Raw genomic sequence first — 57,456 nt, 5'->3', positions numbered from 1 at the left:
AGACCGGCCTCGTCGGTGTCGCAATCGTGCTGTTCGGGATCGTCAGCTGGCTGGTTCGCGTGCTGCGCGCGCCACATACCGCGGGGCGCGTGTTCGGGCTTTCGATGATCGGCGTGCTCGTGATGCACGCACTCGTCGAGTATCCGCAGCAGTACATGTTCTTCCTGCTGCCGGCGATGTTCGTGTTCGGGGTGCTTGAGACGAGGCCGCTGCGCCTCGTGCCGCGTGCTGCGTCGTTCGGCGTTTATGCGCTCGTCGTGTTCGGCGGACTCGCGGCGCTTTACCCGGTGTATCGCGACTACGCGCGCGCCGAGGTGCTGTACTACGGCGCGCGGCCGGCGGAGGAGTATCGCGCGGATCCATCGTTCCTGTTCCAGGCGTGGGGCGAGTACGGCATGGCCACGTTGCTGCCCATGAACGCGATGGATTTGCCGCACAAGCTCGCCATGCACCAGCAGGCAATTGCGTTGCTGCCGGGCGAGACGGTGCTGCGACGTTATGCGGTGCTGCAGGCGCTGAACGGTGACACCGGTGCAGCGTTTGACACGATCGAACGTCTGAAGATATTTGCCGAGGAGTTGCACGACTGGCCATCGCAACTCAGCTATCTGTATGACCTTATCGACGAGCAGAAGACGCTTACGGGCTTCAAGGCAGAACTCGTGAAGAGATTCGGCATGCCGCCCGAGAACATCAATCAGGACGACGACGAAAGCGACGACTGATGTCGTTACTTTATTGAGCGGGCGCTCGCGCACAGCGCGTGGCGCACGCCGGAATCGTCTTTCAACTTTCTGCCACAAACCTATACTTTGCGATACCGAGCTAGCGCGGTGAAAGCTGGATGCATCCGTGCCGTTCAAATTCACTGCGCCATGCCCGTTTCTCTTTCAATGTGAACGGCATGGGAGGCAGGCTATGCAGATCGATCAGGACAAGCTGCAGAGTTTCATGGGACGAATGGTCGGCGAGTTCGGCGCGGTCGCATCGGCGCCGCTGATTCTGCTGGGCGACCGGCTGGGCCTGTACAAGGCAATGGCGGACCAGGGGCCGATGAGCGCAGCGCAGGTTGCCGAGCGCACGGAACTGACCGAGCGCTATGTGCGCGAGTGGTTGCTTGCGCAAGCCGCAGCGGGCTTCATTCGCTACGATGCCGACGCGGACACCTTCGAACTCGAAAGCGAACAGGCGATGTGCTTCGCTGACGAGACGAGCCCTGTGTTCGTACCGGGCTTCTTTCAGGTCGCCGAATCGATGTTCCGCGATATCCACAAACTCGAAGGCGTGTTTCGTACCGGGCTTGGCCTTGGCTGGCATCAACACGATCATTCACTGTTTCGCGGTACCGAGCGCTTTTTCCGGCCAGGCTACGCGGCGAATCTCGTCAGCGCGTGGATACCGGCGCTCGATGGCGTCGAAGCGAAGCTAAAGGGAGGCGGCGCGAAGGTCGCGGACGTCGGTTGCGGGCATGGTGCGTCGACGGTGCTGATGGCGCAGGCTTATCCCAACGCTACCTTCGTCGGTTTTGATTATCACGAGCCGTCGATCCAGCGCGCAAGGCAGCTAGCGGGCGAGGCAGACGTTCGCGATCGTGTGACGTTCGAGGTTGCACCGGCGAAGGAATTTCCGGGCAACGACTACGATCTCGTCGCGTTCTTTGACTGCCTGCACGATATGGGTGACCCAATTGGCGCCGCGGCGCACGTGCGTCAGTCGCTCAAGAGCGACGGCACGTGGATGATCGTCGAACCGTTCGCCAACGATCGCGCCGCTGACAACATGAACCCCGTCGGGCGGATCTTCTATTCGGCATCGACAATGATCTGCACGCCGGCTTCGTTCGCACAGGAAGGGAAGATGGGGCTCGGAGCGCAGGCCGGCGAGGCGAGGCTGAAGGACGTCGTCACCAGGGGCGGTTTCACGCAGTTTCGCCGCGCCACGGAGACGCCGTTCAATCTCGTGCTCGAAGCGCGGCCGTGAGGCTGTGTGAGCTCGCCTGGACGAAAGGGTGCATAACGGTGGCGGCTACGCCGCCACCCAATCCCCCGACTTCCCGCCGTGCTTCTCCAGCACCTTCACCTCAGTGATCGTCATCCCGCGATCCACCGCCTTGCACATGTCATAAACAGTCAAGAGGCCGATCTGCACGGCCGTCAGCGCTTCCATTTCCACGCCGGTGCGCCCCAGTGTCTCGACCTGTACCGTGCACTGCACGCCGGGCAACGCATCGTCGAACGCGAAATCGACAGCGACGCGCGTCAGCGCGAGCGGATGGCAAAGCGGGATTAGATCGGCGGTACGCTTCGCTCCCTGGATCGCGGCGATCCGCGCGACACCGATTACATCGCCCTTTTTCGCGTTGCCACCGCGAATGAGCGCAAGCGTTTCCGGCAGCATGCGAATCGAGCCGCTGGCAACTGCTATGCGCTTGGTCTCCGCTTTGCCGCCGACGTCGACCATATGCGCCTGTCCGGCGGCGTCGAAGTGGGTGAGTTCGGGCATGGTTGGGCTCCTTCAGAGGGCGCTTATCATAACAGCGCGCTGTCGTAGGCGATTCTCCGCGCGATTGCCTGCGTGCGCACAGTGAGGCAAGCATCGATGCGGCCGGACATTGGCAGCGCGCGGCCACTGGGTACAATTGAGACGCATCCGGCGAGCTTTTCCGGTCGCCGGACCGTATTCCCGACCTTGCCCCATTGATCTCGCAATGCGTCTGAAACGGTTTCTTGCCGCGTCGTTATCCATCGCGCTGACGGTGCCGCCGGGCGCGTTCGCGCAATCCTCCGCGTCGAATGGCGTCCATGGCGCAACGGCACAGGCGCCTGCGCTGGAAATCGGTCCGCTCAGTTCGTCCACCGCGCCTTCATTGCCCGACGATATCGCGCCGGGCGTATTCGGTACCTACGGCGGCGCGCAGAGCCGCTTCGCCGGCACCGTGGGCGCCAACGCCAGTCTGCGCGCACCGGTCCTCAATCAGCAACTGCCCGACCTCGGCGACGGGTCCGGCGGAACGCTCACGCCGCAGGCCGAGCGTAAGCTCGGGGAACGCGTGATGCGCGAGGTCCGCCGCGATCCCGATTATCTCGACGACTGGCTCATACGCGACTACCTGAATTCGATCGCCGCCAAACTCTCCGCTGCGGCAAGCGCGCTATACATCGGCGGCTACCGGCCCGACTTCGATCTGTTCGCGATGCGCGACCAGCAGATCAACGCGTTTTCGATGCCGGGCGGCTTCATCGGCGTAAACACCGGGCTGATCGAAACGACGCAGACGGAATCCGAGCTCGCATCGGTGCTCGGCCACGAGATGGGCCACGTGCTGCAGCGGCACATCGCGCGCATGATTTCGACCAACGAACGCAGCGGCTACGCGGCGCTTGCAGCGATCCTGTTCGGAATACTCGCGGGTGTGGCTGCCCACAGCGCGGACCTGGGCAGCGCAATCGTGCTGGGCGGCCAGGCGTATTCGGTCGACAGCCAGTTGCGCTTCTCGCGCACGGCGGAGCACGAGGCCGATCGCGTCGGCTTCCAGTTGTTGGCGGCTGCCGGCTACGACCCCTACGCAATGGCGACGTTTTTCGGGCGGCTCGATCGTGCGGCGATGGGCGAGGCGGGCGAACCGGAATACGCGCGCACCCACCCGCTGACGGTCGACCGGATCGCCGACATGGAGGACCGTGCTCGCCGCGCGCAGTACCGCCAGCCCCGCCAGTCGCCCGAGTATGGCTTTGTCCGCGCCCGTGCGCGCGTGCTTCAGGTCCGTTCGCGTAGCGACTATGTCGACGAGATTTCGCGGATGCGCTCGGAAATCGACGACCGGACAGCGTTGAATATCGCGGCCAACTGGTATGGGATCGCGCTCGCTCAAACGCTGCTGGAGCGCTACGACGACGCTTCGACGTCTCTTGCGACTGCGCGCAGGCTGTTCGAAGCGACGGGTAGCGGCGAAGGCGGCGCTGTCCGCAGTGCGCCGAGCCTGGATGTGCTGGCGGCCGACATCGCGCGTCGTGCCGGGCGCGGCGACGAGGCGGTGCGCCTTGCCGGGATTGCGCAGCATCGCTGGCCAGACTCCCACGCGGCCGTCGATATGCGACTGCAGACGCTGCTCAGCGCGCGACGTTTTGCGGAGGCGCAGGCGCTCGCGTCCCAGCAAACGCGTGCGGATCCGCAGCAGCCCTTGTGGTGGCGCTATCTCGCGCAGGCAAGCGTCGGCACTGGCGACACGGTCACACAGCATCGCGCGCTCGCGGAGAAATTCGCGCTTGAAGGGGCGTGGTTGTCGGCGATCCGTCAGTTGAAGGAGGCGCGCGACATCAAGACGGTCGGCTACTACGATCTGTCGACCATCGATGCGCGCCTGCACGACTTCGAGGCGCGCTACAAGGAAGAGCGCGAGGACGAAAAGGATAAAGGGTGAAACTATTGTGCCTCGTCGCGGGAGGCTTCGCTCGCCGGACTCGCGACGAATCCGAAGCGCGCCGGGACATCCGCACGCCGGACCGGTTGCAGCCGCAACGTTACACCGTCGCGCCAGTGAAACTGCCCGCCCTGTCCGTCGTCAGACAGCGTGGCGCGTTCGGAGAACAGATCGAGATCGTGGTCATGCAGCACGGCCACACGGCTGGGGTTGGACGCGTCGGTGAACAGGATGCCGCCTTCGTCGTCGATAAACGCGGCTGCCGGCTCGAACGTTTCGCCCGCCTGATCAGTCAGTGCGAGCGCGCCGTCGGCGGCGACGGTGAGTCTCACGATCCACGGCGTATAAGCCAGTTCCACATAAACCCGTTGCGGTCCGTTCTGAAAGAACCACTGGCCGCGCGCGTCGCATTCGTAGTTGCGATTGATGAAGCCAAGCAGCGCTTCGTGGCGGATCGGTTCGCCCGACGCGCCGCGCGCCTGGGCCGCTTCGTCGCGCATGCGCCAGGCGCCGCGTCGGTCGAGCAGCAGCCACCCCGTGCAGTGCGGCACGTTGGGCCATTTGGCGAGTGCCTGTTTAACGATCTCATCCATGATGGGCAAAGGGTGCGAGGTAGCCGAATACCCGTTGTGCGAGCCAGTCGACCCGGCCGGGGAACGGGCCCGTCATGAAGCCGACATGGCCACCGTGATCCGGCTGATCGAGTTCGACGAGTGCCGACACCTCGTGTCGAGACGGCAGCACCGAGCCTGGCAGGAACGGATCGTTGCGCGCGTTCAGCACCAGCGTCGGCACCGTGATGCCGGGCAACAGCGGGCGCGTCGTCGCGCGGGTCCAGTAGTCGTCGGCGTTGCGAAAGCCGTGCAGCGGCGCAGTCACAACGTCGTCGAATTCGTGCATCGTGCGGCTCGCGAGCATCGCGCCGCGGTCGAAGAGGCCGGGATACTGCCCGAGCTTTTGCTCCGCCTTCTGCTTCAGCGTTTTCAGGAAGCTGCGCGTATAGATCTTGCCGAACCCTTGCGACAGCGCGCGGCCGCCGGCATGCACATCGAGCGGCGCCGAAATGGCTGCGGCCGCAGCGACGATCGACGCGTCGTTGCCCCGTTCGCCGAGCCAGTGCAGCAGCACGTTGCCGCCAAGCGAGACGCCCGCCGCGACGATCGGCCCGCGATACCCGCGGCGCAGGCGTCGCAGCACCCAGTCGACTTCGTTGCTGTCGGCGAGGTGGTAGAAGCGCGGCAGCAGATTGAGCGGTCCGCTGCAGCTGCGAAAATGCGGGACGACGGCGTTCCAGCCGCGCGCGCGAGCGGCGCCCATCAGCGCTCGGGCGTAGTGCGACGCCGAACTGCCTTCCAGACCGTGGAATAGCACGAAGAGCGGCGTTGTATCGTCTGCTGCGGCTGGGGTCGTTCGATCCGATGCGCCGACGATGGCGGGCTCGCGAACCAGCCAGTCGAGTTCAATGAAATCGCCGTCGGGTGTATCCCAGCGCTCGCGTCGATAGGCAACCTTGGGCAGGCGCGCGAACAGCGCGGGAATGATCGTCTGGACGTGGCTGTTCGGCAGCCAGAGCGGCGCCCGGTAGCGGAGGTCGGCGAGCAGGTCCGCTACGTCGTCGAGAGGGGGCGTATCCGGACCGTTCTTATCGTGCGTCGTGCTCATGCCAACCGCCAGCCAGATCGAAAAAACCAGTAAGCGTCAGTGCAGCGACCCTTGCCCGTGCCGCATCTTCGCCGCGAACTGGCTTGCGGCGGTGTCGGGCATCGGACTCGCGTGAATGTGCGCGATGCGCCACTCGCCGCGTTCGTGGACCATCACATAGGTGGTGAAGACCATCGCGGGCGCGGCGGCGGGATCAGCGGACCGGTGCGCTTCCGCGATCGCGTAGACGACGGTGCCGAGGCTGTCGTAGACGCGGATATCGAGCGGTTCGATCGAAACGGGATTCGCTTCGAGCTGGATCGCGAGGCCGGCGCGAATGCTGTCGAGGCCGTGCAGATGCGAGCCATCGGCCCAGATGCAGCTGACGAACTCTTCGTCGATCCACAGGCCCATCAAGCTGTCGATGTTGACCTCCGCAACGGCCTGATAGTAGGCGCTGAGGGTGTCGGCGGCGGCTTCGAAGATGTGGGCAAAACGTGGCATGGCTCGTCGGTCTCTTGCGCGCGGGGCGCGCGGTTGCGTGTCGGCGGTCAGCGGCTTTTACGGCCGCAGCGACCCCATTCGTCGGCGGGACTGCCGCGAGGATGCCAGCGCCGCAAGGCGCTGGCATGACGCGTCAGGGCGTGCGTGCAGCGACCAGCCGGTTTAGCGTTCTGCGACCAGCATGCCGCGCAGGTCGCCGAAAACCTGTTCGGCGCCTAGTTGCCGCAGACAGTTCAGATGGCCAAGGGGGCACTCGCGCTGAAAACAGGGACTGCATTCGAGATGCAGCCATTGTACCTTCGCAAGCTCCGACAGGGGCGGGGTGTGGCGCGGATCAGTCGACCCGTAGACGGCCACCAGAGGCCGTCGCAGGGCTGCCGCGACATGCATCAGGCCGGAATCGTTGGTGACCACGGCGTTTGCCCGCGAGATCAATGCGCAGGCTTCGCCAAGCGCCGTCTGGCCGCACAGGTTGCGCACGTTCGGCGCGCTGTCGGCGATGGCCTGGGCGAGCGGCGAATCCTTGGGTGAACCGAGCGCGACAATCTGCGTGTAAGGGAACGACTGGCCAACCATCTTCGCGAGCGCCGCGAAATGCTCTGGCGGCCAGCGCTTGGCCGGACCATATTCGGCGCCGGGGCAGAACACCAGCAGTGGAACGCGCGTATCGAGGTTGAAGCGGGCCGACACGCGTGACGCTTCATTCAGGTCCGCATCGAGGCGCGGCATCGGCAGGTCGTCGGGGACCTTCGCGCCGGGCGCGTACGCGAGCGCTGCATAGTGGCTGACCATCGGCGGCCGCTCGTCCTTGCGCGGATTCGCGTGACGCACGTTCAAGAGGCCGTAACGGCTCTCGCCGGTATAGCCGATGCGCAGCGGAATGCCTGCCATCCACGGAATCAGCGCCGATTTGAACGAATTCGGCAGCGCGTACGCCGCGTCATAACCGACGTCGCGCAGGTCGCTCGCGAGCTGCCAGCGACGCAGCATCTGCAGCTTGCCGTGCGCGAGGTCGGTGGCGTAGACGTCGCGGATCTCGGGCATGCGTTCGAGCACGGGCGCGACCCAGCCAGGTGCGACCGCATCGATCGCGATGCGCGGATGCAGTTTCACGAGCCGCGAAAACAGCGGCTGCGCCATCAATGCGTCACCGATCCAGTTCGGTGCGATAACCAACGCGCGACGCATCAGGGTGTGTTTCCGGTGTCGAAAAGAAGCGCCGCGTGCGGTTGCGCGCGGCGTTCAGGTTGTTCAGGGAAGGGCGGACGCGCGAGGCCGCAGGAGCCGGACCGTAGTCCGGCTTCGCGGCCGCTGCGGCCGGAAGACGTGCGCGCTTAGTGGCCTTTGACCACTTCGCCGTCACGCAGCTTGTAACGCGTGCTGCAGTAAGGGCAGCGCGCTTCGCCGTGCGTCACGTCGATGAACACGCGCGGATGCGCACTCCAGCGCGGCATTGCCGGATTCGGGCAGTACGCGGGAAGATCTTTTGCCGACAGTTCGACCAGCGGCATTTCCTTGATTTCGCTCATGAGGACCATTCTCTATGTATTCAGTGAAGAAGCGCGGCCCCTGAGCAGCCTGCGGGGCCTCTGACTGGACGCCGGGTCTGAGACCTTGCTCAGATCTTGGTTAGCCAGTGCGCGTACTTCGTGCTCTTGCCGTTCACGATGTCGAAGAAGCCCGACTGCAGCTTTTCCGTGATCGGACCGCGCGCGCCCGAGCCGATCGTGCGGTTGTCGAGTTCGCGGATCGGCGTGACTTCGGCGGCCGTGCCGGTGAAGAACGCTTCGTCGCAGGTGTAGACCTCGTCACGCGTGATGCGCTTTTCGATGACTTCGATGCCTGCGTCTTTCGCCAGCGTGATGACCGTGTCGCGCGTGATGCCGTCGAGGCACGACGACAGGTCAGGCGTGTACAGCTTGCCGTTGTTCACGAGGAAGAAGTTTTCGCCGGAGCCTTCCGACACATAGCCGTCGACGTCGAGCAGCAGCGCTTCGTCGTAGCCGTCGGCGGTGGCTTCCTGGTTCGCGAGGATCGAGTTGACGTACCAGCCCGATGCCTTGGCGCGCACCATCGACACGTTCACGTGATGGCGCGTGAACGACGACGTCTTCACGCGGATGCCCTTCTTGAGGCCGTCTTCGCCGAGGTAGGCGCCCCACGGCCACGCCGCGATGGCGACGTGAATCGTGTTGCCCTTGGCCGACACGCCGAGCTTTTCCGAGCCGACCCAGATGATCGGGCGCAGATAGCAGGACTCGAGCTTGTTCTCGCGGACGACTTCGCGCTGCGCGGCGGCGAGCGTTTCGTGGTCGAACGGCACGTCCATCTGGAAGATCTTGGCCGAGTTCAGCAGGCGTTTGGTATGTTCCTGCAGGCGGAAGATCGACGTGCCGCCATCGTCCGTCCTGTAGGCGCGCACGCCTTCGAAGACGCCCATGCCGTAGTGCAGCGTGTGGGTGAGCACGTGGATCTTGGCGTCGCGCCAGTCGATGAGCTTGCCATCCATCCAGATCTTGCCGTCGCGGTCGGCCATTGACATACGATTCTCCAGGCGGTGCGTGATGAAATATTCTGTGAAGTCGCTCGGGCGGCCAGGTCGGGGCGCGCGGCGCCGGCATGAGCCGGCAAGGCTGCGCGAAAAGCCGAAACATGGATCCGGCAAGCGGCGAAGTCCGTTATTTTAGCGTCTTTTGCACACGGAACGGGCATTCAGCCGGATGACGGGCGCTATAATTCTGCGCACACATAAATCAGTTCCGGATGCGTCAGCGGGTGGTTCATGACCTGATGCCCACTTCCTGCCGTAGCGGCGCCCTCGTGCCGCGATGCTTCACACAATGCTCGCTCGCCTTTCTGACGTTGACCGCCGCGCCTTTCAAGAAGGTCTGCGCGACTACTCGCCGACCCTGATGGCGATTTTTTCGTGGGGTCTCGTGACGGGCATCGCCATGAGCAAATCGGTGCTGTCGGTGCCGCAGGCGCTCGGGATGTCGCTGGCCGTTTATGCCGGCTCGTCGCAACTGGCCGTGCTGCCGCTCTTCGCCGCGAAGCTGCCGGTCTGGACCATTCTGCTCACCGCTGCGATGGTCAACACGCGCTTTGTGATCTTCAGCGCCGGGCTCGCGCCGCATTTCTCGTATCTGCCGCTGTGGCGGCGGCTGCTCGTCGGCTACTTCAACGGCGACATCATCTATCTGTTGTTCCAGAAGAAGAGCTTCAACACGGGCTTCCAGCCGGGCAAGGAAGCGTATTTCTGGGGCATGGCGATCGCCAGCTGGACGTCGTGGCAGGTGTCGTCGATCATCGGCATCCTCCTCGCGAGCCTGTTCCCCGACAACTGGGGGCTGGAGCTGGCGGGCACGCTCGTGCTGATCCCGATCATGGTGTCGGCGATCGTCACGCGCTCGACGGCTGTGGCGGTCGCGATCGCCGGCGTCGTCTCGCTGCTCGCTTTCGATCTGCCTTACCGGCTCGCGCTGCCGCTCGCGGTGATCACCGCGATCGTCGCGGGCAGCATCACCGACCTGATGGTCGAGCGCGCCGATCTGGGCCGCATCCGCAAAGGCGCCGGAGATCCTCAATGACTACCACGCAGATCTGGCTCGCCATCCTCGGCATGACGTTCGTCACGGCACTCACGCGCGCGATGTTCCTGATCGGCGGTGAGCGCACGGTTCTGCCTGAGCGTGTGCAGCGCATGCTGCGTTATGCGCCCGCAGCGGCGCTTGCGGCCGTAGTCCTGCCGGACGTGCTGGAAACGTCGGACGGACTGTCGTTTGCACTGTCGAATCACGAGTTCTACGCGACCCTTGCCGGTCTCGGCTGGTATTTGTGGCGGCGCAGTATGCTGGGCACAATCGTCGTGGGTATGCTGGTGTTCACCTTTCTGCGCCTCGTCGTCTAGCGTGCGCCCAAGGTTTGTGTTGCGTTGCAGCACGCGCAGCCCGCGGCCCAAATGCTGGACATTCGCGGTGACGCGGGTCAGAACGCCATGGGTATCGGTTAAAATAGCCGTCTTCCGGATCACTGCGCGAAGCCGCGGCGGATGCCGCCGGCGCCTGTGACATGCGGGCCTCAGCGCAATCCGTCACTGCCTTCCAATCAACCTGCATCCAGACACCCATGAACCAGGTAAAGCGTCTCACCGATCTGATCGCCGAAGGCAAGCTCTCCGGCAAACGCGTGTTTATCCGCGCCGATCTGAACGTGCCGCAGGACGATCACGGCAACATCACCGAAGACACCCGCATCCGCGCTTCGGTGCCCGCCATCAAGGACGCGCTCGATGCCGGCGCGGCCGTCATGGTCACCTCCCACCTTGGCCGTCCGACCGAAGGCGAGCTGAAACCTGAGGATTCGCTCGCGCCGGTGGCAAAGCGCCTCGCCGAACTGCTCGGCCGCGATGTGCCGCTGGTGACGAACTGGGTCGAGAACGGCGTGAACGTAGCGCCGGGGCAGGTCGTGCTGCTCGAAAACTGCCGCGTGAACAAGGGCGAAAAGAAGAATTCCGACGAACTCGCGCAGAAGATGGCGAAGCTGTGCGACATCTACGTCAACGACGCTTTCGGCACCGCGCACCGCGCCGAAGCCACCACGCATGGCATCGCGAAGTACGCACCGGTCGCCTGCGCAGGCCCGCTGCTCGCCGCTGAGCTCGATGCGCTCGGCAAGGCGCTTGGCGCGCCGAAGCGTCCGCTGGTGGCGATCGTCGCCGGCTCGAAGGTGTCGACCAAGCTCACCATCCTGAAGTCGCTGGCGGAGAAGGTCGACCAGCTGATCGTCGGCGGCGGCATTGCGAACACGTTCATGCTGGCTGCCGGACTGAAGATCGGCAAGTCGCTTGCCGAAGCGGATCTCGTCAACGAAGCGAAGGCCATCATCGACGCAGCGAAGGCCCGCGGCGCCTCGGTGCCGATCCCGACTGACGTTGTCACGGCGAAGGAATTCGCGCCCACCGCGAAGGCCGAAGTGAAGGGCGTCGCCGACGTACAGGACGACGACCTGATCCTCGACATCGGACCGGACACCGCGAGGGCGCTGGCCGCGCAGCTCGAAAAGGCGGGTACGATCGTGTGGAACGGCCCGGTCGGCGTGTTCGAATTCGACCAGTTCGGCAACGGCACGAAGACGCTCGCTGAAGCCATCGCGAAGTCGTCGGCGTTCTCGATTGCCGGCGGCGGCGATACGCTCGCGGCGATTGCCAAGTACGGCATCCACGACAAGATCAGTTACATTTCGACGGGTGGGGGCGCCTTCCTCGAATTCCTCGAAGGCAAGAAGTTGCCTGCCGTCGAAATCCTGGAATCGCGGGCTTAACGTGGCAAAGCGCTCCCCAACGCCAACATCAGCGAAAGCACGGCCGGCGCCGCGCACTGCAGCAGCAGGGGAGCGCAACGCGCGCTCCGCCGGGTCCGCAGGTTCAACCCGTTCAGCGCCGCGTGCACCGGCTTTGGCCCGCTCAGCGGCGCCGGATCCAGACAATACGACGCCGGTTCAGACCGGCGCACCCGCATTAAACGAGGCGCCGCCGGTTGAATCCGGCGCGCCCGCTTCCAACAAAGCGACGCAGGCCCAAGCCGGCGCGCAACCCCCGGCGGCCGCTGTCGCGGCACCGCCAACGCATCCGACTCGCAGCGCTCATTCCAGCGACCCTATCCAGACGAGGAGACTCATGCATCGCGCCACCAAGATTGTCGCCACCATCGGCCCGGCTTCCAGCACGCCGGAAATCCTGCTGCAAATGATGCACGCCGGACTCGACGTGGTGCGGCTCAACTTCTCGCACGGCACTGCCGACGACCACCGTCAACGCGCCGAGTTCGTCCGCGAGGCGGCCCGCCAGGTCGGCCGCGAAGTCGCCATCATGGCCGACCTGCAAGGCCCGAAGATTCGCGTCGGCAAGTTCGAAAACGGCAAGACGACGCTGATCGCCGGAAACTCGTTCATTCTCGACGCCGGCTGCGAACTCGGTAACGACGAGCGCGTCGGGCTGGATTACAAGGATCTGCCGCGCGACCTGAAACCGGGCGACGTGCTGCTGCTGAACGACGGCCTGATCGTGCTGACCGTCACGCGCGTGCTCGGCGAGGAGATTCACACCACCGTGAAGATCGGCGGCGAGCTGTCGAACAACAAGGGCATCAACCGCCAGGGCGGCGGGCTGACCGCGCCCGCGCTGACCGAGAAAGACATGGAGGACATCCGCACGGCGATGTCGCTCGGCGCGGATTATGTCGCGGTATCGTTCCCGAAGAACGCCACCGACATGGAAATGGCCCGTCAGCTTGCCAATATCGCCGGCGCACCCTACGGCATCAAGCCAAAAATGATCGCGAAGATCGAGCGCGCCGAAGCGATTCCGGCGCTGCAGGGCATTCTCGACGCATCCGACGGCATCATGGTCGCGCGTGGCGATCTGGCGGTGGAAGTGGGCAATGCCGCAGTGCCGGCGCTGCAAAAGCGCATGATCCGTATGGCGCGCGACTCGAACAAGTTCGTCATCACCGCGACGCAGATGATGGAATCGATGATCTACGCGCCGGTGCCAACCCGCGCCGAGGTGTCGGACGTCGCCAACGCGGTGCTGGACGGCACGGATGCCGTGATGCTGTCGGCCGAATCGGCGGCGGGCAAGTATCCGGTGCAGACCATCGAAACGATGGCGGCCATCTGTCTCGAAGCAGAAAAGTCGGAGCAGTCGGAGCTGGACAAGGATTTCCTCGACCGCACGTTCACGCGGATCGACCAGTCGATCGCGATGGGCGCGCTGTTCACCGCGTATCACCTCGGCGCGAAGGCGATCGTGGCGCTCACCGAGTCGGGATCGACTGCGCTATGGATGTCGCGCCACTGGACGCACGTGCCGATTTTCGCGCTCACGCCGCGAACCGGCAGCGAGCGGGCGATGGCGTTGTACCGCAACGTGACGTCGCTGCATCTGGACACCAACACCGATCGCGATACTGCCCTGCAGCAGGCGCTGGAGGCGGTGGTGAGCAAAGGGTATGCATCGCGCGGCGACATGGTCGTTCTGACCGTCGGCGAGCCGATGGGTCAGGCCGGGGGAACGAACACGCTGAAGATTGTCCGGGTGGGTGAACCGTACTGATCAGCCCGTTTTTGCACCGATTGGCACGGCAGGCAGGCCGCACTTCCGCGAGAGGCCGCGCGACCCTTTGAGAGGCTAAGAGAGGTGGCGCGCACAGGAATGCGGCTTGCTTCGCGATAAAATCGCAAAAATTAGATGCCGACGGCACAGGATTCGTTTCAATCTAAGGAGTATCACCATGCCTCTCGTATCAATGCGTCAACTGCTGGATCATGCCGCCGAAAACGGCTATGGCCTTCCGGCATTCAACGTAAACAACCTGGAACAGGTGCAGGCGATCATGGCGGCGGCGGACCAGGTCGGCGCGCCCGTCATCATGCAGGCGTCGGCCGGCGCCCGGAAGTACGCGGGTGAGCCGTTCCTGCGCCACCTGATCGAAGCGGCCATCGAGTCGTATCCGCACATTCCGGTCGTGATGCACCAGGATCACGGACAATCGCCGGCGGTGTGCATGGCGGCCATGCGAAGCGGTTTCACCAGCGTGATGATGGACGGTTCGCTCGAAGCCGACGGCAAGTCGGTGGCCTCGTACGAGTACAACGTCGATGTGTCGCGCAAGGTGGTTGAAATGGCGCACTCGATCGGCGTGACGGTCGAAGCGGAACTGGGCGTGCTCGGTTCGCTGGAAACGATGAAGGGCGACAAGGAAGACGGCCACGGCGCGGAAGGCACGATGACCCGCGAGCAGCTCTTGACCGACGTCGAACAGGCCGCCGACTTCGTCAAACTCACGCAGTGCGACGCGCTGGCGATCGCGATCGGTACGTCGCATGGCGCGTACAAGTTCACGAAAAAGCCGACGGGCGATATCCTGTCGATCCAGCGCATCAAGGAAATTCACCAGCGCATTCCGAATACGCACCTGGTGATGCATGGTTCGTCGTCGGTGCCGCAGGAACTGCTCGCGGAAATCCGCGAATTCGGCGGCGACATGAAGGAAACCTACGGCGTGCCGGTCGAAGAAATTCAGGAAGGCATCCGTAACGGCGTGCGCAAGGTCAATATCGACACCGACCTGCGTCTCGCGATTACGGGCGCGATCCGTCGCTATCTGGCGGAAAATCCCTCGAAGTTCGACCCACGCGACTACCTGAAGCCGGCGCGCGAAGCCGCGAAGAAGGTTTGCGTGGACCGCTTTGTGGCATTCGGCTGCGAAGGCCAGGCTGCGAAGATCAAGCCAGTCTCGCTCGACAGGATGGCTGAGAAGTACAAGGCGGGTGGCCTGGCACAGATCGTCCGCTAAGCTGTTTATTCAGCAGTAACCTGGCCGGAACCTTGGCCATCTGGCCAGGTTGTTGTTCGACCGCCGTTCCCGCATGATCTGGGGAACGGCGTTTCCCTTTTGTTCCGGTCTCACTTTTTGCCTCATTTTTGCGAACTACGACGATGTCTACCCTTTACGAATCTACGCTCCGCTCGCTGCCGCTACTCGGCCGCGGCAAGGTCCGCGACAACTATGCGGTGGGCAACGACCAGTTGCTGATCGTCACGACTGACCGTCTGTCGGCGTTCGACGTCATCATGGGCGAGCCGATTCCGGACAAGGGTCGCGTGCTGAACCAGATGGCCAACTTCTGGTTCGACAAGCTCAAGCACATCGTGCCGAATCACCTGACGGGCGTCGAGCCGGAATCGGTCGTCGCTCCCGATGAAGTCGAGCAGGTAAAAGGCCGCGCGGTGGTCGTGAAACGCCTCGAACCGATCCTCGTCGAGGCCGTGGTGCGCGGCTATCTGGCCGGCAGCGGCTGGAAGGACTATCAGGCAACCGGTTCCGTGTGCGGCGTGGAATTGCCGCCGGGCTTGCAAAACGCGCAAAAGCTGCCTGAGCCGATCTTTACGCCGGCCGCCAAGGCCGAAATGGGCCACCACGACGAAAACATCACGTATAACGAGATGGAGCGCCGGATCGGCACGGAACTGTCGGCCACGATCCGCGACATCTCGATTCGCCTGTACAAGGAAGCCGCCGATTACGCCGCCACGCGCGGCATCATCATCGCGGATACGAAGTTCGAATTCGGTCTGGATAATCACGGCAAGCTCTACTTGATGGACGAAGCGCTGACGGCCGATTCATCGCGTTTCTGGCCGGCAGACCAGTACCAGGTGGGCACGAACCCCCCGTCGTTCGACAAGCAGTTCGTCCGTGACTGGCTGGAAACCCAGCCATGGAAGAAAGAGCCGCCTGCGCCGAAGCTGCCGGACGAGGTCGTCGCCAGGACTGGCCAGAAGTACCAGGAAGCGCTCGAGCGCCTGACCGGGCAGAAGCTCGCCTGACGCCTGCGAAAATAAGGAAGTCCGTACGATGAGCGAAGTCCAGACCGCCCATATGCATGCCGCGCCGATGGTCGGCGTGCTGATGGGCTCCAGCTCCGACTGGGAAATCATGAAGCATGCCGTTGCGATCCTGCAGGAATTCGGCGTGCCTTACGAAGCGAGGGTGGTGTCGGCGCACCGGATGCCCGACGAGATGTTCGAATACGCAGAGGGCGCCCGTGAGCGCGGCCTGCGCGCGATCATTGCGGGTGCCGGCGGCGCCGCGCATCTGCCGGGTATGCTGGCTGCCAAAACCTCGGTGCCGGTACTTGGCGTGCCGGTGGCCAGCAAGTATCTGAAGGGCGTCGATTCGTTGCATTCGATCGTGCAGATGCCGAAGGGCGTGCCGGTCGCAACGTTCGCGATTGGCGAAGCGGGTGCGGCGAACGCGGCGCTCTTCGCTGTGTCGATCCTGAGCGTCACGTCGACCGAATACGCGAACCAGCTTGCCGCATTCCGTGTGCGCCAGAACGAAGTGGCGCATGCAATGGTGTTGCCCGCGCTGTGAGCGCGATCCGCTGTTCCCTGCCTGACCCCCGGCCCATGCGCGGCGCTCAGCTTGCGCACCGGCCGTGACCGACCACTGAGATGAACCCAGACAACACACCGGTTTCACCGATTCTGCCCGGCGCATGGCTTGGCATGATCGGTGGCGGCCAGCTCGGCCGCATGTTCTGCTTTGCCGCCCAGGCGATGGGCTATCGCGTCGCCGTGCTCGATCCGGACGAAAACAGTCCGGCGGGCGCTGTGGCGGACCGGCACCTGCGCGCCGCTTACGACGACGAGGCCTCGCTTACCGAACTCGGGCGTCTGTGCGCGGCGGTTTCGACGGAGTTCGAGAACGTCCCCGCGGCGAGCCTCGACTTCCTCGCGCGCACCACCTTCGTGAGCCCTGCGGGCCGGTGCGTTGCCGTTGCGCAGGACCGCATCGCAGAGAAGCGCTTTATCGCGTCGTCGGGCGTTGCGGTGGCGCCGCATGTCGTGATCGACTCGTCGGCCGCGCTTGAAGCTATCGGCGATGCGAAGCTCGAAGCTGTATTGCCCGGCATCCTCAAGACCGCGCGGCTTGGCTACGACGGCAAAGGCCAGATCCGTGTGCGCAATGCCGAGGAAGTGCGCGAGGCGCATGCGTCGCTCGGCGGCGTGGCATGCGTGCTGGAAAAGCGGCTGCCGCTCAAATTTGAGGTGTCGGCGCTGATTGCGCGGGCGGCGAGCGGTGCGTCAGCGGTCTATCCGCTCGCGCAGAATACGCATCGCGACGGCGTGCTGTCGCACACGATCGTGCCGGCGCCGGATGCGAGCGCCGCGCTGGTCGGCCAGGCGCAGCAGGCCGCACTGCAGATCGCCGAGAAGCTGGGTTACGTCGGCGTGCTGTGCGTCGAATTCTTTATTCTGGAAGACGGCTCGCTTGTTGCCAACGAAATGGCGCCGCGGCCGCACAACTCCGGCCATTACACCGTCGATGCATGCGCAACCAGCCAGTTCGAACAGCAGGTCCGGGCGATGACAGGCATGCCGCTAGGCGATACACGCCAGCATTCGCCAGTAGTGATGTTGAACATCCTTGGCGACGTCTGGTTCAAGGACGGCCCGAAACGCGCGGCCGTTACTCCGCCTTGGCATGAAGTCGCGGCAATGTCGGCTGCACGTCTGCATCTGTACGGCAAGGAAGAGGCGCGGCCGGGCCGGAAAATGGGCCACGTGAACTTCACCGCCGCCACGCTCGACGAAGCCCGCACGGCCGCGCGCGATTGTGCGCGGCTCCTGCACATCGCTACGAGCTGAGACCGCTGTCACCATGCCGGACCAACCGAAACAGGCGGACGAATCATTGCCGGTCAGCGCAGAAGAGATCGAGCACGCCGCTGCGCTGCTGGACGCGGGTGAACTCGTCGCTTTTCCGACCGAGACCGTTTACGGCCTCGGAGGCGATGCGGAGAGCGCTGAAGCGGTGGCGCGCATCTACGCGGCTAAGGGGCGGCCGGCGAATCATCCGGTTATTGTCCATCTCGCGCCGAATGGCGATCCCGGCTATTGGGTCGAGCATCTCCCTGCCGAGGGACAGCGGCTCATCGATGCCTTCTGGCCGGGTCCGCTCACGCTGATCCTGAAGCGCGCTGCGCATATACCGGCGGCGGTGAGCGGTGGACAGGATTCGGTTGGACTGCGCTGTCCGTCGCATCCGGTCGCTCAGGCGCTGCTTGCTGCGTTCAGCGCGCGCCGCGGCGGACACGGCGGTGTCGGGGCGCCGTCGGCGAACCGCTTCGGACATGTGAGCCCGACTACCGCGCAGCACGTGCGCGATGAGTTCGGCAGTTCCATCTACGTGCTCGATGGCGGATCGTCGGACGTCGGGATCGAATCGACGATTCTGGATCTGTCGCGCGGGTTTCCGGCGCTGCTTCGACCCGGACGCGTGACGCCGCAAGAGATTGCCACGGTGCTCGGCGAAATGCCGCGTTTGCCGGACGGTTCAGACGCCACGGCGCCGCGCGCGTCGGGGACCTTGAAGGCGCACTATGCGCCGCGTACGCCTCTTCTGTTGCTGCGCTTCGATGCGATCGAGTCGTTGCTGGCTGCGCGCACGGCGCATGAGCGCGTGGCGCTTGTCGCGCGGGCTTCGCGAGCCGGACATTGGGCGCACGCCGACGGTGTGCACTTCGTCGCCGCACCCGAGGACCCGCATGTGTACGCGCGCGAACTTTACGGTCTATTGCGTGCACTCGACCGCGCAGACGTCGAGCGTATCCTGATCGAGAAGCTCCCCGACACGATCGAATGGATTGCCGTCAATGACCGGCTAGGCAGAGCGGCAGCCGCTTTTGAGGCCCAAGGATAAGGGTACGGGTGACGATACCGGCTTGAAGCTCGGTGCAGCGGCGGGTCGTCGCTGCGTCGATGGACAAAAAGCCTGGCATTTTCGAGCCGGAATTTTAGAGAGCAGCGCGTCAGACCGGGCGCGAAACGCCGCGCTTCGCCCGATTCCCCGGGAGGAGTACTCAACGCGGATTGCGGCGACTCGGGTTTTTCCTCGCCTTGCCGCGCGGGTCGGGCGCGGCGGGCAAGGCCATCGACGGGCCCTTATAGATCCATTCGAGCAGCGAGTCATGCGCGGCCCGTGCCGCTTCAGCGTGCTCATCGTTGATGAAGCTGACGACGACATAGCTCTCGCCGTCCGCCGACGCGACGTAACCGGCGATGGCGCGCACGTCGCGCAGCGTGCCGGTCTTGATATGCGCGTTGCCCCCGACGGGCAGCGTCGTCAGCCGGTTGCGCATCGTGCCGTCGACGCCGGCAATCGGCAGCGATTCGACGAACACCTGCGCGACCGGGCTGGAGTTGGCCGACTGCAGCAGGTCGGCGAGCGAGAGGGCGGTAATGTGCTCGTCACGCGACAGCCCGGAGCCGTTTTCGAGCTGCAGATATTCGGTTGGCAGCGCGCTGCGGTGCATGAATGTGTCGACGGCGTCGATCGATTTCTGTGGCGTCGCGGGCGCCTTGTAGATTGCCGCGCCAATCGTCAGGAACAGGTTGCGCGCCATCGTGTTGTTACTGAACTTGTTGATGTCGCGAACGATGTCGGACAGCGCCGGCCCTTCGTGGACCGCGATCGGTCGCGCGCCGGCGGGCACCGCGCCTTCACGCGTCGTGCCGTTGAAGGTGCCTCCAGTCTGTTGCCAGAGCGCAAGGAAGCCGCCGGCAAAGAATGCCGAGTGATCCAGCACGGCGACGTTGATCGTGCGGTCGCCGCAGCGCAGCGGGTAGTCGCCGGCGAACGATGCGGACACCGTGCCGTTCGGCATCGGCGTGACGGTGGGCGTAACGGCGGTCGATTCGCCGCGGCACGGGCCGCCTGTCGCGTGCAGCTGGTTGTCGATCTGCAGTTGTGCGAGGGCGGGCAGCACGTCGACCGCGACGGTGCCATCCGGCGACGGCGTCAGCGTGAACGACAGCGACTTGAACGCATACAGCAGCGGATCCGGACCAACGTTGTACGGCGCCGTGACGTCGTCGTCGAACGGCGGCAGATCGCGCGTCGACGGATCGAAGAAGCGTTTGTCGAGCACGAGTGCGCCGTCGATCCCGTTGATGCCGGCCTTACGGATCTTCTGCACGAGGTCGATCAGCTCTTCCGGCACGAGTTTCGGGTCGCCCGTGCCCTGAATGTAGAGGTTGCCGTGCAGCACGCCGTTGCCGTCGACGGTGCCGTCGGCGTACGCGCTCGTGCGCCAGCGATAGTCGGGGCCGAGGATCGAAAGGCCGGCATAGGTCGTGACGAGCTTCATCGTCGAGGCGGGCATCATCGGCTTGCCGGCATTGAGCGCGACGATCGGCGTGCGGTCGCCGACCTTTTCCACCACCACGCTGATCGCGGACAGCGGGACATGCGCGCGCTCGAGCCCGGCCATGACCGAAGACGGCAGCACCGTGCTGACGTTGACGGCAGGATGGGTGGCCTTGACGCGCGCGTGCGCCGGCAACGGCGCGGCCAGGGCGAGCGCAAGCGTGAGCGCGAACGCCGCGCAGCGGGGCAGCATCGCAGCGGCGCGCAACGGCTGTGCGGGGAGCGCGGCGCCGGGCTCGCCCGGACGGTACGACGTAGTGTTGAAAACAGACGAAAGAGGGCGAACCGGCAGGCGGCGCGCAAGTGAAGAGAAAAATGCGTTCGTCATGAAAAGGCGGTCAGGCGGAGGATCACGGCTTGTAAGGCGGCGCGTCGGCTGGCGCGGGCCGGCGACTGCGAACAGGCGCCAGCAGGAAACGCACCCTGCGTAGCAAAAGCGCTCATTGTAGAGACAAGCGATGCTGCTGCGCGGAAAAGGCGCTCGCGAAACCCGCGGGCACGACGAACCCCAAAAACGCACCGGCAAAACCCGAGCGCAGGTACGCAGACAGGTCCGGAGGCTAGAATGCGTGATCACGAACGATTTGAAACGGTAGAGCGATGCGCATACTGCTTGTCGAAGACGACCGGATGATTGCCGAAGGTGTGCGCAAGGCGCTGCGCGGCGAGGGCTTTGCAGTCGACTGGGTGCAGGACGGCGAATCCGCGTTGAACGCGGTGTCTGGCGAACCTTACGATCTCGTGCTGCTCGACCTGGGTCTGCCGAAACGCGATGGTCTCGATGTACTGCGCACGCTGCGTACCCGCGGCCTGGCGATTCCCGTGCTGATCGTCACCGCGCGCGACGCGATCGCCGATCGCGTCAAGGGACTTGATGCCGGCGCCGACGATTACCTCGTCAAACCCTTCGATCTCGACGAACTCGGCGCCCGCATGCGCGCGTTGATCCGGCGCCAGTCGGGCCGCAGTGATTCGACGATCCGCCACGGCCGGCTCACGCTCGATCCTGCGGCACATCAGGTCACACTCGAAGGTGCGCCGGTCGCCTTGTCCGCGCGCGAATTTGCCCTGCTCGAAGCACTGATGGCGCGGCCGGGCGCGGTGCTGTCGAAGAGCCAGCTCGAAGAAAAAATGTACGGGTGGGGCGAGGAGATCGGCAGCAACACGGTTGAAGTCTATATCCACGCGCTGCGCAAGAAGCTTGGCGCGGACGTGATCCGCAATGTGCGCGGTCTCGGCTACATGCTCGCGAAGGATGTCTGAGCTGATGCGCTCGATTCGCCGTCAACTGCTGTTCTGGCTGCTCGCGATCGTGCTTGCCGGGGTGGGCATCGCGGGCTGGCTGATCTATCGTCAGGCGCTCGCCGAAGCGAACGAACTGTTCGATTATCAGTTGCAGGAGATCGCCGCCGCGCTGCCCGCCGAGCCTTTTTCGCAGGTGCTCGGCTCCCAGGATACCGGCGACGAAGGCATCGTGCTGCAAATCTGGAATCGTAACGGCATGCTGATGTACTACTCGCATCCACGCGCGCCGCTCGCGCCACGCGCCGAACTCGGTTTCTCGACGGAGCACACCGATCGCGGCGACTGGCGCGTGTACGGTGCGATCGTCGGCGATAACGTCGTGCAGCTGGCACAACCGGTTTCGGTGCGCAACCGGCTCGCGGCGAACGTAGCGCTGCGCACCTTGTGGCCGCTGATTGTCCTGCTGCCGTTACTCGGTCTGGCGGTATGGATCATCGTCGGGCGCGGTCTGAAGCCGCTGCGGCGCGTGACGGATGCGCTCGATACGCGTCATCCCGAAGCACTCGATCCCTTGCCGGACCGACGCCTGCCGCAGGAAGTCCAGCCGCTCGTACGCGCCCTGAATGGGCTGCTGGAACGGCTTGCCACGGCACTCCAGACGCAGAGGGCGTTCGTCGCCGATGCTGCGCACGAATTGCGCACACCGCTTGCTGCGTTGCAGATCCAGTCGCAGCTCGTCGCCCGCGCGCGCGACGACAGCTCGCGTCGGGAAGCGCTCGATGATCTGCAGGCGGGCGTTACGCGTGCGACGCGTCTTGCCGAACAGCTGCTTGCCTTGGCCCGCGCCGAACCCGATGGGCGTGTGTCGGCAACTGCAGTGGACCTGCATGCGCTGCTCGACGAATGCGTGGTGGCATGCCTGCCGCTCGCGCAGCAGCGCAACGTCGATCTCGGCGTCGAAACAAGTGAACCAGCGAACGTGACCGGTGACGCCGAAGCGTTGCGTGTCATGTTCAACAATCTGCTCGACAACGCGACGAAATATACCCCGGCGGGTGGGCGGGTCGATGTGAGCCTCAAGGTCGAGGGCGGCCGTCCGGTCGTGCGTATCGCCGACTCGGGGCCGGGCATTCCGGTTGAAGAGCGCGAGCGCGTCTTCGACCGCTTCTATCGCGTCGGCGCAGGCGCAAACCGCGTACGCACCGACGTCGCCGGCAGCGGTCTTGGGCTTGCGATCGTCAAACGCGTCGCGCTTCAACACGAGGCGCAACTGACGCTGGGCGAATCGGCGACGGGCGGCCTGCTCGTGACCGTGCGGTTCTGATTCCCCGGGGGGCGAAAGACCCTCTGCAGGCAGAACGGGAAAGGGTTTTCGGGTCGCAGCAAGTTTAAGACTCCTTTAAGCGATGCCGCGTACGCTTCGAATCAATTCTGGAGCACGTCTTCCCGTCAGGAGTACACGATGACAGCAAAAATCCTCCCCCGCAGCGCAGTTGCCGTGGCCGTTGCCGTCGCATTGTCGGCGGGCTACGTAGCAGGACATCGCAACGTTCCGACACCCGAAATCATCACGCCGGTACAAGCGGCGATGATGCCGGCCGAAGCCGCCGCGAAGACCGGCATTCCAGATTTCTCCGGCCTCGTTGAAACGTACGGCCCGGCTGTGGTCAACATCAGCGCGAAGCACGTCGTCAAACAGACTGCGCAACGCAGCGGTAACGGCGCGCAGTTGCCGATGGATCCGAGCGATCCGCTCTATCAGTTCTACCGTCACTTTTTCGGCGGTGTCCCTGGTCAGGGCGGCCCCGGCGCGGGCGGCGGCGATCAGCCGGACACGCCGAGCGCGAGCCTTGGCTCCGGGTTCATCATCAGCGGCGACGGCTACATTCTGACCAACGCGCACGTCGTCGATGGCGCTAACGTCGTCACCGTCAAGCTGACCGACAAGCGTGAGTTCAAGGCGAGGGTCGTCGGTGCAGACAAACAGTCCGACGTCGCCGTACTGAAGATCGAAGCGAGCAACCTGCCGACCGTAAAGATCGGTGATCCGCGTCAGAGCAAGGTCGGCCAATGGGTCGTCGCAATCGGCTCGCCGTATGGTTTCGACAATACGGTGACCTCGGGCATCATCAGCGCGAAGTCGCGTTCGCTGCCGAATGAAAACTACACGCCGTTCATCCAGACTGACGTGCCGGTGAACCCAGGAAATTCTGGCGGTCCGTTGTTTAACCTGCAGGGCGAAGTGATTGGCATCAACTCGATGATCTATTCGCAGACGGGTGGTTTCCAGGGTCTTTCGTTCGCCATCCCGATCAGCGAGGCAATGAAGGTCAAGGACGACCTCGTCGCGACGGGTCACGTCAGCCGCGGACGTCTCGGCGTTGCAGTGCAGTCGGTGAACCAGTCGCTTGCCAATTCGTTCGGTATGAAGACGCCGCAAGGCGCGCTCGTAAGTTCGGTCGATGCCAGCGGACCGGCCGCGAAGGCCGGCTTGCAACCGGGCGACGTGATCCTGTCGGTGAACGGCACGCCGGTGGCCGACTCGTCGGATCTGCCGTCCCAGGTGGCCAGCCTGAAGCCGGGCACGTCGGCCGACGTTCAGGTCTGGCGTGACAAGGCGACCAAGACCCTGAAGGTGACGATCGGTTCGCTGTCGGATGCGAAGGTCGCATCGAAAGATACGCCGGCAGAGGAACAGGGTCGCCTGGGGGTTGCGGTTCGGCCGCTGACACCCGAGGAAAAGAGCAGTGGGTCGCTGTCGCACGGATTGCTGGTTCAGCAGGCGGGTGGTCCGGCGGCGAGCGCTGGCATTCAGCCGGGCGATGTGATCCTCGCCGTCAACGGCCGTCCGGTGACGAGTGTCGACCAGCTGAAGCAGATGGTTGCCAAGGCGGGCGATAGCATTGCGCTCCTGATCCAGCGCGACGATGCACAGATCTTTGTACCGGTCGACCTCGGTTGATGTAAAAAGTACTGGGTGGCGCCGGCTAGTCCGGCGCCAAGGATCGCACCGATTGCAGTTGTGCCTGTCTCGACGCTGGTGCGAGCCGACAGGCACGGAGCTTGCGGCCACTTGTTTTCCGCACGAACCATAAAAGGAACGATGCCATGAAGACAGAAGGTACACAGCGAAGAATCCTGACGGCGGCCGTGGCTGCGGCGCTGGCACTCGGTCTCTCGGGCGGCGCGTATGCGCAGCAGGCGAGCGACACCACGGGCGGCACCACGACCGACAACACGAGCGCAGGCAATACCAACGGCGGCGGCATGCCACAGGTTCAGCAGCAAGGCGACGTGTCGTTCGTCTCGGGCGGTGTCGGGCTCGATGAGTCGAGAGCCTTACAGGCCGCACAGAGCCAGTGGCCGCTGTCGCTACGCTTCACCGGCCCGGCTTCCAATTTTCTTGCGAACGTTCATGTCCGGATTGTCGACGCGCAAGGCGGCGACGTGCTGACCGCGACGTCACGCGGCCCGTTCATGCTGGTGCGACTGCAGCCTGGCCGCTATACGGTCCATGCGGCGTACGAAGATCGCGAGCAGACCAGGACCGTCAGCGTGCCGGCCAAGGGCACGGCCCGAGCTTCCTTCTACTGGAATACCCAGTGATACCCTGGTTCGCTCAGTGAGTCCGCACATTCGGCTGGAGTTTCGTCGATAATAAAGCCACGGGCACGCCCCGTGGCTTTATTCATGGAGCCGCGCCGCTTGCCAGAAAGCGCACGCGCGGCGCGCCAGCGGGGTTGGAGCCTGGGCTGTCGCGCGGTTCCCAACCGCACCACGGAGCTGGACATGACGGCCAACGCCCCGGCAGGCAACGGAAGTCCCGACGAGGACGAAGCCCGTGACGGGCAGAGTGCGGTGCGCTCGTCCGTTCCGGGACAACCCTCAGCCAATGCCGCAGCGCATGGCGCGGCGGGCGGCGGTCATCGCGTCGAGGTTACGGCCAACCGTCATCGCGTGCGCGTGATTCATCTGGGCGTCACCGTGGCCGACACCCAGGCCGCGCTGACCTTATCCGAAACTGGCCTTCCCGATGTGTTCTATTTCCCGCGTGCAGACGTCAACATGGCGCGGCTCGAGCGTTCTGCGCATACCTCCCGATGTCCGTTCAAAGGGGAGGCGTCCTACTATCACCTGCTGACAGAAGAAGGCGTCGTCGAAAACGCCGTCTGGACTTACGAGACACCGCTCGACTCCGTCAAGCAGATCAAGGGCTATCTGGCGTTTTACGTATCGCGCGTCGACCGCATCGATCAGACGTCTTGATCCCGCGGGCCGCGCGTTTATCGGGGAGGCCGTCATGGAACTAAACAACGCTTTGCGGATTCCGCTTGAACCTTCGGCCGTATGGGACGCCCTGCAGGATCTTGCGCTTTTGCGCGCGAGCCTCGACAACTGCGAGTCTTTCACCCAGCTGGCGCGCGGCGAATATGCGTTGACGATGACCGTGCCGCTCGGGCCCCTGCGCGCGCATTACGACGTGCGTGCCCATGTCGTGAGCCCGGACGACGTGGAGTCCGAGACCATGCACCGCATGCTCAACTTCAAGGCCCGGGCCGAAGGTGTCGGGGCGTTGCGCGGACAGATGGAAGTGCGCCTGCGTGCGGACGATCAGGGGAGCGGCCCGACCAGGCACGCGCACACGCGGATCGACTATTCGGTCTGGGCCACGCTGACCGGCCCCCTGACCCAGCTGCCCGCACGTCAGATCGAAAACGCGCTGCATGAACTGGCAGACACTTTTTTCACCGAATTCTGCGCGGTTGTGCAGGCGAAGCACGGTCGCGGACCGAATCGCGTGCATGGCACGCCGAACCGGCGCCAGCATGTATTCTTGCGGCCGGTCAATCTCAGTGCGATGGCGCGCCGGGTCCGGCCGCACGATCATGGCGCGCTGACCGGCCGGGCGGCCAGCTCCCTGCTGGGCGCGCGCGCGTCGCATCACGAGCATGACCCGCATGCCGTGCCGAACTGGGCATGGGCAGGGATGATCTTCTTCGTCGCGATACTGCTTTATCTGGCGCGCTGGTTCAGCCAGGGCTGAAAGGCCGGGCGCGGCGGCTTTTCCGGCCGCCGCGTAAAGTGCCGCCGATATTTCCCGAGCGCATTTCCCTCATCGCGCCCCTCGTCACGCGCCGTGGAACTCCCGTCTGTAAGCCGAGGGCGACGTTCTGAACGCCTGGGCGAAATGCTGACGTAGCGACGCAGTCGAGCCGAAGCCCGCGATGCCGGCAATCGCATCCACCGATTGATCCGTAGTCTCGAGCAGTTGCTGCGCGCGCGCAAGGCGCTGCGCGAGTAGCCACGCGCCGACGGTCGTGCCGGTCGACTGCCGGAAGCGGCGCGTGAGGGTGCGCCGGCTCATCAGGGCGCGCCCGGCGAGCGTGTCGAGTGTGTGCGGCTCGTCCAGGTTGCTGCATACCCAGTCGAGCAGTCCGGCCAGGCGGTCGCCGTGCACATTTGCCGGCACCGGCTGCTGGATGTACTGCGCCTGACTGCCCTGGCGATGCGGCGGTACGACGAGCCGGCGCGCGACATAGCTCGCCGTCTGCGCACCGCACCGCTTGCGCAGCACATGCAGGCAACAGTCGAGACCGGCTGCCGTGCCGGCCGAGGTCAGCACGTCGTCGTCGTCGACATACAGCACATTGGGATCGAGCTTCACCTTCGGATAGCGGCTCGCGAAGTCTTCTGCCCAGGCCCAGTGGGTGGTAGCCGGACGGCCATCGAGCAAACCTGCCGCCGCCAGCACGAACGCGCCCAGGCACAGCCCGACCAGTTGCGCGCCACGCGCGTGCGCTGCGCGCAATGCGTCGAGCAATGCCGCGGGCGGAGGCTCGTTCGGGTCGCGCCAGCTCGGCACGATGATTGTGTCGGCGTCGGCGAGTGCGTCGAGACCATACGGTGCAGCGATCGAAAAGCCCGCGGTGGTCGACAGCGTGCCCGGCTCGGTCGCGCAGACGCGAAAGTCGAACGCTGGCACGCCGCCGTCGCCGCGGTCTTCGCCGAACACCACGCAGGGCACTGAAAGATGGAACGGGCTGATGCGATCGAAGGCGACGACGGCGATGACGGGCCTCGTATCGGCATCGACAACGCCCGTACGGCCCGTACGAGGAGCCTGGGACGGCCGTCGTCGAGCGCCACGACGGGAAGCAGAACCGGAAACCGGGGTGGGCATCGCAGGCTCCTTGATGTGAAGTAACAGGCAGGACGGACCGGCCACGGACAAACTTCGAAAAGCACGAATGGCCCGATCTTATCGAAAGCTGTCATTCGGGTCACTGTCGGCTTCGCCGCGGAAAGCGAAGAATGCGGTCATCGCTGCTGCACTGGAAAGAACCGAACCGCCGGTGCGTGGCGAGCCCTCCAACCAGAGAAGGAGTTTCGCCATGACTACGCCCCACCGCGCCCTGATCGTCATCGATGTGCAGAACGAATACGTCACCGGCGACCTGCCGATCGAATATCCGCCGGTGCAGGTTTCGCTCGCGAACATCGGCCGCGCGATGGACGCTGCGCGCGCCGCGTCGGTCCCAATTGTTGTTGTCCAGAATCTGGCTCCGGCTACTTCGCCGCTCTTCGCACGCGGCACGGAAGGCGCGGAACTGCATCCGGCCGTCGCGTCGCGTGAGCGCGACCATCTCGTGACGAAAACGTTGCCGAGCGCTTTCCCGGAAACGGACCTCGCCGCCTGGCTCGCGCAGCATCAGGTCGACACGCTGACGGTCGTCGGCTACATGACCCACAACTGCGATGCGTCGACGATCAACCATGCGGTGCATTCGGGGCTTACGGTCGAATTTCTGCACGACGCGACTGGGTCGGTGCCGTACGAAAACAGCGCGGGCTTCGCGAGCGCGGAGGACATCCATCGCGTGTTCAGCATCGTGCTGCAATCGCGCTTTGCTGCGGTCGCCGGTACGGATCAGTGGATCGAGGCCCTTGCGGCGGGCCAGCCGCTGGAGCGCGGCAACATTTACACGTCGAACCAGACGGCGCGCGCAACGCGTAGAGCGGCCTGAGACGGGATGCGCCGCCTGAGCGACGCACGATGATGCAAAGAGGGCCCGCAGGTGGGAGGCGTTCATTCCATTTCGCGTGTCAGAGGGGCGCTGAACGCAAGGCGGGGCTCAGGCGCAGCATGTCGAATATGCCTTTGACCATCTGCCCGGCGTGTTTCTCGACGTCGAGCGCGCCAGGCAGGAACAGCATGTCGCGCAGAGCCCCGCCGACGAACGCATGCAGCATCGACGTCGCCCGTGCCGTATCGAGATCCGCCGGCAACTGGCCTTTCGAGATTGCGTTGCGCAGGCCGCCCTCGATGCTCCTCAGTGCGTCGCGCATGCTGTTCTGATTGCGGGCCATGACTGGGCCCATCTCCTCGACGAATTCGCACTTCAGAAAGAGGATATCGAACACGCGCCGGCGGCGCGGGTCGTTCGCCGTGTCGCGCAGACAGAACGTACAGATCTCCATCAGGCGCGCGAGCGGATCCGCCTCCTCGGGATCGAGCGAGGCCGCCTTGAGTTCGTCGAGCGGCAGCAGCACGCGATCGAACATCGCGGTGAAGAGTTCGCCCTTGTTGGCGAAATGCCAGTAAATCGCCCCGCGGGTCACGCCCGCTGCCTGGGCGATGTCGGCCAGCGACGTGCGCGACACACCCTTGTCGAAAAACACCCGCTCCGCGGCATCGAGGATGCCGTTGCGTGTTTCCAACGCCTCTTCCTTCGTTCGTCGGGCCATATCTGTATGAACCGCTCTCGTTACGGGTTGTCCCGGAGCCTATTAAACGCGTCCGATAACAATCCGTTCAATAGTTAACCGATTTGCGAACTGATCTTGCGGACCCTACCGCTTCGGCGCTACAAACCGTCTTTTACGTGCATCCACGAATGTATATATAATAGCACCCCATCGATCGGATAGCCCAAGCCGTGTCGACCGGTTAATATCCGACACTGTTGTCTTTTAAAACGCTTGCGAACCGCCTGATATGGCGTCGCAGTGCGGCATTTCCCGGTTTGGCGCATTTGCCCTGGGCTGTTCTGGGCTATCGATCAGGCGTCTTCTGACGCATGCGTGCGCCGTCGTCCCCGGGGTAGGGATGCGCGCACTTTTTCATTCTCAGTCTTTGACAGAGGTCGCTCCATGCGCGTCGAACGGGTTCCATTCCGCTTAATCAGTGCCGCGACGGCTGCCGTATTTCTTGCAGCATGCGGACCAAAACAATCGGCACCTCCGCAACAGACGCCCGAAGTCGGCGTCGTAACCGTCCAGCCGTCGGCAGTGCCGGTCACCAGCGAACTGCCGGGCCGTACCAGCGCCTACCTCGTCGCGGAAGTCCGCGCACGGGTGGACGGCATCGTCCTGCGGCGCGAGTTCACGGAAGGCTCCGAGGTCCAGGCCGGCCAGCGTCTCTACAAGATCGACCCGGCTCCGTATATCGCGACGCTGAACAACGCGAAGGCGTCGCTTGCGAAGGCCCAGGCAAATCTCGCTTCGACCTCCGCCCAGGCAGCCCGCTACAAGGTGCTCGTCGCGGCCAACGCCGTCAGCAAGCAGGACTACGACAACGCCGTGGCCTCTGAAGGGCAGGCGGCAGCAGACGTCGCTGCCGGCAAGGCCGCGGTCGACACCGCGCAGATCAACCTCGGCTACACCGATGTGACGTCGCCGATCACCGGCCGCATCGGCAAGTCGGCGGTGACGCCGGGCGCCTATGTGCAGGCGAGCCAGGCGACGCTGCTCTCGACGGTCCAGCAGCTGGATCCGGTCTACGTCGACGTGACGCAATCGAGCCTCGACGGCCTGCGGCTGCGCCGTGAGATCCAGGAGGGGCGTCTGAAGACGAACGGCCCCAATGCCGCCAAGGTCACGCTGATCCTCGAGGATGGCCGGAAGTATCCGGAAACCGGCAAGCTCCAGTTCACCGACGTGACCGTCGACCAGACCACGGGTTCGGTCACCGTCCGCGCAATTTTCCCGAACAAGGACCGTGTGCTGTTGCCGGGCATGTTCGTGCGCGCAAGCATCGAAGAGGGTGTGAACCAGAACGCGCTGCTCGTGCCGCAGGTCGGCGTGACGCATGACCAGAAGGGTCAGCCGACCGCGCTCGTCGTCGACCCGGACAACAAGGTGGTGTTGCGCCAGCTCGTCGCGTCGCGCACGTACGGCCAGAGCTGGGTCGTCGATGACGGCCTGAATCCGGGTGACCGCGTGATCGTTCAGGGCACCGAGAAGGTCCGCCCCGGCGCGTCGGTGAAGCCGGTCCCTGCACAACTGCCTCCTGCGCCTGCCTCCGCTACTGCGGCTCAGGGTGCCCCGGCGGCCAGCGGTGCGCAGACGGCCCCCCAGGGGGACACGCCTCACAACGCACAAGCTGCCTCCGCTGCATCGGGCGCGCAATAACAGGGAGCCCGCTTCATGGCAAAGTTCTTTATCGATCGCCCGATTTTTGCATGGGTGATCGCCATCATTCTGATGCTGGCGGGTCTCGCGTCGATCTTTACCTTACCGATCGCGCAATACCCGACCATCGCGCCGCCGGCCGTGCAGATCAGCGCGACCTACCCGGGCGCCTCGGCGAAGACCGTTGAAAATACCGTCACGCAGGTGATCGAGCAGCAGATGAGTGGTCTCGACCACCTGCTGTATCTGGCGTCGACGTCGGATGACTCCGGCACGGCCACGATCACGCTGACGTTCGCGGCCGGCACCAATCCGGACATCGCGCAGGTGCAGGTGCAGAACAAGCTGCAGCTCGCCACGCCGCTTCTGCCGCAGGTTGTGCAGCAGCTTGGCACGAGGGTCACGAAGTCGAGCAGCAGCTTCCTGCTGGTGATGGCATTCGTGTCCGAAGACGGCAGCATGAACAAGTACGACCTGGCGAACTACGTCGCGTCGCACGTGCAGGATCCGGTCAGCCGTCTTGACGGCGTGGGCACGGTGACGCTGTTCGGCACGCAATATGCGATGCGGATCTGGCTCGACGCGAACAAGCTGAACAACTTCGGCCTCACGCCGCTCGACGTCGAGACCGCATTGCAGGCGCAGAACGTTCAGGTGGCGGGCGGCTCGCTCGGCGGCACGCCGTCGGTGCCGGGTCAGCTGCTGCAGGCGACGATCTCCGAAGCCACGCTGCTCAGCACGCCTGAGCAGTTCGGCAACGTGCTGCTGAAGGTGAATCAGGACGGCTCGCAGGTGCGCATCAAGGACGTCGCGCGCATCGAGCTCGGCGGCGAAAACTACAACTTCGACACGAAGTACAACGGCGCGCCGACCGCGGGCTTCGGTATCCAGCTGGCGACCGGTGCAAATGCGCTGGCAACGGCCAAGTCCGTGCGCGCAAAGGTCGACGAACTGTCGAAGTACTTCCCGCACGGTCTGGTGGTGAAGTACCCGTATGACACGACGCCGTTCGTGCGCGCGTCGATCGAGGAAGTGGTCAAGACGCTGCTCGAAGGTATCGTGCTCGTGTTCCTCGTGATGTACCTGTTCCTGCAGAACCTGCGCGCCACGCTGATCCCGACGATCGCCGTGCCGGTGGTGCTGCTCGGCACGTTCGCGATCATGGGCGTGGTAGGCTTTTCGATCAACGTGCTGTCGATGTTCGGTCTCGTGCTGGCGATCGGCCTGCTGGTGGACGACGCGATCGTGGTGGTGGAAAACGTCGAGCGGGTGATGGCCGAGGAGGGGTTGTCGCCACGCGACGCAACCCGCAAGGCGATGGATCAGATTACCGGCGCGCTGGTCGGCGTGGCGCTCGTGCTGTCGGCGGTGTTCGTGCCGGTGGCGTTCTCCGGCGGTTCGGTCGGCGCGATCTACCGGCAGTTCTCGCTGACGATCGTGGCGGCGATGGTGCTGTCCGTGCTGGTCGCGTTGATTCTGACGCCGGCGCTGTGCGCGACGATCCTCAAGCCGATTCCGCAAGGCCATCACGAAGAGAAGAAGGGTTTCTTCGGCTGGTTCAACCGGACGTTCGAGAAAAGCCGCGACAAGTATCACGTTGGCGTTCACCACGTGATCAAGCGCTCGGGCCGCTGGCTCATCATCTATATGGTGGTGATTTTCGCGGTCGGGCTGCTGTTCGTGAAGCTGCCGAAGTCGTTCCTGCCGGATGAAGACCAGGGCACGATGTTCGTGCTGGTGCAGACGCCGGCCGGTTCAACGCAGGAAACGACCGCCCGCACGCTGAAGAACGTGTCCGACTATCTGCTCACCACCGAGAAGAGCATCGTCGAATCGACCTTCACGGTGAACGGCTTCAGCTTCGCCGGTCGCGGGCAGAACGCGGGTCTCGTGTTCGTGCGGATGAAGGACTATTCGCAGCGCCAGCGCTCGGACCAGAAGGTGCAGGCGCTCGTGGGCCGGTTGTTCATGCATTTCGGCGGCTACAAGGATGCGCTGGTGTATCCGGTGAATCCGCCGTCCATTCCTGAACTGGGCACCGCAGCGGGCTTCGACTTCCAGTTGCAGGACCGCTCGGGTGTCGGTCACGAGGCGCTGATGGCCGCGCGCAACCAGTTGCTGGGCATGGCTGCCAAGGATCCGGTACTGGCGCAGGTACGTCCGAACGGCCTGAACGACACGCCGCAGTTCAAGGTGAACATCGATCAGGAGAAGGCTTCGGCGCTTGGCGTATCGTTGGCGACCATCGACCAGACGTTCTCGATCTCGTGGGCATCGCAGTTCGTGAACAACTTCCTCGATACCGACAGCCGGATCAAGAAGGTGTATCTGCAGGGCGACGCACCATTCCGGATGACGCCGGAGAACCTGCACGACTGGTACGTGCGCAACTCGGCGGGCGGCATGGTGCCGTTCTCCGCGTTCGCTTCGGGTGCCTGGACGTTCGGTTCACCGAAGCTGGAGCGCTACAACGGTATTTCGTCGGTGGAAATCCAGGGTGCCGCGGCGCCTGGCAAGAGTACCGGCCAGGCGATGACGGCGATCGAGGCCATCGCAGCGAAGCTCCCGGCGGGCATCGGCTACGAATGGACGGGTCTGTCGTTCCAGGAACGCCAGTCCGGTTCGCAGGCGCCGATCCTGTACGGCATCTCGATTCTGGTCGTGTTCCTGTGTCTCGCCGCGCTGTATGAAAGCTGGTCGATTCCGTTCTCGGTGATCATGGTGGTGCCGCTCGGCGTGATCGGCGCACTGCTCGCCGCGACGCTGCGCGGGCTCGAGAACGACGTGTTCTTCCAGGTGGGGCTGTTGACCACGGTGGGGCTGTCGGCGAAGAACGCGATTCTGATCGTGGAATTCGCCCGCGAGCTGCAGCAGTCGCAAGGCATGGGGCCGGTCGAAGCGGCGCTCGAAGCATCGCGTCTGCGGTTGCGCCCGATCCTGATGACGTCGCTCGCCTTCATTCTCGGCGTGATGCCGCTTGCCATCAGTAACGGCGCGGGCTCGGCCAGCCAGCACGCGATCGGTACCGGCGTGATCGGCGGGATGTTGACGGCGACCTTCCTCGCCATCTTCATGATCCCGATGTTCTTCGTCGTGATCCGCGCGAAGTTCGGTGGCGAGAAGGAAGACCCGGATGCAGCGCTCGATCACTACAACCAGCACCATCCGGACAACCCTGAAGGTGGGGCGGGCGGCAATGGCTCGGGCAACGGGTCTGCGAGCTAAGGACATAGAGATGCAAAAACACTCTTTGATTGCAGTCGCGGTTGCACTTTTCGCCGCGGGCTGCACGATGGCGCCGAAGTACGAACGCCCGGCCGCGCCCGTGTCGGACAGCTTCCCGACGGGCGGCGTCTACGCGACCCAGCCCGTCGCGGCGGCGGGCGGCCCGAGCGCCAACGGCCAGGCGGCAACGGATATCGGCTGGCGTGACTTCTTCGCCGATCCGCGTCTGCAAAGGCTGATCGAGATCGCGCTGAAGAACAACCGCGATCTGCGCGTGTCGGTGCTGAATATTGCGGCGTCGCGTGCGCAGTATCAGATCACGCGCGCACAACTGTTCCCGACGCTCGAAGCGGCGGCGTCGGAAACCAAAACGCGCACGCCGAAGGATCTGACGTTCTTCGGCAATACGATCTCGACCGAGTATTCGGTCGGCCTCAACGCCTCGTGGGAAATCGACTTCTTCGGCCGGATCCAGAGCCTGAAGGATCAGGCGCTGGCGCAGTATCTGGCTACGGCGCAGGCTCGCAAGGCGGCGGAAATCTCGCTCGTGTCGTCGGTGGCGGACCAGTATCTGACCGTGCTGGCCTTTGACGATCTGCTGAAGGTCACCGAAGCCACGCTGAAGATCGCGCAGGATTCGTACAACCTCACGAAGCTGCAATTCGATACGGGCACGGGTTCCGAACTCGATCTGCGTCAGGCGCAGACCGTGGTCGAGCAGGCCACGGCGAGCATGCAGTCGCAGGCGCGTCTGCGGGCGCAGGCGGAAAACGCGCTCGTGCTGCTGGTCGGCGAACCACTGCCGGCGGATCTGCCGCCAGGCATGCCGTTGAACGACCAGAATCTCCTCGCGGATATTCCGGCAGGGTTGCCGTCGGATCTGCTGCAGCGTCGTCCAGACATCATGGAAGCAGAAGAGAACCTGCTTGCTGCCAATGCGAACATCGGGGCGGCGCGCGCGGCGTTTTTCCCGAAGGTTTCGCTGACCGGCAGTTTCGGTACGCTGAGTCCGTCGCTTGGCGGTCTCTTCAAGGCGGGTTCCGCGGCATGGTCGTTCGCGCCGCAGATCACGTTGCCGATCTTCGAAGGTGGTGCGAACAAGGCCAATCTCGATCTTGCGCACGTGCAGAAGAACATCCAGATCGCGCAGTACGAAAAGGCGATTCAGACGGCCTTCCGCGAAGTCGCCGATGGTCTCGCGGCACGTGGCACGTTCGACGAGGAAATTGCGGCGCGTGAACGCAACACGTACGCTGAGCAGCGCCGCTTCGAGCTGTCGGACCTGCGCTACCGGAACGGCGTCGACAGCTATCTGTCGGTGCTGACCGCGCAGAACGATCTCTATGTCGCGCAGCAGACGCTGATCACCGCGCGCTTGAACCGGCTCACGAACCTGGTCGATCTGTATCAGTTCCTGGGCGGCGGCTGGATCGAGCGGGCAGGCGAGCAGCCGCGTCCGGCCGATGCACCCGTCGACTACGGTGCAGCGAGCGCGCCTGTTGCAGCTTCGGCGCCCGCGGGCTGACAGGTGTCGCCATCCAGTGATCGGGCAGGCAGCATTCGCCGGATCTCTGGATCTCAGGCAGTAGAAAACGCCACGGCAAGCCGTGGCGTTTTTCATTGGCGCATCGCGCGACGGGGATCGCGCGGCGTACTACAAGCCGTCTTCAGTGTGCGTCCGCGGCGCGCGCTTCGAACTCGTGGCTCGCGCGGAGGGCGTCGTCCCTTGCTGGCTGATCGCCTTGCGCGCGGCCGTCGAAATCGTGACCGGCACGGCGGATATCGTTCTTCGCGGCGCGTTCACCCTTCACGCCGTTGAAGATCAGGTTCAGCACGACTGCGGACACCGACGCAAGCAGGATCCCGCTATGAAGCAGCGGCGAGAGAGCCGGCGGCAGTTTCGAGAAGAAGTGCGGCGAGACGACCGGCACGAGGCCGAGACCGATGCTCACCGCGACGATGAACAGGTTGTGATGGTTCTTCACGAAGTCGACCTTCGAGAGCACCTTGATACCGTTTGCCGCGACCATCCCGAACATCACGATACCCGCACCGCCGAGCACGAACGCGGGCACCGACGCCACCACCTGCGCCATCTTCGGAAAGAGGCCAAGCATCACGAGGATCACGCCGCCCATCGCGCAGACGAAGCGGCTTTTCACGCCCGTCACGCCGATCAGCCCGACGTTCTGCGAGAACGAGGTATGCGGGAACGAGTTGAAGATGCCGCCGATCAACGTGCCGAGACCGTCGACGCGCAGACCGCGCACCAGTGTCTTCTGGTCGACCGGCCGGTCGACCATGTCGCCGACCGCGAGGAACATGCCGGTCGATTCGATGAACGTAACGAACATCACCGTCACCATGGTCGCGATCGACAGCGGATCGAAGTGCGGCAGGCCGAAGTGGAACGGCATCACGAAGCCGACCCATGGCGCGCTGGTCACGCCTTCCATGTTCACACGGCCGAGCAGGGCCGCGATCGCGAAGCCCGCGACGATACCAAGGAGCACTGAAATATTCGCGATGAAGCCCTTGCCGAATTTGTTGATCAGCAGGATCAACGTGAGCACGACGAGGGACAGTCCAAGGTAGACAGGATTGCCGTAATCCGGATTGCCGACGCCGCCCGCCGCCCAGTTGATCCCGACTTCCATCAACGACAGTCCGATCACTGAAATCACCACACCGACCACGACAGGTGGAAAGAACCGCAACAGCTTGCCGATCGCAGGCGCGAGGAAGATGCCGACGATGCCGGCTGCAATCGTCGAACCGAAGATGTCGAGAATGCCGAGCGACGGATTGGTGCCGATCGCGACCATCGGGCCGACGGCCGCGAACGTGCAGCCCATGATCACCGGCAGACGGATGCCGAAAATCCACAGGCCGAGCGTCTGGATCAGTGTGGCGATGCCGCACGAGAACAGGTCGGCGCTGATGAGAAAGGCAATCTGTTCTTTCGGAAGCTTGAGCGCGGCGCCGATGATGAGCGGAACCGCAACCGCTCCGGCGTACATGACGAGCACATGCTGAATGCCGAGCGTCAGCAACTGGCCTGCCGGCAGTCGCTCGTCGCACGGGTGAACCGTGTTCGATTGCATCTTGTCTGTCTCCACATCTCGTTTTCGGGATGGCTCCAAGGTATGTGGAACGAAAAGATGCAACAAGACCGCTGGAGCCTATTCCGGACTTCCCGACGACGATATGGGTAGCGCGCGTTTGAAAGCCAATCGAAACATGCGCGGTGGCTGAACGGCCGCCAGGCCTCGTGTCGCGGTGCACGGCTGTCACGCGCGCACACGGACGGCATCGCGTGATATGTGTGAAAATCGATAGAGCGTATTCGCAGCAGCACATAGTGTCGTTTTGACACTGCCTGTAACGTGCCGGGGTTAACCCGCGAGTCGCGAGTTTCAGCGCCCCTCCGGCACGCTGCCGGATACCGTCAAATGCGGGTGATCACCATCCGTCAAACTCATACTTTTCGCCCATGCGTTTTCTCGGCATCGACCTCGGCACCGGCTCACTGAAACTGGCAATCGTCGATGAGGAGGGACGCGAGCGCGCCGCGGCGAGCGTCGCGTATGCGATCGAAACACCACGCCCTGGATGGGCCGAAACGTCCGTCGAGACATGGTGGCGCGCGCTGTGCGAAGCGTCGGCGCGACTGCCCGCCGAAGAGCGCGACGAGGTCCGCGCGATTGGTTTCTCCGGACAGATGCACGGTGTCGTGCTGAGCGATGCACAAGGGCAGGCGGTGCGGCCCGCCATGCTCTGGCCCGACACGCGTGCGCTTGCGCTGCTCGATGCGTGGCCCGAACCGCAACCGAATCCCGTAGCGCCAGGCATGGCCGGTCCGCTGTTGCGCTGGATCGCGCTCCATGAGCCGCAGTCCGCACAGGCGACGCGCTGGGCATTGCAACCGAAGGACTGGCTACGCGTGAAACTCGGCGGCGCGATGCTGACCGATCCGTCCGATGCATGCGCGACCGCGCTCGCCGATCCGGCAGGCGTATGGGATTCCGCCCTGCTCGACCGGCTTGGTTTGCCGCATGAGTGGTTTGCGCCATTGGCGCCGTCGTATGCGGCGGGCGGCACGTTGTCCGGCGAGGCGGCGACTGCACTGGGTCTGCGTGCCGGGATCGTGCTGGCGACGGGCGCCGCCGATACGCCATGCGCTGCGCTAGGCAGTGGTCTGGCGCGCGATGGCGACGCGCTTCTCACCACCGGCACGGGTGGGCAGATCGTCGTCCTTGCAAGCGATGAACCGGACGCGGCGCACGGTCTGCATCGCTATCGCGCGGCGACCGACCACTGGTACCGGATGGCGGCGATGCAGAATGTCGGCGTCGCGCTGGAGACGGTGCGCGGCTGGCTGTCATACGAATGGCCGGATGCCTATCGCGATGCGTTCGCCGACCACGCGGCCGCCGGCCTCACGTTCCTCCCGTATCTCACCGGCGAGCGTTCGCCGTGGCTCAATCCTTCGGCGCGCGGCGGCTGGCTCGGCCTTGCACTCGGTCATACACGCGGAACAATGATGCGTGCCGCTTTCGAAGGCGTCGCGTTTTCGCTGCGTGCGGGGCTCGATGCGATCCGTCGCAACGGGGCTCATGTGACGACGCTGCGGCTCGCGGGCGGCGGTTCCGTCGATGCGCGCTGGCGGCAACTGCTTGCCGATGCGCTCGATGTCGAACTGCATGCGGTCGATTGTCCCAACGCTGCGGGGCGCGGTGCTGCGATACTTGGCGGGCTGGCGAGCGGACACTGGCATGCTTCCGATCTGGCGGCCCTCGCGCCAGCCACGACGCGCGTTGCCGGCCCGTCAGGCGACACAGCGCTGGCTGACCGCTACGCACGCTTCCTCGATCTATACGCGCGGACGGAGACCTGGTTCCCCGTGCGTGATTGAACAACGGGATGTCGCGTGGAGTCAGCGAGACGGCCAATGGCACAACGACCGGCGACGCAATTTCGCCGATGATGTTGAGCGTCAGGCACAGCGCCAGCGCATCACCAGGCTCAGGCGCGCACCACCAACAGGATTCGCAACACCCGGCACGACCAGCATGCACTGATCGTTCCGCGACTTGATGGACTCAAAGGAGCATTTACGATGAAGACGAAAGCAGCAATCGCATGGAAGGCCGGCGCGCCGTTGACGATCGAAGAGGTCGATCTCGAAGGACCGCGTGCGGGCGAAGTGCTGATTGAGGTGAAGGCGACGGGCATCTGCCACACCGACTACTACACGCTGTCGGGCGCGGACCCGGAAGGCCTCTTCCCGGCGATTCTGGGTCATGAGGGCGCGGGTGTCGTCGTCGATGTCGGTCCCGGTGTCGGCACGCTGAAGAAGGGCGATCATGTGATTCCGCTCTACACGCCGGAATGCCGGCAGTGCAAGTTCTGCCTGTCGCGCAAGACCAACCTGTGCCAGGCGATCCGCGCGACGCAGGGCAAGGGCCTCATGCCCGATGCGACGTCGCGCTTCTCGATCGACGGCAGGCCGCTGTTTCATTACATGGGCACGTCGACGTTCTCGAACTACATCGTGGTGCCGGAAATCGCGGTCGCGAAGGTGCGTGAAGACGCGCCGTTCGACAAGATCTGCTACATCGGCTGTGGCGTGACGACGGGCGTCGGCGCCGTGGTGTATTCGGCGAAGGTCGAGGCGGGGGCGAACGTGGTGGTGTTCGGTCTCGGCGGCATCGGCCTGAACGTGATTCAGGGCGCAAAGATGGTCGGTGCGGACAAGATCATCGGCGTGGACATCAACCCGGGCCGCGTGGAACTGGCGAAGAAGTTCGGCATGACGCACTTCATCAATCCGAATGAAGTCGAGAACGTGGTCGACCACATCGTGCAATTGACAGATGGCGGCGCGGACTACTCGTTCGAATGCATCGGCAACACGAAGGTCATGCGTCAGGCGCTCGAATGCACGCACAAGGGCTGGGGCCAGTCGTTCATCATCGGCGTGGCGGCGGCGGGCGAAGAAATCAGCACGCGGCCGTTCCAGCTGGTGACGGGCCGCGAGTGGAAGGGCTCGGCTTTTGGTGGCGCGCGAGGCCGTACCGACGTGCCGAAGATCGTCGACTGGTACATGGAAGGCAAGATCAACATCGACGACCTGATCACGCACCGTCTGCCGCTCGAACGCATCAACGAGGGCTTCGATCTGATGAAGAAGGGCGAGTCGATCCGCTCGGTCGTCCTGTATTGAGGAGCGCCAGATGCTCGAACTGCTGAATTCTCACGCGTGCCACGGCGGCGTGCAGCGCATTTACCGGCACGATTCGCAGACGATCGGTCTGCCGATGCGTTTCGCTGCCTATCTGCCGCCGCAGGCGCTGCACGAGAACACGGGACGTGTGCCGGCGTTGTTCTATCTCGCTGGCCTGACCTGCACGGAAGAAACGTTTCCGATCAAGGCGGGCGCGCAGCGCTTTGCCGCGCAGCACGGCATCGCCCTGATCGCGCCGGACACGAGTCCGCGCGGTGCGGGTATTACGGGCGAGAGCGCGGCATGGGACTTCGGCGTGGGCGCAGGCTTCTATGTCGACGCGACGGAAGAGCCGTGGTCGAAGCACTACCGCATGTATTCGTACGTGCGCGACGAGCTGCGCGAGACCGTGCTGGCGAATCTGCCCGTCGACGGCGGGCGTCTCGGCATCTTCGGGCATTCGATGGGCGGCCATGGGGCGCTGACGCTGGCGCTGCGCAATCCGGACATCTATCGGTCGGTGTCGGCGTTCGCGCCGATTGCCGCGCCGATGCGTTGTCCGTGGGGCGAGAAGGCGTTCAGCGGTTATCTGGGCGACGATCGCAACGCCTGGCGGCAGTACGACGCGAGCGAGCTGGTCGCAAACGCATCGCACAGGTTCGCGGCAGGCATTCTGATCGATCAGGGTCTGGCAGATCAGTTTCTTGCCGAGCAACTGAATCCGGAGGTCTTCGAGGCGGCATGCCGCGCCGCGGGCCAGCCGCTCACGTTGCGTCGTCATGAAGGCTACGACCACGGTTATTACTTTATCCAGACCTTCATCGAAGATCATCTCGCGCATCATGCCAGGGTATTGCTCGCCTGATTCTTCGCGCTTGATGTGAAACGGGGCGCCGGATCCTGTCCGGCGCCCCGTTTTTTTCCTGGGGCTGGCACGAGGCCGGGCCCCGGGCCAACGTCGGTGCCAACCTCAACCTCAACGTCGACCCAACAGACTCCCCCCGTACACCAGCGCCGCGAGTGCGGTGATCCAGAAGCTTGTCGGCCAGTCGGTGTAGAACGCGAGCGTGACACCGAGCCACGCCTGGGCGAGCGCGAGCAACGCCGCAAGGACGAGCCCGGTGGAGAGCCGCGTCGTCAGGTTCTGGGCGGCGGCCGCGGGCCCGACCATCAACGTGAACACCAGCAGGACGCCGACGATCTGCGTGCATGCGGCCACGGCCAGCGCGGCAATCGCGAGAAACAGCACCGACACGAGCCGCAGCGACACGCCTTTCGCTTCCGCGAGTTCCGGCTGCAATGAAGCGAACAGCAACGGCCGCATGATGGCGGCAAGCGCCAGCAGACTCACCACGCCGAGCGCTGCGAGCACCCCGAGCGTCGAGCTGTTCACGCCGAGCACATTGCCGAACAGCAGCGCCGTGACCTGCGTCGCGTAGGCGGTGAAGAAGTGCAGGAACAGCAACCCGAAGCCGAGCGACAGCGACAGGATCACGCCGATCGCCACATCGCGCCCCGCAAGACGCTCACCGAGCGCGCCCATCCCGACGCCGGCTGCGAGCGTGAAGCCGATCATGCCCCAGATCGGCGAAATGCCGACCAGCACCGCGCCGGTCGCGCCGGTGAAGCCGACGTGCGAGAGCGCGTGACCGGCGAATGTCTGTCCGCGCATCACGAGGAAATAACCGACGATGCCTGCCAGCACCGCGACGATCCCCGACGCCGCGAACGCGTTCACCATGAAGTCGTATTCAAACATCGTGCGTGTGTCCGTCGCGGTGTGAGTGGTCTGGCTGGCCGTGCGAATGGGAATGTGAACGCACATGTCCGTGACCGTGCGGGTGCGTATCGCCGCCGTGGTCATGCTCGTGATCGTCTTCGTGCTCGTGATCGTGTTTTTCGACTTCGACGTCGCCCGACATCACGAAAATGCGGCCGTTGACGCGCATTACCTCGATCGTGGAGCCGTAAAGCCGCGACAACACCGGCTTCGTGATGACTTCATCCACGGTGCCGAGCGCCGCGACGCCGCTGCCGAGATACAGCACGCGATCCAGTGCGTGAAGCAGCGGGTTGAGTTCATGCGCGGAGAACAGCACGGTGATGCGCAGCTCCTGCTGCACCCGCCGCACGAGTTCGACGACGCTTTTCTGATGATGCGGATCGAGACTGATCAGCGGTTCGTCGAGCAGCAGGAGACGCGGGTTGCCCAGCAGACATTGCGCCAGCAGCAGGCGTTGGCGCTCGCCGCCCGACAGCTCCGATAGCGGCCGTCCAGCCAGTTCGCGAGCGCCAACGAGCTCGAGCACGCGATCGACCTCGCTGCGTGCAGCCGCGCTGTGACGCGGCAGACCCCAGCGATGCCCGTCGGCGGCCATCGCGACGAAATCGCGTCCACGCACCCGGCGGCCCGCCAGTGCGCTGCGCGTCTGCGGCATGTAGCCGATCGACGGATTGCCGCGCACGACCGGTTCTCCGAGTACGCGGATTGCCCCGCCCGCGGCGGGCACAAGGCCCAGTATCGCGCGCATCAGCGTGGTCTTGCCCGCGCCGTTCGGCCCGAGCACGCCGATGAACTCGTTCTGGTTCAGGACGAGACTCGTATCGCCGAGAATCGTGCGTCCGCCCAGTTCCAGCGTGACGCGTTCGAGTTCGAGTACGGGAGCGGAGCGGGGAGCCGCTGCGCCAGTCGATGTCATTGCGTTTTTCCTTTGCCTGCGTCGCCGGCGGCGAGCGCTTTACCCAGCTCGTCGAGCTGCGACAGCATCCACTGCTGGAAGGTCTTGCCGCCCGGCTGCGTTTCGGTGACGCTCACCGTCGGCACGTTCGACTGCTGTGCGAGTTTCAGCATGCGTTTGGTCAGCGCCTCGGTTGCCTGGCTGTTATAGATCAGCACGCGCACGCGTTTCTCGCGCAGATCGCGCTCGAAGGCGGCGATGTCGGAAGCACTGGCCTCCGTGTCGTTCATTGCCGCCAGCTGGAAGCGCTGGTTGCGCATCTCGAGACCGATTGCATCCGACATGTAGCCGAACACCGGCTCGGTCGCCGTCACCGGCACATGAGCATAGCGCGTGCGCAACCCGGCGACCCTGGCGTCGATCGGCTTCAGCGAATCGAGAAACTTCGCGAGGTTCGCATCGTACGCCGGTTTGTGCGACGGGTCAGCCGCGACGAGCGCCGCGTTCACCGCGCGCGCCACTGCCGGCATCGTCGACGGCGCGTACCACAGGTGCGGATTGTCGCCGCTCTTCTTGCCAGTGAGGTCGGCGGCGACAATCACCGTACGCTTCGCGTTGTTCGATGCCGCGAGCAGCTTCGCCATCCACGGATCGTAGTCGGCGCCGTTGTAGACGACAAGGCTCGCGTTCTGCAGCGCGCGTGCCGTCTTCGGGCTGGCTTCGAACAGGTGCGGATCCTGGTCAGGGTTGCTGAGGATGCTTGTCACGTCGACCCGGTCGCCGCCTAGCTGGCGTACCACGTCGCCGTAGAAATTCTCCGCTGCGACAACCGGGATCTTCGCATCGGCGGCAAAGGCAGTCTGACCGAACGCCAGCGCGAGCGCGCCGGCCGCCAGATACTTCGACAGGGCGTGCACGGGGTGCGCACGGTTCCATAGAGCACGGAGGGTCGTCATCGTTTGTCGGGTCCTTGAAAGATCGGCCGTCTTGTCTGTCGGGCGCGTTTCTGTGCCGGGCTGGCATGAGAGCGAAATGATATAACGTATCGCAGAAGTTTGACACTGCGATGCAACCTTGTCGCCTCCCGCGCTATCCCGCGAGGGCCGGACAAGCGCTGCCGCGCTGCACCATCGAAATCCTGCATTCCGCCTTGACATGGCCCGATGCGTATCCGATCATTCGATCACAAAGAGAGCAATTGTTCGCGCAACGAGCGTTCGCTCACCGCGCATGCAGAACGAACGAACCGGAGACATCTGTGGCAGCACGATTACAGGACAAGGTGGCGATCCTGACCGGCGCAGGCAGTGGAATCGGCGAAGCGGTCGCGAGGCGCTATCTGGAAGAAGGCGCGCGCTGCGTGCTGGTCGACGTGAAACCTGCCGGCGAGTTCGCGCAGGCGCTTGCCCAAAGTCATGGCGAGCGCGTGCTGACGATTTCCGCCGACGTCACTCGCCGCGACGACATCGAACGCATCGTGTCGGCCACGCTCGAGCGGTTCGGCCGGGTCGACATCCTCTTCAACAACGCGGCGCTCTTCGACATGCGCCCGCTCCTCGACGAATCCTGGGACGTGTTCGACCGCCTGTTCGCGGTCAACGTGAAGGGCATGTTCTTCCTGATGCAGCGCGTCGCGCGGCATATGGTCGAACAGGGGCAGGGCGGCAAGATCATCAACATGTCATCGCAGGCGGGACGGCGCGGCGAAGCGCTCGTGTCGCACTACTGCGCAACCAAGGCGGCCGTGCTGAGCTACACGCAATCGGCGGCGCTGGCGCTCGCGCCGCACAGGATCAACGTGAACGGCATTGCGCCGGGCGTGATCGATACGCCGATGTGGAGAGAAGTCGACGCGCTCTTCGCGCGTTACGAAAACCGCCCGCCAGGCGAGAAGAAGCGCCTGGTCGGCGAAGCCGTGCCGCTCGGCCGCATGGGCGTGCCGGAGGATTTGACGGGCGCGGCGCTGTTTCTCGCTTCGTCCGATGCGGACTACATCACCGCGCAGACGCTCAACGTCGACGGTGGCAACTGGATGAGCTGATCGACACAACAACCGCCAGAAGCATCACTCGAAGAACGACTAATCCAGAAGGAGACACTTCATGAAACCCGCTTTCCAGACCGCGCTCAAGGCGCTAGGTGCGAGCACCGTTGCATGCGCGGCGTTGAACGCATCGGCGGCGACGGTGACGATCGCCGCCCTCAACAACCCGGACATGATCGAGCTGAAGAAGCAGTCGTCCAACTTCGAGAAAGCGAATCCGGACATCAAGCTGAACTGGGTGATTCTCGAAGAAAACGTGCTGCGCCAGCGCGCCACGACCGACATCACGACCAACAGCGGCCAGTTCGACGTGATGATGATCGGCACCTATGAGACGCCGCAATGGGGCAAGCGCGGCTGGCTCACGCCGATCACCAACCTGCCCGCTGAATACGACCTGAACGACGTCGTGAAGACGGCCCGCGACGGCCTGTCCTACAACGGCTCGCTGTACGCGCTGCCGTTCTACGTCGAAAGCTCGATGACCTTCTACCGCAAGGACCTGTTCGCGGCGAAAGGCCTCAAGATGCCCGACCAGCCGACCTATGACCAGATTGCCCAGTTTGCCGACAAGCTGACCGACAAGGCCAATGGCATCTACGGCATTTGCCTGCGCGGCAAAGCCGGCTGGGGCGAAAACATGGCGTACGTGACGACGCTCGTGAACACCTACGGCGGCCGCTGGTTCGACGAAAAGTGGAATGCGCAGCTGACGCAGCCGGAATGGAAGAAGGCGGTCACGTTCTACACGGATCTGCTGAAGAAAGACGGCCCGCCGGGAGCCAGCTCGAACGGCTTCAACGAAAACCTGACGCTGATGTCGTCGGGCAAGTGCGGCATGTGGATCGACGCGACGGTGGCTGCCGGCATGCTGTTCAACAAGTCGCAATCGCAGGTGGCCGACAAGATCGGCTTTGCGCCTGCGCCGATCGCCGTGACGCCGAAGGGCTCGCACTGGCTGTGGTCCTGGGCGCTGGCCATTCCGAAGTCGTCGAAGCAGGTCGATGCGGCGAAGAAGTTCATCACCTGGGCGACCTCGAAGGAGTACATCGAACTCGTCGCGAAGGACCAGGGCTGGGCATCGGTGCCGCCGGGCACGCGTAGTTCGACTTACGCACGTCCGGAGTACCAGCAGGCCGCACCGTTCGCCAGCTTCGTGCTGAAGGCCATCGAAACGGCCGATCCGAACAATCCGACGCTGAAGCCCGTCCCGTACACCGGCGTCCAGTTCGTCGGCATTCCGGAGTTCCAGTCGTTCGGCACGGTGGTGGGTCAGAGCATCTCCGGCGCCGTGGCCGGACAGCTGGCAGTCGATCAGGCGCTCACAGCCGGACAGGCCACCGCGGACCGCGCGGTGCGCCAGGCGGGTTACCTGAAGTGACATCGAGTTCGACGTCGATCCCGACGCCGCTCTCGACGTGAAGCGCCGGCTGACATCCCCATGTCAGCCGGACGACGGCAGTGCAGCGGGTTGCCGAAGCCTCGCGGCCCGCGCTTTACCGAACAGGTGGTTCGATCATGCGTCATCTGCACCTTCCTCTCATGCACGCCCATCCCCAAACCGAACAGGAACGCGAAACCCGCAAGGCGGCGTCCGCACGATGGCTGGTCACGCCGTCCGTCGCGGTGCTGCTCCTGTGGATGGCGATTCCGCTCGCGATGACGATCTGGTTTTCGTTCTCGCGCTACAACCTGCTAAGCCCGGACGTCAGGGGCTTCGCCGGCCTCGACAACTACCGTTATCTGGCTAGCGATCCCGCGTTCGGTCCATCGATCCTGATTACGCTCGAGCTGATCGGCTCGGTGCTGATCATTACCGTGGTCGGCGGCATCCTGATGTCGGTGCTGTTCGATCGCAAGTTTTACGGGCAGGGCATCGCGCGGCTCCTCGCCATCGCGCCGTTCTTCGTGATGCCGACCGTCAGCGCGCTGATCTGGAAGAACATGATCCTGCATCCGGTGTACGGTCTTGTCGCCACCGGCATGCGCGCGATCGGCCTGCAACCGATCGACTGGTTCGCCACCTATCCGCTCACGGCAATCATCATGATCGTCGCGTGGCAATGGTTGCCCTTCGCGTTCCTGATCCTGTTCACGGCGATCCAGTCGCTCGACCAGGAGCAGAAGGAAGCCGCGCGCATCGACGGCGCCGGCCCGTTCTCGATGTTCTTCTTCATCACGCTGCCTCACCTTAGGCGGGCAATCGCGGTCGTGGTGATGATGGAAACGATTTTCCTGCTGTCCATCTTCGCCGAGATCTATACGACGACGGGCGGCGGTCCGGGCAACGCCACCACCAACCTGTCGTACCTGATCTACTCGCTCGGCCTGCAACAGTTCGACGTTGGCCTCGCCTCTGCCGGCGGGATTCTCGCGGTGGTGCTCGCGAATATCGTGTCGTTCTTCCTCGTGCGCATGCTCGCGAAGAACCTGAAAGGGGAGTACGAAAAATGAGCCAGGTTGCTGCTACACCTTCTACTTCGTCGCTGCCTTCGACCGCTTCGCCACTGGCTGTCGCCAAACGCAGCATCCCGGGCATCCTTGCGTGGCTGATCGCGCTGCTGCTGTTCTTCCCGATCTTCTGGATGGCGATCACCGCGTTCAAGACGGAGCAACAGGCCTATTCGTTGTCGCTGTTCTTCATTCCGACGCTCGACAGTTTTCGTGAGGTTTTCGCCCGCAGCAACTATTTTTCCTTTGCATGGAATTCGGTGCTGATTTCGGGGGGCGTCACGATCCTGTGTCTGCTGTTCGCCGTGCCGGCTTCTTACGCGATGGCGTTCTTTCCGACCCAGCGCACGCAGAAAGTCCTGCTGTGGATGCTGTCGACGAAGATGATGCCGTCCGTCGGTGTGCTGGTGCCGATCTACCTGTTGTGCAAGAACAGTGGCTTGCTCGATACGGTGACGGGGCTCGTGATCGTCTACACGCTGATCAATCTGCCGATTGCGGTATGGATGTCCTTCACGTACTTCAACGAGATTCCGCGCGACATTCTCGAAGCAGGGCGTATCGACGGCGCCGCGACCTGGCAGGAAATCATCTACCTGCTGATGCCGATGTCGTTGCCGGGTCTCGCTTCGACGGCGCTGCTGCTCGTGATCCTGTCGTGGAACGAGGCGTTCTGGAGCATCAACCTGTCGAGTTCGCACGCCGCGCCGCTGACGGTGTTCATCGCGTCGTATTCGAGCCCTGAAGGGTTGTTCTGGGCGAAGCTGTCGGCGGCCTCGCTGCTGGCGGTCGCGCCGATCCTGATCGTCGGCTGGCTGTCGCAGAAGCAACTCGTGCGCGGCCTCACGTTCGGGGCGGTCAAATGACCGCTGCGACCCGGGCACTGATCTGCGATTGCGACGGCGTGCTGATCGACAGCGAAGCCGTCGCGGCGCGGATGCTCGTGCACGAACTGGAAGCGCGCTGGCCCGACGCGGATGTCGAGCCGGTCGTGCTGCCGCTGCTCGGGCTGCGCATCGAGCGTGTGCTCGAAGGCACGGCAGCGCAGCTTGGCAGGACGCTCATGGCGAGCGATATCGATGCGATCCGCCGCGCGGTCGAAGCGGCGGCCATCGATGCGCCGTCGGTGCCCGGCATCGCCGCAGCCCTCGCGGAGATCCCGTTGATCAAGGCGTGCGCGAGCAACAGCTATACGCCGTACGTGCGTGCGGTGCTGGCACGCACCCGCCTCGCGGAACATTTCGGTGAGCGGCTTTTTTGCGCCGACACGGTGGCGCTCCCAAAGCCCGCGCCGGATGTCTACCTGGCCGCCGCACGCGGACTGCAGTTGACGCCCGATGCGTGTCTGGTGATCGAAGACAGCGTGACGGGCGTCACGGCGGCCACCGCGGCGGACATGACGGTGCTCGGTTTTATCGGCGGCGGCCACGCGAGCGACGCGCAGATCGAGGCGCTGCGTGCGGCGGGCGCCCAGCATGTGTTCGACGACATGCGGCAGTTGCCGACCTTCGTCGCGCAATGGATGGAGCACGTCGCGATCGGTCTGCATTGACTCGGGCGGCGTGCGGGACTAGCGTGCAAGCATAGCGCAGCAACAGCAGTACATACGGAGACAGATCATGGCAAGCGTAACCCTGCGTGGCATCGTCAAGCGCTACGACGACAACGAAGTGATGCGCAACATCAACCTCGACATCGCGGACGGCGAATTCGTCGTGTTCGTCGGCCCGAGCGGATGCGGGAAATCGACGCTGATGCGGATGATCGCCGGCCTCGAAGACATCAGCGGCGGCGACCTGACCATCGACGGTACGCGCATGAACGACGTGCCGCCCGCGAAGCGCGGCATTGCGATGGTGTTCCAGTCGTATGCGCTTTATCCGCACATGACGCTGTACGACAACATGGCGTTCGGCCTGAAACTGGCCGGCACGAAGAAGCCGGAAATCGATGCGGCAGTACGCAATGCCGCGAAGATCCTGCACATCGATCATCTGCTGGATCGCAAGCCGAAGCAGCTGTCGGGCGGCCAGCGGCAGCGTGTCGCGATCGGCCGGGCGATTACACGCAAGCCGAAGGTGTTCCTGTTCGACGAACCGCTGTCGAATCTCGACGCCGCGCTGCGCGTGAAGATGCGGCTCGAATTCGCGCGTCTGCACGACGAACTGAAGACGACGATGATCTACGTGACGCACGATCAGGTCGAAGCGATGACGCTCGCCGACAAGATCGTCGTGCTGTCGGCGGGGAATGTCGAGCAGGTTGGCAGCCCGAACCGGCTCTATCACGCGCCGGCTAACCGCTTTGTTGCCGGTTTCATCGGCTCGCCGAAGATGAACTTTCTGGAAGGGGTCGTGCAGTCGGTGTCGAACGACGGCGTGGTGGTGCGCTACGAATCCGGCGAAACGCAACGCGTGGCGGTCGAGCCTTCGAAGGTGAAGGAAGGCGACAAGGTGACCGTCGGTATCCGACCGGAACATCTGCACGTCGGCACGACGGAGTACGGCGTGTCGGCGAGCACGATGGCGATCGAGTCGCTTGGCGACGCGGCGTATCTGTATGCCGAATGCAGTGTCGCGCCCGATGGGTTGATCGCGCGGATCCCGCCGCTTGAACATCATGCGCGTGGCGACGTTCTGAAGCTCGGTGCGACGCCGGAGCATTGCCACCTGTTCGATGCTCAGGGCCAGGCGTTCGAGCGCAAGATTGTCGAGGTTCTGGCGGCTTGAGGTCAGGAAGCTGCGCCGCTCGCGGCGAGCTGGCGCAGCGCTTCCTGGGGTGCTGTTGCGCGCGGTGGCGCGCTTTTGACGTTTATGAACGCTTGCGCGCGACCTTCGGCGGGTTCGCCGCAGCATCCTCCAGCGCCGCACGGGCGCATCGCTCATCGGTCACCAGTCCCGACAGCCATCCGCCCTTCAGCGCGGCGATCACCGCATCACGTTTGCGTTCACCGCCCGCAAAGCCGATGGTGGGCCGCCTGGGCGGTGAATCGAGACGCAGGCTCGTCACGCGATCGCCCGTCGGCGATTCGACACGCGCGCCCGACGCGTTGATCGGCAACCCCAGCATTTCGGCGATCGCGCCGCGCTGCATCAGATCCTTCACTTCGGCGGACGTAATAAACCCGTCTTCGTGCAATGGACAGTTCGGCCCGATATTGCCGATCCCGACAAACGCCACATCGGCCGAAGCCGACAACGATTCGACGATCCGGTACAGCCGGTGATTGCACCACTGCGCACGTTCGGCATCGTTGTCGGCGATGAGCGGCGCGGGCAACAGAAAATGCTTGCCACCGGTCTTTTCCGAAATGTGCAGCGCGACGTCATAGCGGTTCGACGAGCCGTCCTGAGCGATTGCGCCGACCATCGACACCAGCCGGTGCTGCGGACGCTCCAGTTGGGCGATCTGATCGACGGCGGCCTTCAGCGTTCGTCCGCTGCTCACCGCGACGATCATGGGCTTTTCTTCCGTCAGATAGCGCTCCATGACCTGCGCGCCGGCCACCGCGAGCTTGCGGTCGATCTCTTCGGGACTGTCGTCGTCGACGGGCACAATCTCGCAGACCGACAGCCCATAGCGTTTCGATAGCTGATCGGCGAGGGCGAGACAGTCGGCAAGCTGATGATCGACGCGCACGCGGATCAGGTTCTTCTCGACCGCGAACGCGACGAGCCGTTGCGCAACAGGGCGCGACACCTGCAACTTCTCGGCGATCTCGTTCTGGGTATTGCCCGCGACGTAGTAGAGCCACGCGGCACGGGTAGCGAGATCGAGTTTTTCGGTTGACCTGGACACGATGGATCTTCGACGTAAGCGGCATGTGCCGCGTGGCAGGGTTCGGCGCGTGGATCGACGATGCTCGTGGAGTCTCGCGCCGAGCTTGGCAGTGGCCTTGTTTGAATGACAGGGTTACGGGACTGGCGGACTCATGCCAGGGGTTCGCGTGACGGGTCGAACAGAGGCCGCACGTGCCGGTACAGCGCACGGTAGCTATCCAGCCGTGCACGCAATGCCGCGTGGCGTGCCGCGTCCGGTACGAATTCCGCTTCGACGGGGGGCTTGGTGAGCACGGTCGCCGGATCGCCGCCCGCGGCCAGCCAGCCGAGGCGCGCGGCGCCGAGTGCTGCGCCGGTTTCGCCGCCGCCGTGCTTGCGCGTCGGCGTATCGAGCGCATCGGCCAGCAACTGCGCCCAGTAGTTGCTTCGCGCACCCCCGCCGATCAACGACAGCGCGCTCGCTTCGGTGCCCGCTGCGCGCAACGCATCGAGGCCGTCGGTAAGCGCGAGCGTGACGCCTTCGAGCACCGCGTAGCCGAGCAGCGCACGATCGGTCGCGTGGGTCATGCCGAAGAACACACCCTGCGCGTACGGGTCGTTGTGTGGCGTGCGTTCGCCGGAGAGATACGGCAGGAAGAGCGGCGCCGTCGCCAGCGCATCGGGCGCCAATGCGCCCACTTCGGCGAGCAGCGTCGGTTCGTCGGTGGACGTGAGTTTGCAGACCCAGCGCAGACAGCTCGCCGCCGACAGCACAACGCTCATCTGATGCCAGCGGTCAGGAATCGCGTGACAGAACGTATGCACGGCGGAAGCCGGGTTCGGCCGGAAGCGGTCGCCGACGACGCACAGCACGCCTGAAGTGCCCAGCGACACGAAGCCGTCACCCGGTTGGGTGGCACCGATGCCGATCGCGCTCGTCGCGTTGTCGCCGCCGCCGGCGGCAACGATCACGCTCGCGCGCAGACCGAATTCCCGCGCGATGTCGGGACGCAAAGTGCCGGACGGCGCGCTGCCTTCAGCAAGCCGCGGCATCTGCGCGCGACGCATGTCGCAGGCGGCGAGCAGCGCATCCGACCAGTCGCGCTTTGCCACGTCGAGCCAGAGCGTGCCGGCGGCATCGGATGGATCGGAGACCTTGTCGCCCGTCAGCATGAGGCGCAGATAGTCTTTCGGCAGCAGCACGCAGGCGGTCTGACGGAACAGCTCCGGCTCGTGCCGTTGCACCCACAACAGCTTCGGCGCCGTGAAACCCGGCATCGCGAGATTGCCGGCGATGCGGTGCAGGTCGGGCGCGCGCGCGGTCAACTCGTCGCATTCGTCGACGCTGCGCATGTCGTTCCACAGAATGGCCGGCCGCAGCACGCGGTCTTCGGCATCGAGCAGCACCGCGCCGTGCATCTGCCCCGAGAGACCAATGCCACGTACCTGCGCGAATTCATCGGGATGCCTGTCGCGCAGCGCGAAGAGCGCAGCGCGCGTGCCGTTCCACCAGTCGGACGGGTTCTGCTCGGCCCAGCGCTGGTGCGGACGCGATACGGTAAAAGGCGAGCCTGTCGTGCCGATCACGCGTCCACTGGAGGCGAGCAGCAGGACTTTTAGTTCGGACGTGCCGAGGTCGATGCCGAGATACATGGGCGCGGAACCTTCGTCATTGGGATGCGCTACTTTAGCCGCACGCGGCGCGCATGACCATGGGCGTTAGACCTGACTGGCGTTCATGGACCTCATCAACCTCAGGAAACAGCCTGTTCAACCGCGTAAGGCGCGTCAACCACGTTTGGCGAGCCACGCGTCGACGCGCGAGAGCGCACCGCGCAGCGCGTTTTCCAGCCCAGGCGTCTGCGCCATGCTGCCCCACAGCAGGCGGTCGGCGCAGAACGCCGTCAACGGATCGGGCGCTGTGAAGAAGCCGCGCGCGACGCGTTCGTCCATCACGCCGTCCTGATACTCATAAGGCAGCTTGCCGGCCTGCCAGCGGTCGAGGAAGCGGAAAAACAACGCAGGCAGCATCGCCGTGGCCGCGGGCTCCACGCCGCGAGCGAGGCATTCCGACAACGTCGGCGCGATGAAGCCTGGAATCTTCGAGAAACCATCGGCGGCAACGCGCTGGTTCGTGTCCTGGATATACGGATTGCTGAAGCGGTCGAGCACCACATCGCGATAGCGTGCGAGATCGAGCGGGCTCGGCGTGAGACACGGAATCACATCCTGCGTCACGTAGTCGTAGGCGAACTTCTGGATGTCGGGGTCGATCGTGCCTTCGTGGATGTAGCGCAGGCCCACGAGCGTGCCTGCCCACGCGATGCAGCTATGCGTCGCGTTCAGGATACGGATCTTGGCTTCTTCGTACGGCATGACGGACTCGACGAGTTCCGCGCCGACCTTCTCCCACGCGGGACGCCCTGCGCGGAAGTGATCTTCGATCACCCACTGGATGAACGCTTCACCCATCACCGGACACGCATCGTCGAAACCGGTCGCGGCCCGCACGCGCTCGCGCACGTCATCGGTGGGACGCGGCGTGATGCGATCGACCATCGAGTTCGGGGAGGTGGTATGGGCGTCGAACCACGCTCTCAACGCCGTGTCGCCGCGTCGCTCGAGGAACTCGCTCATGCCCGCATGGAAGCGCTCGCCGTTGCTGCGCAGGTTGTCGCAGGTCTGCAGCGTCACGGGGCCCGCGTTGAGCTTCATGCGTGCTTCGAGAATCGCGGCGAGCGCGCCATAGATTGTTTTGCGCGCGCCTTGCAGATCGGCCGCGAGATCGGCGTTGGCGGTGTCCAGATGATTGTGCTCGTCGAGGTAGTAGCCGCCTTCCGTCACCGTGAACGCGATGATCCTGCATGCCGGGTCTGAACCTGCCTCGATGAGTCCAGCCAGATCCGCCTGCCAGGGCAGCACACGTTCGATCGAGCGGATCGTCTCGTATGCGCGCTCGCCTTGCGGCGTGACGGTTTCGAGTGTGTAGACGCCGTCCTGCGCTGCCAGCGCCTCGAGCACGGCGTTCATGTCGCTGCGGATATTGCCGACCGTCAGCGACCAGTGCGGCTCGCTGGGCTCACGCGCCTCGTTCAGCCGGTGCAGATACCACGCCTGATGCGCGCGATGAAACGATCCCGCGCCGATGTGCAGGATCACCAGGGCGTTCGCGTCGCTGCCTTGCACGCTGTTCATGTGCGTCTCCTGAAAACTTTCGCGCACGGTCTGTCGCGTGCGTTTTTAGAGGTGGAGCATTTGCTCTGTGTGTGAACGAATGATCGTATCCAGCGAATCGAAAGTCAAGGCAATGCGCGGCGCTTTCTGTGGCGCAGCGCGGCGCGAAAGCCCCTGCTGGCCGGGATGGACAAACGCATAAGAGGCAGGCGAGGCGGCCAGCGGGCGCGAAGTCGCGCTGCTGCGCTGCATCATATTTGACCCGTTGCGGGTCGGTGCTGACCGGGATGCACTGAAAGTGTCTATGGCCGGCTTCTTTTTTTAGTGGTTCTGGACGCGTTTCACGTCTACTTTTTGCCATACAGGACGCTCATGGCGGGCACCGCGGACGGTCCTGGCTTCGGCGAACGACTTTTTCGTTGCCTGCGCTGATTTCCTGATCCACGTCATTTCCTGGAAGCGGCATATGAACGGAGTCGCTATGGATTACGTCATCGGCATCGACATCGGCACGCAGAGCACCAAGGCGTTGCTGGTCGACCGGCAGGGTGGAGTCATTGCGCAGCACGCGAGCAGCTATCGCCCCGATACACCAAGGCCGCTGTGGGCTGAGCAGTGGCCTTCGGTCTGGTTCAACGCGGTAGTCGAATGCATCGCGCGATGCGTCGCGCAGGCGAAAGAGCAGGGGATCGTGGCGAGTTCGATCAAGGCGGTATGCGTGAGCAGCCTGTACGGCGGTTCGGGCATTCCAGTCGATAGCGACATGCGGCCACTGTATCCGTGCCTGATCTGGATGGATCGACGCGCCACCGCGGAAGTCGACTGGGTTCGCGGGAATCTCGACCTGGAGCGTCTGTATGCGATAACGGGCAACAGCGTCGACAGCTACTACGGCTACACGAAGATGCTCTGGCTGCGCCAGCACGAACCAGACGTGTGGGCAAACACGCGCTACTTCCTGCCGCCGAACGCGTACGTGATCTATCTGCTGACTGGCGAAGTCGCGGTCGATCACAGTTCGGCGGGCAATATCGGCGGCGTGTACGACATTGCGCGGCGCGGCTGGTCCGCCGAAGCGCTCGACATGCTGGGCATTCCTGCAACGATGATGCCTGAACGGCTCGTCGAGTCGTCGGAGGTGGTAGGCGGATTGCTGTCGCAATGGTGCGGGCAGCTGGGGCTCGAAGCGGGCACGCCGATCGTAGCCGGCGGGGTCGATGCGGCAGTTGCGACGTTTGCAGCAGGTGTGACGCGTGCCGGGCAGCATGTCGCGATGATCGGCACCAGCATGTGCTGGGGTTACATCAACCAGAGCGTCGACGCGCGCCATGGGCTCGTCAGCATGCCGCACGTCTTCGACGGGCAGCACGACCTCTATGTATTTGGCGGCGCGATCACGGCTGGCGCATCGGTGACCTGGTATCGCGAGCAGTTTTGTCACGAGGAAGTCGAAGCCGCGCGCGCGACGCCGCACGGCGATCCGCACAGGCTGCTTGAAGACGCCGCGGCGCGCATTCCGGCGGGTTCGGACGGTGTGATGTTCCTGCCCTACCTGATGGGTGAACGCAGCCCGGTCTGGGACGCCAGGGCGAGCGGCGCGTTTATCGGCCTGAGTCTCTTTCATACGCGCGCGCACCTGTACCGTGCGGTGCTCGAAGGCGTCTCGTTCGCGCTGCAGCACAACATCGAAGCGGGACGCAAAGGCGCGCAGTCGCTCGATGACAAACTGATCGTCGTCGGCGGGGCGGCACATTCGGATCTCTGGATGCAGATCATCGCGGATGTGACTGGCTATCCGGTGTACACGATCAAGGAAGAGGTAGAGGCAGCGATGGGCGCGGCGCTGCTCGCCGCACTTGGGGCGAAGCTCGTTTCGCGTGAGGACGCACAGGGCGGGTGGGTGACGCTCGTCGAACGCGCGCAGCCCGATCCCCTTCGGAAGAAGCTATATGCCGAACGTTTTGGCATCTACACTGATCTGTATCCGGCGTTGAAGCCGCTCATGCATCGCCTGCAAACGGCATGAACACAATCTTCGATTTCTCCGGGCGCTCGATTCTCGTGACAGGTGCGTCGAGCGGCATCGGGCGCTCGACAGTCGAACTGCTGTGCGCGTCTGGCGCGCAGGTCGTCGGGGCGGCGCGCAACGTGAACGAGCTTGCGCGTCTCGCCGAAGAAACCGGCTGCGAGCCGCTGGTGCTCGACGTCAGCGACGAAGCGGCCATCGACGACGCGCTGGCATCGCTTGACCCTTTCGACGGTCTCGTGAACTGCGCGGGTGTTGCGCTGCTCGAACGCGCGATCGATACGACGGCGGCGAGTTTCGATTGTGTGATGGCGGTGAACGCGCGCGGCGCCGCGCTGGTGGCGCGGCACGTCGCTCGCGGAATGATCGATGCAAAGCGGGCGGGCAGCATCGTCAACGTGTCGAGCCACGCGTCGCTCGTCGCGCTCGACGATCACTTGAGCTACTGCGCGTCGAAGGCCGCGCTGGATGCGATCACGCGCGTGTTGTGCCTCGAACTCGGCCCGTACGGCATTCGGGTGAACAGCGTGAACCCGACGGTGACACTCACGCCGACGGCCGTAAAGGCGTGGAGCGACCCCGCGAAGCGCGAGCCCGCGTTACAGGGCATTCCGCTGCAGCGCTTCGCTGAACCGCGGGAAGTCGCGGAGCCGATTCTCTTTTTGTTGAGCGATGCGGCGTCGATGATCAGTGGTGTCGCACTGCCGATCGACGGCGGCTATACGGCGCGGTAAACGTGAGCGGCGGGGGGGGGGGGGGGGCCCCCCCCCCCCCCCCCCCGAAAAAAACCCGGGGGTTGGGGGGGGGGATTAAACGGACCGCCCGGCCCAAAAAAAGAAAAAAAAACACCACCACACAAATTGGACCAAAAAGGGCGCCCC

Annotated in this window: 50 protein-coding genes (1 of these 50 only partly in view); 33 read left to right on the top strand and 17 right to left on the bottom strand. The window is 64.2% G+C overall.

Translation table 11 applies throughout. From position 1 onward, the window contains the following. Positions 1-725, top strand: the 3' end of a protein-coding gene (locus tag P3T23_RS40015) for a PglL family O-oligosaccharyltransferase (RefSeq protein WP_429321579.1). The gene continues 1,060 nt to the left of window position 1, outside the view; only the last 725 of its 1,785 coding nucleotides appear in the window; the start codon falls outside the window, past its left edge; the stop codon is at positions 723-725. Between the two features lie 193 nt (positions 726-918). Next, positions 919-1,980, top strand: a complete 1,062-nt coding sequence (locus tag P3T23_RS40010) for a class I SAM-dependent methyltransferase (protein WP_429321578.1) — start codon at positions 919-921, stop codon at positions 1,978-1,980. A 45-nt stretch (positions 1,981-2,025) separates the two neighbouring features. Here the strand turns inward: P3T23_RS40010 and moaC are convergent, their stop codons facing one another. Then, a complete protein-coding gene (gene moaC, locus P3T23_RS40005) occupies positions 2,026-2,502 on the bottom strand; it encodes a cyclic pyranopterin monophosphate synthase MoaC (RefSeq protein ID WP_429321577.1) in 477 nt (158 codons plus the stop codon). Between the two features lie 205 nt (positions 2,503-2,707). On the opposite strand from moaC, the gene P3T23_RS40000 reads away from it, so the two are divergent. Beyond that, positions 2,708-4,420, top strand: a complete 1,713-nt coding sequence (locus P3T23_RS40000) for a M48 family metalloprotease (RefSeq protein ID WP_429321576.1) — start codon at positions 2,708-2,710, stop codon at positions 4,418-4,420. Between the two features lie 2 nt (positions 4,421-4,422). On the opposite strand, the gene P3T23_RS39995 is transcribed toward P3T23_RS40000, so the two are convergent. The 6 genes from P3T23_RS39995 to P3T23_RS39970 form a co-directional block, all read right to left on the bottom strand. Continuing rightward, entirely contained in the window at positions 4,423-5,013 is a 591-nt protein-coding gene (locus P3T23_RS39995; protein WP_429321575.1) for a DUF2946 family protein, read from the bottom strand. After that, positions 5,006-6,082 (bottom strand): hydrolase, encoded by a 1,077-nt coding sequence (locus tag P3T23_RS39990; RefSeq protein ID WP_429321574.1) that lies wholly within the window; start codon positions 6,080-6,082, stop codon positions 5,006-5,008. The genes P3T23_RS39995 and P3T23_RS39990 overlap by 8 nt, the downstream gene beginning before the upstream one ends. A gap of 36 nt (positions 6,083-6,118) precedes the next feature. Continuing rightward, positions 6,119-6,565 carry a nuclear transport factor 2 family protein gene (locus P3T23_RS39985; protein WP_429321573.1) on the bottom strand — a complete coding sequence of 149 codons (447 nt, stop codon included), beginning with the start codon at positions 6,563-6,565 and terminating at the stop codon, positions 6,119-6,121. 162 nt (positions 6,566-6,727) lie between these two features. Then, positions 6,728-7,753 carry a lipopolysaccharide heptosyltransferase II gene (gene waaF / locus P3T23_RS39980; RefSeq protein ID WP_429321572.1) on the bottom strand — a complete coding sequence of 342 codons (1,026 nt, stop codon included), beginning with the start codon at positions 7,751-7,753 and terminating at the stop codon, positions 6,728-6,730. Between the two features lie 146 nt (positions 7,754-7,899). Further along, on the bottom strand, positions 7,900-8,094 hold the full coding sequence (locus tag P3T23_RS39975; protein ID WP_064268765.1) for a zinc-finger domain-containing protein: 195 nt from the start codon (positions 8,092-8,094) through the stop codon (positions 7,900-7,902). Between the two features lie 89 nt (positions 8,095-8,183). After that, positions 8,184-9,107 (bottom strand): branched-chain amino acid transaminase, encoded by a 924-nt coding sequence (locus P3T23_RS39970; protein WP_429321571.1) that lies wholly within the window; start codon positions 9,105-9,107, stop codon positions 8,184-8,186. A 298-nt stretch (positions 9,108-9,405) separates the two neighbouring features. Here P3T23_RS39970 and P3T23_RS39965 point away from each other — a divergent pair, with 298 nt between their 5' ends. The 9 genes from P3T23_RS39965 to P3T23_RS39925 all read left to right on the top strand — a co-directional run bounded on the left by P3T23_RS39965 (position 9,406) and on the right by P3T23_RS39925 (position 18,831). After that, entirely contained in the window at positions 9,406-10,152 is a 747-nt protein-coding gene (locus P3T23_RS39965; protein ID WP_429321584.1) for an AzlC family ABC transporter permease, read from the top strand. Beyond that, positions 10,149-10,472, top strand: a complete 324-nt coding sequence (locus P3T23_RS39960) for an AzlD domain-containing protein (protein WP_429321570.1) — start codon at positions 10,149-10,151, stop codon at positions 10,470-10,472. Before P3T23_RS39965 ends, P3T23_RS39960 begins: the two co-directional genes overlap by 4 nt. 218 nt (positions 10,473-10,690) lie before the next feature. Next, complete coding sequence (locus tag P3T23_RS39955; RefSeq protein ID WP_429321569.1) at positions 10,691-11,884, top strand: phosphoglycerate kinase; 1,194 nt, start codon at positions 10,691-10,693, stop codon at positions 11,882-11,884. 355 nt (positions 11,885-12,239) lie between these two features. After that, a complete protein-coding gene (pyk, locus tag P3T23_RS39950; protein WP_429321568.1) occupies positions 12,240-13,676 on the top strand; it encodes a pyruvate kinase in 1,437 nt (478 codons plus the stop codon). A gap of 178 nt (positions 13,677-13,854) precedes the next feature. Beyond that, positions 13,855-14,919 (top strand): class II fructose-bisphosphate aldolase, encoded by a 1,065-nt coding sequence (fba, locus tag P3T23_RS39945; RefSeq protein WP_429321567.1) that lies wholly within the window; start codon positions 13,855-13,857, stop codon positions 14,917-14,919. 143 nt (positions 14,920-15,062) lie between these two features. Next, positions 15,063-15,953: a phosphoribosylaminoimidazolesuccinocarboxamide synthase gene (locus tag P3T23_RS39940; protein WP_429321566.1), complete on the top strand. Its 891-nt coding sequence runs from the start codon at positions 15,063-15,065 to the stop codon at positions 15,951-15,953. A gap of 28 nt (positions 15,954-15,981) precedes the next feature. After that, positions 15,982-16,500 (top strand): 5-(carboxyamino)imidazole ribonucleotide mutase, encoded by a 519-nt coding sequence (gene purE, locus P3T23_RS39935; RefSeq protein ID WP_429321565.1) that lies wholly within the window; start codon positions 15,982-15,984, stop codon positions 16,498-16,500. An 80-nt stretch (positions 16,501-16,580) separates the two neighbouring features. Continuing rightward, positions 16,581-17,777 carry a 5-(carboxyamino)imidazole ribonucleotide synthase gene (locus tag P3T23_RS39930; RefSeq protein ID WP_429321564.1) on the top strand — a complete coding sequence of 399 codons (1,197 nt, stop codon included), beginning with the start codon at positions 16,581-16,583 and terminating at the stop codon, positions 17,775-17,777. A gap of 13 nt (positions 17,778-17,790) precedes the next feature. Continuing rightward, the gene (locus P3T23_RS39925) at positions 17,791-18,831 is read left to right on the top strand and encodes an L-threonylcarbamoyladenylate synthase (RefSeq protein ID WP_429321563.1); all 1,041 of its coding nucleotides are present in this window, start codon (positions 17,791-17,793) and stop codon (positions 18,829-18,831) included. Positions 18,832-18,991: 160 nt separating this feature from the next. Here the strand turns inward: P3T23_RS39925 and dacB are convergent, their stop codons facing one another. Further along, positions 18,992-20,665, bottom strand: a complete 1,674-nt coding sequence (gene dacB / locus P3T23_RS39920; RefSeq protein ID WP_429321562.1) for a D-alanyl-D-alanine carboxypeptidase/D-alanyl-D-alanine endopeptidase — start codon at positions 20,663-20,665, stop codon at positions 18,992-18,994. A 272-nt stretch (positions 20,666-20,937) separates the two neighbouring features. On the opposite strand from dacB, the gene P3T23_RS39915 reads away from it, so the two are divergent. The 6 genes from P3T23_RS39915 to P3T23_RS39890 all read left to right on the top strand — a co-directional run bounded on the left by P3T23_RS39915 (position 20,938) and on the right by P3T23_RS39890 (position 26,626). Then, positions 20,938-21,600, top strand: coding sequence for a response regulator (locus P3T23_RS39915; RefSeq protein ID WP_429321561.1), 663 nt, complete (start codon positions 20,938-20,940; stop codon positions 21,598-21,600). A 4-nt stretch (positions 21,601-21,604) separates the two neighbouring features. Next, entirely contained in the window at positions 21,605-22,906 is a 1,302-nt protein-coding gene (locus P3T23_RS39910; protein WP_429321560.1) for an ATP-binding protein, read from the top strand. A gap of 138 nt (positions 22,907-23,044) precedes the next feature. Further along, on the top strand, positions 23,045-24,544 hold the full coding sequence (locus P3T23_RS39905) for a DegQ family serine endoprotease (RefSeq protein WP_429321559.1): 1,500 nt from the start codon (positions 23,045-23,047) through the stop codon (positions 24,542-24,544). Positions 24,545-24,690: 146 nt separating this feature from the next. Then, positions 24,691-25,188 carry a carboxypeptidase-like regulatory domain-containing protein gene (locus P3T23_RS39900; protein WP_429321558.1) on the top strand — a complete coding sequence of 166 codons (498 nt, stop codon included), beginning with the start codon at positions 24,691-24,693 and terminating at the stop codon, positions 25,186-25,188. Between the two features lie 183 nt (positions 25,189-25,371). After that, positions 25,372-25,848 (top strand): DUF427 domain-containing protein, encoded by a 477-nt coding sequence (locus tag P3T23_RS39895; protein WP_429321557.1) that lies wholly within the window; start codon positions 25,372-25,374, stop codon positions 25,846-25,848. Positions 25,849-25,882: 34 nt separating this feature from the next. Continuing rightward, complete coding sequence (locus P3T23_RS39890; protein WP_429321556.1) at positions 25,883-26,626, top strand: CoxG family protein; 744 nt, start codon at positions 25,883-25,885, stop codon at positions 26,624-26,626. Between the two features lie 84 nt (positions 26,627-26,710). On the opposite strand, the gene P3T23_RS39885 is transcribed toward P3T23_RS39890, so the two are convergent. After that, positions 26,711-27,763, bottom strand: coding sequence for a helix-turn-helix domain-containing protein (locus P3T23_RS39885; protein ID WP_429321555.1), 1,053 nt, complete (start codon positions 27,761-27,763; stop codon positions 26,711-26,713). A 211-nt stretch (positions 27,764-27,974) separates the two neighbouring features. On the opposite strand from P3T23_RS39885, the gene P3T23_RS39880 reads away from it, so the two are divergent. After that, complete coding sequence (locus P3T23_RS39880) at positions 27,975-28,607, top strand: cysteine hydrolase family protein (RefSeq protein WP_429321554.1); 633 nt, start codon at positions 27,975-27,977, stop codon at positions 28,605-28,607. 79 nt (positions 28,608-28,686) lie between these two features. Here the strand turns inward: P3T23_RS39880 and P3T23_RS39875 are convergent, their stop codons facing one another. After that, positions 28,687-29,328 (bottom strand): TetR family transcriptional regulator, encoded by a 642-nt coding sequence (locus tag P3T23_RS39875; protein WP_429321553.1) that lies wholly within the window; start codon positions 29,326-29,328, stop codon positions 28,687-28,689. Between the two features lie 405 nt (positions 29,329-29,733). Between P3T23_RS39875 and P3T23_RS39870 the strand changes: the two genes are divergently transcribed. Genes P3T23_RS39870 through P3T23_RS39860 form a run of 3 tightly spaced genes read left to right on the top strand, consistent with a single transcriptional unit; the run spans position 29,734 to position 35,743 of the window. Beyond that, positions 29,734-30,993, top strand: a complete 1,260-nt coding sequence (locus P3T23_RS39870; protein WP_429321552.1) for an efflux RND transporter periplasmic adaptor subunit — start codon at positions 29,734-29,736, stop codon at positions 30,991-30,993. 15 nt (positions 30,994-31,008) lie between these two features. Next, the gene (locus tag P3T23_RS39865; RefSeq protein ID WP_429321551.1) at positions 31,009-34,218 is read left to right on the top strand and encodes an efflux RND transporter permease subunit; all 3,210 of its coding nucleotides are present in this window, start codon (positions 31,009-31,011) and stop codon (positions 34,216-34,218) included. Positions 34,219-34,228: 10 nt separating this feature from the next. Further along, positions 34,229-35,743 carry an efflux transporter outer membrane subunit gene (locus P3T23_RS39860; protein ID WP_429321550.1) on the top strand — a complete coding sequence of 505 codons (1,515 nt, stop codon included), beginning with the start codon at positions 34,229-34,231 and terminating at the stop codon, positions 35,741-35,743. 142 nt (positions 35,744-35,885) lie between these two features. Here P3T23_RS39860 and P3T23_RS39855 read toward each other — a convergent pair whose 3' ends face one another. Further along, positions 35,886-37,322, bottom strand: coding sequence for a nucleobase:cation symporter-2 family protein (locus P3T23_RS39855; RefSeq protein ID WP_429321549.1), 1,437 nt, complete (start codon positions 37,320-37,322; stop codon positions 35,886-35,888). A 389-nt stretch (positions 37,323-37,711) separates the two neighbouring features. Here P3T23_RS39855 and P3T23_RS39850 point away from each other — a divergent pair, with 389 nt between their 5' ends. The 3 genes from P3T23_RS39850 to fghA all read left to right on the top strand — a co-directional run bounded on the left by P3T23_RS39850 (position 37,712) and on the right by fghA (position 41,309). Then, on the top strand, positions 37,712-39,133 hold the full coding sequence (locus P3T23_RS39850; protein WP_429321548.1) for a xylulokinase: 1,422 nt from the start codon (positions 37,712-37,714) through the stop codon (positions 39,131-39,133). Positions 39,134-39,337: 204 nt separating this feature from the next. Further along, the gene (locus P3T23_RS39845; protein WP_429321547.1) at positions 39,338-40,444 is read left to right on the top strand and encodes an S-(hydroxymethyl)glutathione dehydrogenase/class III alcohol dehydrogenase; all 1,107 of its coding nucleotides are present in this window, start codon (positions 39,338-39,340) and stop codon (positions 40,442-40,444) included. A gap of 10 nt (positions 40,445-40,454) precedes the next feature. After that, the gene (fghA, locus tag P3T23_RS39840) at positions 40,455-41,309 is read left to right on the top strand and encodes an S-formylglutathione hydrolase (protein ID WP_429321546.1); all 855 of its coding nucleotides are present in this window, start codon (positions 40,455-40,457) and stop codon (positions 41,307-41,309) included. Positions 41,310-41,420: 111 nt separating this feature from the next. Here fghA and P3T23_RS39835 read toward each other — a convergent pair whose 3' ends face one another. Genes P3T23_RS39835 through P3T23_RS39825 form a run of 3 tightly spaced genes read right to left on the bottom strand, consistent with a single transcriptional unit; the run spans position 41,421 to position 44,078 of the window. After that, the gene (locus tag P3T23_RS39835) at positions 41,421-42,203 is read right to left on the bottom strand and encodes a metal ABC transporter permease (protein ID WP_429321545.1); all 783 of its coding nucleotides are present in this window, start codon (positions 42,201-42,203) and stop codon (positions 41,421-41,423) included. After that, positions 42,196-43,143 carry an ABC transporter ATP-binding protein gene (locus tag P3T23_RS39830; RefSeq protein ID WP_429321544.1) on the bottom strand — a complete coding sequence of 316 codons (948 nt, stop codon included), beginning with the start codon at positions 43,141-43,143 and terminating at the stop codon, positions 42,196-42,198. Before P3T23_RS39830 ends, P3T23_RS39835 begins: the two co-directional genes overlap by 8 nt. Next, the gene (locus tag P3T23_RS39825; protein ID WP_429321543.1) at positions 43,140-44,078 is read right to left on the bottom strand and encodes a metal ABC transporter solute-binding protein; all 939 of its coding nucleotides are present in this window, start codon (positions 44,076-44,078) and stop codon (positions 43,140-43,142) included. The genes P3T23_RS39830 and P3T23_RS39825 overlap by 4 nt, the downstream gene beginning before the upstream one ends. A 302-nt stretch (positions 44,079-44,380) precedes the next feature. Here P3T23_RS39825 and P3T23_RS39820 point away from each other — a divergent pair, with 302 nt between their 5' ends. The 6 genes from P3T23_RS39820 (at position 44,381) to P3T23_RS39795 (ending at position 50,346) form a co-directional block, all read left to right on the top strand. Beyond that, the gene (locus tag P3T23_RS39820) at positions 44,381-45,163 is read left to right on the top strand and encodes an L-iditol 2-dehydrogenase (protein ID WP_429321542.1); all 783 of its coding nucleotides are present in this window, start codon (positions 44,381-44,383) and stop codon (positions 45,161-45,163) included. A 61-nt stretch (positions 45,164-45,224) separates the two neighbouring features. Next, positions 45,225-46,547, top strand: coding sequence for an ABC transporter substrate-binding protein (locus P3T23_RS39815; RefSeq protein ID WP_429321541.1), 1,323 nt, complete (start codon positions 45,225-45,227; stop codon positions 46,545-46,547). A gap of 137 nt (positions 46,548-46,684) precedes the next feature. Then, positions 46,685-47,620 (top strand): carbohydrate ABC transporter permease, encoded by a 936-nt coding sequence (locus P3T23_RS39810; protein ID WP_429321540.1) that lies wholly within the window; start codon positions 46,685-46,687, stop codon positions 47,618-47,620. Next, the gene (locus P3T23_RS39805; protein ID WP_429321539.1) at positions 47,617-48,483 is read left to right on the top strand and encodes a carbohydrate ABC transporter permease; all 867 of its coding nucleotides are present in this window, start codon (positions 47,617-47,619) and stop codon (positions 48,481-48,483) included. Before P3T23_RS39810 ends, P3T23_RS39805 begins: the two co-directional genes overlap by 4 nt. Beyond that, positions 48,480-49,169 (top strand): HAD family hydrolase, encoded by a 690-nt coding sequence (locus P3T23_RS39800; protein ID WP_429321538.1) that lies wholly within the window; start codon positions 48,480-48,482, stop codon positions 49,167-49,169. The genes P3T23_RS39805 and P3T23_RS39800 overlap by 4 nt, the downstream gene beginning before the upstream one ends. 67 nt (positions 49,170-49,236) lie before the next feature. Continuing rightward, positions 49,237-50,346, top strand: a complete 1,110-nt coding sequence (locus P3T23_RS39795; RefSeq protein WP_429321537.1) for an ABC transporter ATP-binding protein — start codon at positions 49,237-49,239, stop codon at positions 50,344-50,346. 82 nt (positions 50,347-50,428) lie between these two features. On the opposite strand, the gene P3T23_RS39790 is transcribed toward P3T23_RS39795, so the two are convergent. From P3T23_RS39790 to dalD, 3 genes are all read right to left on the bottom strand, one after another. Then, a complete protein-coding gene (locus tag P3T23_RS39790; RefSeq protein ID WP_133661893.1) occupies positions 50,429-51,415 on the bottom strand; it encodes a sugar-binding transcriptional regulator in 987 nt (328 codons plus the stop codon). Between the two features lie 131 nt (positions 51,416-51,546). After that, positions 51,547-53,028 (bottom strand): xylulokinase, encoded by a 1,482-nt coding sequence (gene xylB, locus P3T23_RS39785; RefSeq protein WP_429321536.1) that lies wholly within the window; start codon positions 53,026-53,028, stop codon positions 51,547-51,549. Between the two features lie 135 nt (positions 53,029-53,163). Next, the gene (gene dalD / locus P3T23_RS39780) at positions 53,164-54,570 is read right to left on the bottom strand and encodes a D-arabinitol 4-dehydrogenase (protein WP_429321535.1); all 1,407 of its coding nucleotides are present in this window, start codon (positions 54,568-54,570) and stop codon (positions 53,164-53,166) included. 460 nt (positions 54,571-55,030) lie between these two features. On the opposite strand from dalD, the gene P3T23_RS39775 reads away from it, so the two are divergent. Both P3T23_RS39775 and P3T23_RS39770 read left to right on the top strand, forming a co-directional pair. Further along, complete coding sequence (locus tag P3T23_RS39775; RefSeq protein ID WP_429321583.1) at positions 55,031-56,575, top strand: FGGY-family carbohydrate kinase; 1,545 nt, start codon at positions 55,031-55,033, stop codon at positions 56,573-56,575. Next, a complete protein-coding gene (locus tag P3T23_RS39770; RefSeq protein WP_429321534.1) occupies positions 56,572-57,309 on the top strand; it encodes an SDR family oxidoreductase in 738 nt (245 codons plus the stop codon). The genes P3T23_RS39775 and P3T23_RS39770 overlap by 4 nt, the downstream gene beginning before the upstream one ends. Positions 57,310-57,456: the final 147 nt, after the last annotated feature.

The organism is Paraburkholderia sp. GAS448 (assembly GCF_050435685.1).
GTDB lineage: Bacteria > Pseudomonadota > Gammaproteobacteria > Burkholderiales > Burkholderiaceae > Paraburkholderia.
The sequence above is the reverse complement of the archived record's forward strand: the minus strand, read 5'-3'. Positions and strand labels throughout refer to the sequence as shown.

Coding starts and splice junctions, on each gene's coding strand:
- P3T23_RS40010 (WP_429321578.1), top strand. CDS start 919: ATGCAGATCGATCAGGACAAGCTGCAGAGTTTCATGGGACGAATGGTC.
- moaC (WP_429321577.1), bottom strand. CDS start 2,502: ATGCCCGAACTCACCCACTTCGACGCCGCCGGACAGGCGCATATGGTC.
- P3T23_RS40000 (WP_429321576.1), top strand. CDS start 2,708: ATGCGTCTGAAACGGTTTCTTGCCGCGTCGTTATCCATCGCGCTGACG.
- P3T23_RS39995 (WP_429321575.1), bottom strand. CDS start 5,013: ATGGATGAGATCGTTAAACAGGCACTCGCCAAATGGCCCAACGTGCCG.
- P3T23_RS39990 (WP_429321574.1), bottom strand. CDS start 6,082: ATGAGCACGACGCACGATAAGAACGGTCCGGATACGCCCCCTCTCGAC.
- P3T23_RS39985 (WP_429321573.1), bottom strand. CDS start 6,565: ATGCCACGTTTTGCCCACATCTTCGAAGCCGCCGCCGACACCCTCAGC.
- waaF (WP_429321572.1), bottom strand. CDS start 7,753: ATGCGTCGCGCGTTGGTTATCGCACCGAACTGGATCGGTGACGCATTG.
- P3T23_RS39975 (WP_064268765.1), bottom strand. CDS start 8,094: ATGAGCGAAATCAAGGAAATGCCGCTGGTCGAACTGTCGGCAAAAGAT.
- P3T23_RS39970 (WP_429321571.1), bottom strand. CDS start 9,107: ATGTCAATGGCCGACCGCGACGGCAAGATCTGGATGGATGGCAAGCTC.
- P3T23_RS39965 (WP_429321584.1), top strand. CDS start 9,406: ATGCTCGCTCGCCTTTCTGACGTTGACCGCCGCGCCTTTCAAGAAGGT.
- P3T23_RS39960 (WP_429321570.1), top strand. CDS start 10,149: ATGACTACCACGCAGATCTGGCTCGCCATCCTCGGCATGACGTTCGTC.
- P3T23_RS39955 (WP_429321569.1), top strand. CDS start 10,691: ATGAACCAGGTAAAGCGTCTCACCGATCTGATCGCCGAAGGCAAGCTC.
- pyk (WP_429321568.1), top strand. CDS start 12,240: ATGCATCGCGCCACCAAGATTGTCGCCACCATCGGCCCGGCTTCCAGC.
- fba (WP_429321567.1), top strand. CDS start 13,855: ATGCCTCTCGTATCAATGCGTCAACTGCTGGATCATGCCGCCGAAAAC.
- P3T23_RS39940 (WP_429321566.1), top strand. CDS start 15,063: ATGTCTACCCTTTACGAATCTACGCTCCGCTCGCTGCCGCTACTCGGC.
- purE (WP_429321565.1), top strand. CDS start 15,982: ATGAGCGAAGTCCAGACCGCCCATATGCATGCCGCGCCGATGGTCGGC.
- P3T23_RS39930 (WP_429321564.1), top strand. CDS start 16,581: ATGAACCCAGACAACACACCGGTTTCACCGATTCTGCCCGGCGCATGG.
- P3T23_RS39925 (WP_429321563.1), top strand. CDS start 17,791: ATGCCGGACCAACCGAAACAGGCGGACGAATCATTGCCGGTCAGCGCA.
- dacB (WP_429321562.1), bottom strand. CDS start 20,665: ATGACGAACGCATTTTTCTCTTCACTTGCGCGCCGCCTGCCGGTTCGC.
- P3T23_RS39915 (WP_429321561.1), top strand. CDS start 20,938: ATGCGCATACTGCTTGTCGAAGACGACCGGATGATTGCCGAAGGTGTG.
- P3T23_RS39910 (WP_429321560.1), top strand. CDS start 21,605: ATGCGCTCGATTCGCCGTCAACTGCTGTTCTGGCTGCTCGCGATCGTG.
- P3T23_RS39905 (WP_429321559.1), top strand. CDS start 23,045: ATGACAGCAAAAATCCTCCCCCGCAGCGCAGTTGCCGTGGCCGTTGCC.
- P3T23_RS39900 (WP_429321558.1), top strand. CDS start 24,691: ATGAAGACAGAAGGTACACAGCGAAGAATCCTGACGGCGGCCGTGGCT.
- P3T23_RS39895 (WP_429321557.1), top strand. CDS start 25,372: ATGACGGCCAACGCCCCGGCAGGCAACGGAAGTCCCGACGAGGACGAA.
- P3T23_RS39890 (WP_429321556.1), top strand. CDS start 25,883: ATGGAACTAAACAACGCTTTGCGGATTCCGCTTGAACCTTCGGCCGTA.
- P3T23_RS39885 (WP_429321555.1), bottom strand. CDS start 27,763: ATGCCCACCCCGGTTTCCGGTTCTGCTTCCCGTCGTGGCGCTCGACGA.
- P3T23_RS39880 (WP_429321554.1), top strand. CDS start 27,975: ATGACTACGCCCCACCGCGCCCTGATCGTCATCGATGTGCAGAACGAA.
- P3T23_RS39875 (WP_429321553.1), bottom strand. CDS start 29,328: ATGGCCCGACGAACGAAGGAAGAGGCGTTGGAAACACGCAACGGCATC.
- P3T23_RS39870 (WP_429321552.1), top strand. CDS start 29,734: ATGCGCGTCGAACGGGTTCCATTCCGCTTAATCAGTGCCGCGACGGCT.
- P3T23_RS39865 (WP_429321551.1), top strand. CDS start 31,009: ATGGCAAAGTTCTTTATCGATCGCCCGATTTTTGCATGGGTGATCGCC.
- P3T23_RS39860 (WP_429321550.1), top strand. CDS start 34,229: ATGCAAAAACACTCTTTGATTGCAGTCGCGGTTGCACTTTTCGCCGCG.
- P3T23_RS39855 (WP_429321549.1), bottom strand. CDS start 37,322: ATGCAATCGAACACGGTTCACCCGTGCGACGAGCGACTGCCGGCAGGC.
- P3T23_RS39850 (WP_429321548.1), top strand. CDS start 37,712: ATGCGTTTTCTCGGCATCGACCTCGGCACCGGCTCACTGAAACTGGCA.
- P3T23_RS39845 (WP_429321547.1), top strand. CDS start 39,338: ATGAAGACGAAAGCAGCAATCGCATGGAAGGCCGGCGCGCCGTTGACG.
- fghA (WP_429321546.1), top strand. CDS start 40,455: ATGCTCGAACTGCTGAATTCTCACGCGTGCCACGGCGGCGTGCAGCGC.
- P3T23_RS39835 (WP_429321545.1), bottom strand. CDS start 42,203: ATGTTTGAATACGACTTCATGGTGAACGCGTTCGCGGCGTCGGGGATC.
- P3T23_RS39830 (WP_429321544.1), bottom strand. CDS start 43,143: ATGACATCGACTGGCGCAGCGGCTCCCCGCTCCGCTCCCGTACTCGAA.
- P3T23_RS39825 (WP_429321543.1), bottom strand. CDS start 44,078: ATGACGACCCTCCGTGCTCTATGGAACCGTGCGCACCCCGTGCACGCC.
- P3T23_RS39815 (WP_429321541.1), top strand. CDS start 45,225: ATGAAACCCGCTTTCCAGACCGCGCTCAAGGCGCTAGGTGCGAGCACC.
- P3T23_RS39810 (WP_429321540.1), top strand. CDS start 46,685: ATGCGTCATCTGCACCTTCCTCTCATGCACGCCCATCCCCAAACCGAA.
- P3T23_RS39805 (WP_429321539.1), top strand. CDS start 47,617: ATGAGCCAGGTTGCTGCTACACCTTCTACTTCGTCGCTGCCTTCGACC.
- P3T23_RS39800 (WP_429321538.1), top strand. CDS start 48,480: ATGACCGCTGCGACCCGGGCACTGATCTGCGATTGCGACGGCGTGCTG.
- P3T23_RS39795 (WP_429321537.1), top strand. CDS start 49,237: ATGGCAAGCGTAACCCTGCGTGGCATCGTCAAGCGCTACGACGACAAC.
- xylB (WP_429321536.1), bottom strand. CDS start 53,028: ATGTATCTCGGCATCGACCTCGGCACGTCCGAACTAAAAGTCCTGCTG.
- dalD (WP_429321535.1), bottom strand. CDS start 54,570: ATGAACAGCGTGCAAGGCAGCGACGCGAACGCCCTGGTGATCCTGCAC.
- P3T23_RS39775 (WP_429321583.1), top strand. CDS start 55,031: ATGGATTACGTCATCGGCATCGACATCGGCACGCAGAGCACCAAGGCG.
- P3T23_RS39770 (WP_429321534.1), top strand. CDS start 56,572: ATGAACACAATCTTCGATTTCTCCGGGCGCTCGATTCTCGTGACAGGT.